General features: G+C 34.3%; 34 protein-coding genes, 1 tRNA gene and 1 pseudogene (2 of these 36 running past the window's edge). 21 read left to right on the forward strand and 15 right to left on the reverse strand.

Annotation, left to right across the window (positions count from 1 at the left end):
- From ispG to RGRSB_RS01805, 6 genes are all read left to right on the forward strand, one after another.
- Nucleotides 1–223, forward strand: the 3' portion of a protein-coding gene (ispG, locus tag RGRSB_RS01780; RefSeq protein WP_119259577.1) for a (E)-4-hydroxy-3-methylbut-2-enyl-diphosphate synthase. 998 nt of this gene lie to the left of the window's left edge; 223 of the gene's 1,221 nt are visible here — the last part of the coding sequence; the start codon falls outside the window, past its left edge; it ends in the stop codon at nucleotides 221–223.
- 356 nt (nucleotides 224–579) lie between these two features.
- The gene (gene rpsT / locus RGRSB_RS01785; RefSeq protein WP_119259578.1) at nucleotides 580–873 is read left to right on the forward strand and encodes a 30S ribosomal protein S20; all 294 of its coding nucleotides are present in this window, start codon (nucleotides 580–582) and stop codon (nucleotides 871–873) included.
- Between the two features lie 167 nt (nucleotides 874–1,040).
- Nucleotides 1,041–1,829, forward strand: coding sequence for a TatD family hydrolase (locus RGRSB_RS01790; RefSeq protein ID WP_119259579.1), 789 nt, complete (start codon nucleotides 1,041–1,043; stop codon nucleotides 1,827–1,829).
- A 38-nt stretch (nucleotides 1,830–1,867) separates the two neighbouring features.
- Complete coding sequence (gene rpoB / locus RGRSB_RS01795) at nucleotides 1,868–5,179, forward strand: DNA-directed RNA polymerase subunit beta (RefSeq protein ID WP_119259580.1); 3,312 nt, start codon at nucleotides 1,868–1,870, stop codon at nucleotides 5,177–5,179.
- An 84-nt stretch (nucleotides 5,180–5,263) separates the two neighbouring features.
- Nucleotides 5,264–9,205 (forward strand): DNA-directed RNA polymerase subunit beta', encoded by a 3,942-nt coding sequence (locus RGRSB_RS01800; RefSeq protein ID WP_119259581.1) that lies wholly within the window; start codon nucleotides 5,264–5,266, stop codon nucleotides 9,203–9,205.
- 351 nt (nucleotides 9,206–9,556) lie between these two features.
- On the forward strand, nucleotides 9,557–10,252 hold the full coding sequence (locus RGRSB_RS01805) for a response regulator transcription factor (protein WP_119260911.1): 696 nt from the start codon (nucleotides 9,557–9,559) through the stop codon (nucleotides 10,250–10,252).
- A gap of 540 nt (nucleotides 10,253–10,792) precedes the next feature.
- Here RGRSB_RS01805 and RGRSB_RS01810 read toward each other — a convergent pair.
- A tRNA-Phe gene (locus RGRSB_RS01810) sits at nucleotides 10,793–10,865 on the reverse strand.
- 1,660 nt (nucleotides 10,866–12,525) lie between these two features.
- Here RGRSB_RS01810 and RGRSB_RS01815 point away from each other — a divergent pair.
- Nucleotides 12,526–13,521: a DNA adenine methylase gene (locus RGRSB_RS01815; protein ID WP_119259582.1), complete on the forward strand. Its 996-nt coding sequence runs from the start codon at nucleotides 12,526–12,528 to the stop codon at nucleotides 13,519–13,521.
- 1,700 nt (nucleotides 13,522–15,221) lie between these two features.
- Nucleotides 15,222–15,845: a nitroreductase family protein gene (locus tag RGRSB_RS01820; RefSeq protein WP_119259583.1), complete on the forward strand. Its 624-nt coding sequence runs from the start codon at nucleotides 15,222–15,224 to the stop codon at nucleotides 15,843–15,845.
- 3,160 nt (nucleotides 15,846–19,005) lie between these two features.
- Here the strand turns inward: RGRSB_RS01820 and mnmG are convergent.
- Nucleotides 19,006–20,919, reverse strand: a complete 1,914-nt coding sequence (gene mnmG / locus RGRSB_RS01825) for a tRNA uridine-5-carboxymethylaminomethyl(34) synthesis enzyme MnmG (protein ID WP_119259584.1) — start codon at nucleotides 20,917–20,919, stop codon at nucleotides 19,006–19,008.
- A 386-nt stretch (nucleotides 20,920–21,305) separates the two neighbouring features.
- Between mnmG and RGRSB_RS01830 the strand changes: the two genes are divergently transcribed.
- Together RGRSB_RS01830 and RGRSB_RS01835 are read left to right on the forward strand one after the other, a co-directional pair.
- Nucleotides 21,306–21,533: a hypothetical protein gene (locus tag RGRSB_RS01830; RefSeq protein WP_119259585.1), complete on the forward strand. Its 228-nt coding sequence runs from the start codon at nucleotides 21,306–21,308 to the stop codon at nucleotides 21,531–21,533.
- Between the two features lie 1,264 nt (nucleotides 21,534–22,797).
- The gene (locus RGRSB_RS01835) at nucleotides 22,798–24,306 is read left to right on the forward strand and encodes a UbiD family decarboxylase (RefSeq protein WP_119259586.1); all 1,509 of its coding nucleotides are present in this window, start codon (nucleotides 22,798–22,800) and stop codon (nucleotides 24,304–24,306) included.
- Between the two features lie 1,093 nt (nucleotides 24,307–25,399).
- On the opposite strand, the gene RGRSB_RS10675 is transcribed toward RGRSB_RS01835, so the two are convergent.
- Nucleotides 25,400–25,531, reverse strand: coding sequence for a hypothetical protein (locus tag RGRSB_RS10675; protein ID WP_269460791.1), 132 nt, complete (start codon nucleotides 25,529–25,531; stop codon nucleotides 25,400–25,402).
- A 377-nt stretch (nucleotides 25,532–25,908) separates the two neighbouring features.
- Between RGRSB_RS10675 and RGRSB_RS10295 the strand changes: the two genes are divergently transcribed.
- Nucleotides 25,909–26,127: a hypothetical protein gene (locus RGRSB_RS10295; RefSeq protein ID WP_197715883.1), complete on the forward strand. Its 219-nt coding sequence runs from the start codon at nucleotides 25,909–25,911 to the stop codon at nucleotides 26,125–26,127.
- A gap of 473 nt (nucleotides 26,128–26,600) precedes the next feature.
- On the opposite strand, the gene RGRSB_RS01845 is transcribed toward RGRSB_RS10295, so the two are convergent.
- From RGRSB_RS01845 to RGRSB_RS10680, 7 genes are all read right to left on the reverse strand, one after another.
- Complete coding sequence (locus tag RGRSB_RS01845) at nucleotides 26,601–27,083, reverse strand: TolB family protein (protein ID WP_172582110.1); 483 nt, start codon at nucleotides 27,081–27,083, stop codon at nucleotides 26,601–26,603.
- A gap of 27 nt (nucleotides 27,084–27,110) precedes the next feature.
- On the reverse strand, nucleotides 27,111–27,602 hold the full coding sequence (locus tag RGRSB_RS01850; protein WP_119260913.1) for a TolB family protein: 492 nt from the start codon (nucleotides 27,600–27,602) through the stop codon (nucleotides 27,111–27,113).
- 123 nt (nucleotides 27,603–27,725) lie between these two features.
- Entirely contained in the window at nucleotides 27,726–28,562 is an 837-nt protein-coding gene (locus RGRSB_RS01855) for a Ycf66 family protein (protein ID WP_119259587.1), read from the reverse strand.
- Nucleotides 28,563–28,719: 157 nt separating this feature from the next.
- Nucleotides 28,720–28,815, reverse strand: coding sequence for a photosystem II reaction center protein PsbX (gene psbX, locus RGRSB_RS01860; RefSeq protein WP_119259588.1), 96 nt, complete (start codon nucleotides 28,813–28,815; stop codon nucleotides 28,720–28,722).
- Nucleotides 28,816–28,971: 156 nt separating this feature from the next.
- The gene (locus RGRSB_RS01865) at nucleotides 28,972–30,081 is read right to left on the reverse strand and encodes a citrate/2-methylcitrate synthase (protein ID WP_119259589.1); all 1,110 of its coding nucleotides are present in this window, start codon (nucleotides 30,079–30,081) and stop codon (nucleotides 28,972–28,974) included.
- A 248-nt stretch (nucleotides 30,082–30,329) separates the two neighbouring features.
- The gene (gene lepA, locus RGRSB_RS01870) at nucleotides 30,330–32,141 is read right to left on the reverse strand and encodes a translation elongation factor 4 (RefSeq protein WP_119259590.1); all 1,812 of its coding nucleotides are present in this window, start codon (nucleotides 32,139–32,141) and stop codon (nucleotides 30,330–30,332) included.
- A 1,730-nt stretch (nucleotides 32,142–33,871) separates the two neighbouring features.
- Entirely contained in the window at nucleotides 33,872–33,994 is a 123-nt protein-coding gene (locus RGRSB_RS10680; protein ID WP_269460792.1) for a hypothetical protein, read from the reverse strand.
- Between the two features lie 108 nt (nucleotides 33,995–34,102).
- On the opposite strand from RGRSB_RS10680, the gene RGRSB_RS01875 reads away from it, so the two are divergent.
- On the forward strand, nucleotides 34,103–34,666 hold the full coding sequence (locus RGRSB_RS01875) for a DciA family protein (RefSeq protein WP_119259591.1): 564 nt from the start codon (nucleotides 34,103–34,105) through the stop codon (nucleotides 34,664–34,666).
- Between the two features lie 663 nt (nucleotides 34,667–35,329).
- Nucleotides 35,330–36,007, forward strand: a complete 678-nt coding sequence (gene surE, locus RGRSB_RS01880) for a 5'/3'-nucleotidase SurE (RefSeq protein ID WP_119259592.1) — start codon at nucleotides 35,330–35,332, stop codon at nucleotides 36,005–36,007.
- Nucleotides 36,008–38,024: 2,017 nt separating this feature from the next.
- Here surE and lpdA read toward each other — a convergent pair.
- A complete protein-coding gene (gene lpdA, locus RGRSB_RS01885) occupies nucleotides 38,025–39,455 on the reverse strand; it encodes a dihydrolipoyl dehydrogenase (protein ID WP_119259593.1) in 1,431 nt (476 codons plus the stop codon).
- A 674-nt stretch (nucleotides 39,456–40,129) separates the two neighbouring features.
- Between lpdA and RGRSB_RS01890 the strand changes: the two genes are divergently transcribed.
- The 5 genes from RGRSB_RS01890 (at nucleotide 40,130) to sds (ending at nucleotide 47,730) form a co-directional block, all read left to right on the forward strand.
- Nucleotides 40,130–40,966 carry a prephenate/arogenate dehydrogenase gene (locus RGRSB_RS01890; protein WP_119259594.1) on the forward strand — a complete coding sequence of 279 codons (837 nt, stop codon included), beginning with the start codon at nucleotides 40,130–40,132 and terminating at the stop codon, nucleotides 40,964–40,966.
- A 423-nt stretch (nucleotides 40,967–41,389) separates the two neighbouring features.
- On the forward strand, nucleotides 41,390–42,781 hold the full coding sequence (locus tag RGRSB_RS01895; protein WP_172582111.1) for a cation:proton antiporter: 1,392 nt from the start codon (nucleotides 41,390–41,392) through the stop codon (nucleotides 42,779–42,781).
- 391 nt (nucleotides 42,782–43,172) lie between these two features.
- Nucleotides 43,173–45,011: an N-acetylmuramoyl-L-alanine amidase gene (locus RGRSB_RS01900; RefSeq protein WP_119259595.1), complete on the forward strand. Its 1,839-nt coding sequence runs from the start codon at nucleotides 43,173–43,175 to the stop codon at nucleotides 45,009–45,011.
- A 91-nt stretch (nucleotides 45,012–45,102) separates the two neighbouring features.
- Complete coding sequence (gene murI, locus RGRSB_RS01905; RefSeq protein WP_119259596.1) at nucleotides 45,103–45,951, forward strand: glutamate racemase; 849 nt, start codon at nucleotides 45,103–45,105, stop codon at nucleotides 45,949–45,951.
- An 807-nt stretch (nucleotides 45,952–46,758) separates the two neighbouring features.
- Nucleotides 46,759–47,730 (forward strand): solanesyl diphosphate synthase, encoded by a 972-nt coding sequence (gene sds / locus RGRSB_RS01910; RefSeq protein ID WP_119259597.1) that lies wholly within the window; start codon nucleotides 46,759–46,761, stop codon nucleotides 47,728–47,730.
- 537 nt (nucleotides 47,731–48,267) lie between these two features.
- Here sds and grpE read toward each other — a convergent pair.
- Nucleotides 48,268–49,035, reverse strand: coding sequence for a nucleotide exchange factor GrpE (grpE, locus tag RGRSB_RS01915; RefSeq protein ID WP_119259598.1), 768 nt, complete (start codon nucleotides 49,033–49,035; stop codon nucleotides 48,268–48,270).
- Nucleotides 49,036–49,227: 192 nt separating this feature from the next.
- Between grpE and RGRSB_RS01920 the strand changes: the two are divergent.
- Nucleotides 49,228–49,650: pseudogene (locus RGRSB_RS01920) on the forward strand (Rid family detoxifying hydrolase).
- 149 nt (nucleotides 49,651–49,799) lie between these two features.
- On the opposite strand, the gene RGRSB_RS01925 reads toward RGRSB_RS01920, so the two are convergent.
- On the reverse strand, nucleotides 49,800–50,024 hold the full coding sequence (locus RGRSB_RS01925) for a DUF2811 domain-containing protein (RefSeq protein WP_119259599.1): 225 nt from the start codon (nucleotides 50,022–50,024) through the stop codon (nucleotides 49,800–49,802).
- A gap of 466 nt (nucleotides 50,025–50,490) precedes the next feature.
- Between RGRSB_RS01925 and ndhO the strand changes: the two genes are divergently transcribed.
- Nucleotides 50,491–50,712 carry an NAD(P)H-quinone oxidoreductase subunit O gene (gene ndhO, locus RGRSB_RS01930; RefSeq protein WP_119259600.1) on the forward strand — a complete coding sequence of 74 codons (222 nt, stop codon included), beginning with the start codon at nucleotides 50,491–50,493 and terminating at the stop codon, nucleotides 50,710–50,712.
- A 1,878-nt stretch (nucleotides 50,713–52,590) separates the two neighbouring features.
- Here ndhO and RGRSB_RS01935 read toward each other — a convergent pair.
- On the reverse strand, nucleotides 52,591–52,956 hold the full coding sequence (locus tag RGRSB_RS01935; RefSeq protein WP_119259601.1) for a NifB/NifX family molybdenum-iron cluster-binding protein: 366 nt from the start codon (nucleotides 52,954–52,956) through the stop codon (nucleotides 52,591–52,593).
- 1,334 nt (nucleotides 52,957–54,290) lie between these two features.
- On the opposite strand from RGRSB_RS01935, the gene sbcD reads away from it, so the two are divergent.
- A complete protein-coding gene (gene sbcD / locus RGRSB_RS01940) occupies nucleotides 54,291–55,565 on the forward strand; it encodes an exonuclease subunit SbcD (RefSeq protein WP_119259602.1) in 1,275 nt (424 codons plus the stop codon).
- A gap of 1,974 nt (nucleotides 55,566–57,539) precedes the next feature.
- Here sbcD and RGRSB_RS01945 read toward each other — a convergent pair.
- On the reverse strand, nucleotides 57,540–57,671 hold the 3' end of the coding sequence (locus RGRSB_RS01945) for a transglycosylase domain-containing protein (RefSeq protein ID WP_119259603.1). The gene runs 1,812 nt beyond the window's last position; only the last 132 of its 1,944 coding nucleotides appear in the window; its start codon lies off the right edge, out of view — the gene reads right to left on this strand; the stop codon is at nucleotides 57,540–57,542.

Consider the following 57,671-nt stretch of genomic DNA (forward strand, 5'->3'; position numbering starts at 1 on the left):
AGAAGCCACTAAACATTTGACAGGGTTAGATATTGCGGTGATGGGTTGTATTGTCAATGGTCCAGGAGAAATGGCCGATGCAGACTATGGTTATGTTGGGAAACAGTCCGGATACATTTCTTTATATAGGGGGCGGGAAGAGATTAGAAAAGTTCCTGAGGACCGAGGCGTTCAAGAATTAATTGAGTTAATAAAAATTGATGGCCGTTGGGTTGACCCTTAAGCTAAACATGAGTACTTGCATAGTTAGTCTGTAGGACGGTCGTTAAGACCCCAAAAGAGATAGTAGGTCTCAGACAGCAGGTGCTTTGAGGCAAACTTGAGTCGTAAGACTTGGAAGTCGCGCTAAGTTCCTTAACCATTTCAGAGGGTGGTGAAGATGTCAATACTTCAAATTGCACTACTGAACAGGGACTTTGGTTAGTCTCTTAGATTAAGAGATTTAGTTTAAGACGATAAGAAAATTAAAATCTATCAGAGTTTTTACCTTGTAATTTACATAGAAGAAATGTTATTATGTTCTTCCGTGTTGAAAATTAGCATTGTTAGACATTAAGCAATCTGTTGTAGGAAACGACCGTGGCCAACTCGAAGTCTGCACTTAAGCGTATTGATACTGCCGAACGCAACCGGCTACGCAACAAAGCGTACCGCTCGGCACTGAGAACTTTGATGAAAAAACATTTTAAAGCTGTAGAAGAATACGCGGCAAACCCAACCTGTGATAACAAAACGGTTGCTGATGAGTCTTTATCGGCAGCCTATAGCAAAATAGACAAAGCCGTCAAACGAAAAGTTTTACATAAAAACAATGGGTCCAGGAAGAAAGCTCGTTTAGCCAAAGCTCTTAAAGAAGTTGTTATAGTTTCTTAAATGGACTGGTTTTTGAGTTGAATAAAGCATATAGAGAATAAGACAAGAGGATTAGGACAAATTAGAACTTGCACTTCCTTGATAAACCGAAAATAAACACAAACAGGTCAGTATTAATTTCTCTAGTCTAGGAGACTTAGCTGAGCAGTCGGCTTACGATTAACCAGATGCAACTTATTGATACTCATGTCCACATTAACTTCGACGTTTTTGAGCAAGACCTCGATTTACTCCAAACCCGTTGGCAGGAAGCCGGAGTGGTTCACCTGGTTCATTCGTGTGTTGAACCTAAAGAATTTAAGGGAATACAAGCTCTAGCGGATCGTTTTCAAAATCAACTGTCTTTTTGCGTAGGGTTACACCCGTTAGATGCTCACAAATGGACATTGACAACTTATGAAGAGATTTTTGCAGCAGCCCAGTCAGATCCGAGAGTGGTAGCCATTGGGGAAATGGGGCTAGACTTTTATAAAGCAGATAATCAAGACTGGCAAAAGCAAGTATTAGAAGCTCAACTAGCTATTGCTTACCAACTCGATAAGCCAGTTATTATTCACTGTCGGAATGCCGCAGCTAAGCTACGAGAAATATTGAAGTCATTTTGTACTCATAGAGGTCCAGTAAAAGGGGTAATCCATTGTTGGAATGGAACACCCGAGGAAACCCAATGGTTTTTAGATCTAGGATTTTACATCAGTTTCAGTGGCATTGTTACCTTTAAGAGAGCTGCTCAACTTAAGGAAAGTACGTTGGTTGTACCAGATGATCGCCTCCTCATCGAGACTGATTGTCCCTTCCTCGCCCCCGTTCCCAAACGGGGTAAACGTAATGAACCATCCTACGTTCGTTATGTTGCTGAATTTCTAGCCCAATGGCGAGGAGTATCCTTAGAAAGTCTGGCTCAAAAAACTACCCGAAATGCCTGTCAACTATTCCAATTATCGATAGCTCACTAAGTGTTGATAATGAACAATTAACTCAGTGATAAAGCGCAATGACTAATCTAATCTATAACTATGATTTACTCCCAGACTTGATTGAAATTCAACGCTCAAGTTTTATGTGGTTTTTGGAAGAGGGGTTAATCGAAGAGCTCAATAGCTTCTCCCCCATCACAGACTATACTGGGAAATTGGAATTACATTTTTTGGGAGAAAACTATAAACTTAAACAGCCAAAATATGATGTTGATGAAGCAAAACGACGTGATAGCACTTATTCAGTACAAATGTATGTACCAACCCGTTTAATCAATAAAGAAACTGGAGAAATTAAAGAACAAGAAGTATTTATTGGGGATTTACCCTTAATGACTGAACGGGGGACCTTCATTATAAATGGAGCAGAACGGGTAATCGTAAACCAGATTGTACGGTCTCCAGGAGTTTATTACAAAGCAGAAACTGATAAGAATGGACGACGCACCTATTCAGCTTCTTTAATCCCTAATCGAGGAGCTTGGTTAAAGTTTGAAACTGATAAAAATGGATTAGTATGGGTTAGGATTGATAAAACACGCAAATTGTCAGCTCAGGTATTACTTAAAGCTATCGGTTTGAGTGACTCGGAAATTTTAGATTCCCTACGCCACCCTGATTTTTATCAACAAACTTTAGATAAAGAAGGTAACCCTAGCGAAGAAGAAGCTCTGTTGGAATTGTATCGCAAACTACGTCCAGGGGAACCTCCAACCGTTAGTGGGGGACAGCAACTACTCGATTCGCGGTTTTTTGACAGTAAGCGATATGATTTAGGACGTGTGGGGCGTTATAAGCTTAATAAAAAACTGCGTCTCAATACGGCTGATACAATTCGTGTCTTGAGATCGGAGGATATTTTGTCCGCGATCGATTACTTAATTAATTTAGAATTCGATATTGGTAGTACTGATGATATCGATCACTTAGGGAACCGTCGAGTACGCTCCGTGGGAGAACTGCTTCAAAATCAGGTAAGAGTTGGGTTAAATCGTCTAGAAAGGATTATTCGAGAGCGGATGACCGTCAGTGAGTCTGATAGTCTCACTCCTGCTTCCTTAGTCAATCCTAAACCCTTAGTAGCCGCTATTAAAGAATTTTTTGGCTCTTCCCAATTGTCCCAATTTATGGATCAAACTAATCCCCTAGCGGAATTGACTCATAAACGCCGAATCTCTGCTTTAGGTCCCGGAGGATTGACCCGGGAACGAGCAGGCTTTGCCGTCAGAGATATTCATCCATCCCACCACGGGCGAATCTGTCCTGTAGAAACGCCTGAAGGACCTAATGCTGGGTTGATTGGCTCCTTAGCTACCTATGCTAGAGTTAACTCTTATGGATTTATTGAAACTCCCTACTATAAGGTGGAGAATAGCCGGGTGCGGCGGGATTTAAACCCAGTATACTTAACTGCTGATGAGGAAGATGACTTACGGGTTTGTCCTGGGGATGCAGCCACTGATGAAGAGGGTAATATCTTAGGCGATACAGTTCCCATTCGTTACCGTCAAGAATTTTCCACCACCAATCCGGCTCAGGTGGATTATGTCGCTGTCTCTCCAGTACAGATTGTCTCAGTAGCGACTTCCATGATTCCCTTCCTCGAACATGACGACGCTAACCGGGCTCTGATGGGGTCAAATATGCAACGCCAAGCGGTTCCTCTTCTACGTCCAGAACGTCCCCTAGTGGGGACTGGATTAGAAGCACAAGCGGCCCGAGATTCAGGAATGGTAATCGTCAGCCGCACTGATGGGATTGTGACGTATGTGGATGCTTCAGAAATTCGAGTTCGAGTTACAGGACCGGAAAACCACGACAAATTAGGCGATGAAATCGTTTATCTTCTACAAAAGTATCAACGGTCTAACCAGGATACGTGTTTAAATCAACGTCCGTTGGTTTATGTTAATGAAGATGTTGTCCCCGGACAAGTGTTGGCTGATGGCTCAGCCACAGAAGGAGGAGAATTAGCCCTCGGGCAAAATATTCTTGTTGCTTATATGCCATGGGAAGGCTATAACTACGAAGATGCCATCTTAATCAGTGAGAGACTGGTATACGACGATGTTTATACCAGTATTCACGTTGAAAAGTACGAGATTGAGGCCCGACAGACCAAATTGGGTCCTGAAGAGATTACCCGAGAAATTCCTAACGTTGGGGAAGATGCGCTAAGAAATCTTGATGAACAAGGAATCATCCGCGTTGGGGCTTGGACAGAAGCTGGAGATATTTTGGTGGGAAAAGTGACCCCCAAAGGAGAATCAGACCAACCACCAGAAGAAAAGCTTCTGCGGGCAATTTTTGGAGAAAAAGCTAGGGATGTGCGGGATAACTCCCTACGGGTTCCTAACGGAGAGAAAGGTCGCGTAGTTGATGTACGGGTATTTACCCGTGAACAGGGAGATGAATTGCCCCCAGGAGCCAACATGGTTGTTAGGGTTTACGTCGCTCAAAAGCGGAAAATTCAAGTAGGGGATAAAATGGCAGGTCGTCACGGAAATAAAGGAATTATTTCCCGAATTATGCCTATTGAAGATATGCCTTATCTTCCCGATGGTCGTCCTGTCGATATTGTGCTTAATCCTCTGGGAGTTCCCTCAAGAATGAATGTTGGTCAAGTTTTTGAATGCCTACTGGGTTGGGCAGGAGAAAATTTAGGAGTTAGGTCTAAGATTACTCCCTTTGACGAAATGTATGGCGCCGAAGCGTCACGAAATACCGTTCATGGTTTGTTGAAAAAGGCCTCACAAAAACATAAGCGAAGTTGGATTTATCAGCCAGAAAATCCCGGCAAAATACAGGTGTTTGATGGGCGTACGGGAGAACCATTCGATCGCCCAGTCACTGTTGGACAGGCCTATATGCTGAAACTGGTTCACTTAGTGGACGATAAGATTCATGCTCGCTCAACTGGTCCTTATTCCTTAGTGACCCAACAACCTCTCGGTGGAAAAGCCCAACAAGGGGGACAACGGTTTGGAGAAATGGAGGTATGGGCTTTAGAAGCTTACGGTGCGGCTTATACCCTTCAGGAATTATTAACCGTTAAGTCTGACGATATGCAAGGACGCAATGAGGCCCTTAATGCAATCGTTAAAGGGAAGCCTATTCCTGAACCGGGAACCCCTGAATCCTTCAAAGTGTTGATGCGAGAATTACAATCCTTGGGTTTAGATATTGCCGTTCATAAAGTGGAGACTTCAGCTGATGGGACTAGCCGAGACGTGGAAGTTGACTTGATGGTGGATACTCAGCGTCGGACACCAAATCGTCCTACCTATGAGTCGTTGACTACCGAAGACCTTGAAGAAGAAGAAGCCTGAACGGTAAATAGTAAGTAAAAATTGGACAACAGGGCAATCTAAAACTTAACTATCAACTATTAACTGTTAACACATCAAAAAAATATGACATTCTATAATCACATCGTTGATAAGGGTTGTTTGAAAAAGTTAATTGCTTGGGCTTACCGGAATTATGGGTCTGCGCGAAGCTCTCAAATGGCTGATAATTTAAAAGATTTAGGATTTTGCTATGCTACGAAAGCTGGGGTGTCGATTAGTATTGATGACTTAACAATTCCCCCCACCAAACGGGGATTACTCGATAGTGCTGAACAATCAATACGTATCACCCAGGATCGCTATGCTAAAGGAGAAATTACTGAGGTTGAACGCTTTACCAAGGTAATTGATACTTGGAATAGTACCTCAGAAGAACTAAAAAATGAAGTAATTCGGAACTTTCAAGAAACCGATCCCCTCAATTCGGTATATATGATGGCATTTTCTGGCGCACGAGGAAATATGAGCCAAGTACGTCAATTAGTGGGTATGCGAGGCTTGATGGCTGATCCTCAAGGGGAAATTATTGACTTACCCATTAAAACTAACTTCCGAGAAGGGTTAACCGTAACAGAATATGTTATCTCTTCCTATGGGGCACGTAAAGGCTTAGTAGATACAGCACTACGAACAGCCGACTCAGGCTATTTAACTCGTCGTTTAGTCGATGTTTCCCAAGATGTGATTGTGAGGGAGATAGATTGTGGAACTAAGCGGGGACTGAAAGTGGTTGCTATGAAAGATGGTGATCGTGTCAAAATTCCTCTAGTAGACCGTTTATTAGGACGGGTGTTAGCCGAAGATGTTGTCGTAGATGGGCAAGTGTTAGTCCAGCGCAATCAAAGCATTGATCCAGAGCTTGCCTCCTTGATCAGCGAACATGTCGAAGAAGTCATGGTGCGATCTCCTTTAACTTGTGAGGCAGCTCGCTCAGTCTGTCAACAGTGCTATGGTTGGAGTCTAGCTGTTGGTCGTCTCGTGGATTTAGGGGAAGCAGTAGGCATTATTGCTGCCCAATCCATCGGAGAACCAGGGACACAACTAACTATGCGGACTTTCCACACTGGAGGAGTCTTTACCGGAGAAGTAGCTAGGGTGATAAAAGCCCCCAATAACGGAACCGTAACTTGGGGAAAAGGATTGAGCACTCGTAAGGTACGGACTCGTCATGGAGATGAAGCCTTCCAAGTAGAAATTGCAGGGGATATCATTTGGACTCCAAACGGCTCAGGAAAAAAAGTATCCAACTCTGTTACCCCAGGCTCCTTTATCTTTGTGGCTGATGGAACAGTAGTTAGCCCAGATCAGCTATTAGCTGAAGTGACTAATGCGCGGGTACAAAAGTCAACTGAACGGGCAACCAAAGATGTAACCACTGATTTAGCAGGGGAAGTGCTTTTTGCCCAGTTAATGCCAGAAGAAAAAACAGATCGCCAGGGGAATAGCACCCGTATTGCTCAACGGGGGGGATTACTGTGGGTGCTGTCAGGACAAGTCTATAACTTGCCGCCAGCGGCGGAACCAGTCGTCGCTAACGGAGATAAGGTTAAACCAGGGACAATTTTAGCGGAAACGAAATTGGTCTCAACGAGTGGAGGTGTAGTGCGCACCGCTACCGGTAGTCGTGAAATTGAGATTATTACGGCCTCAGTTTTATTAGATCAAGCTGAAGTCAAAATGGAAGGTACCGGAGGTCGAGAACAATATATTATTCATACGGCTGATGGACAGCAATTTTTATTGTTAGCAGCTCCTCAAACTAAAGTACAAAATCATGCCATCATTGCTGAATTAATTGATGATCGCTATCAGACTAATACTGGCGGAATTTTACGCTATGGTGGCATTGAGGTATCCAAAGGAAGTCGTAAGACAGGGTATGAAGTAACTAAAGGAGGAAGTTTGTTATGGATTCCTGAAGAAACTCATGAAGTTAATAAAGATATTTCATTACTCTTATCCGAAGATGGACAGTTTGTTGAAGCAGGAACTGAAGTCGTCAAAGATATTTTCTGTGGCAGCAGTGGAGTGGTCGAAGTAGTTCAAAAAAATGATATTCTTCGAGAAATTATTATTAAACCGGGAGACTTTTACTTTGATGTTGACCCAGACAAGGTTGGCATTGAGGACGGCGCGTTAATTCCTCCGGGAACTCAAGTTTTACCTGATGTTACTACTGGAAGTCTGTGTCAAGGAGAATGGATTGAAAGTCCCGATGGATTGGGCTTGCTACTGCGTCCAGTTGAAGAATATCTTGTTTCAGACGAACCATTAGCTCCTTCTCAAGGCTCCATTAATGATGCTCGGGGACGGACCATTGAGTTACTTCCTTGTCAGAAACTATTTTTTAAAGACGGGGAACGGGTTAAGTCAGTCGATGGTACCCAGTTGTTAAGTACCCAGCTAGTCTTAGAAATTGATCAAAAAGAATCGGAGCATGGAACGAATCTCGTAGCTGATATTGAATTAAAAACTGATGAAGACGCTGACTGTCAACGATTACAGTTAGTTATTTTGGAATCTTTGGTGTTGCGTCGAGATCTTGATAGTGATCCTCACGGAGGCAAGATCCAAACTAATGTGCTGGTATCTAATGGGGAGCAGATTCCTCCTGGGGCTGTAGTGGCTAAGACAGAAATTCAGTGTACTTCCGTCGGTGAAGTACGAGGGATCAAGCAGGGAATTGAAGCAATTCGCCGAATTCTAGTAGTACGTGATGACGATTTAGAAACCATTACCGTTGATGAAAAACCCATCGTTGGTCCAGAAGACCTGATGGTAGCTGATGCTGAGTTAGCCGCCGGCATCAAAGTACGGTCGTCGGGGCGGGTGGTAGCCGTTTCCCAAACTCAGGATAATTCAAGGTTCGAAGTTGTTTTACGTAGAGCTCGGCCTTATCGGGTCTCTCCTGGAGCTATTTTGCATATTGACGATGGAGATTTAGTGCAACGGGGGGATAATTTAGTTCTATTGGTGTTTGAACGTTCGAAAACTGGGGATATTATCCAAGGGCTGCCTCGAATTGAGGAATTGTTAGAAGCTCGTAAACCGAAGGAGGGTTGTGTATTAGCCCGGAAACCAGGGATTACTCAAGTTGAGTATTCAGATGATGAAATGGTGGATGTTAAGATTATTGAAGATGACGGAACGGTGAGTGAATATCCCATTCTCCCTTCCCAAAATGTGATGGTGTCTGATGGAACTCGTGTGGAAGTCGGTGATCAGTTGACTGATGGACCTGCGAATCCCCATGAAATCCTAGAAGTATTTTTTAATTATTATGTGGACTTGCTAGGGGTTTATGAAGCAGCTCTTAAAGGATTACGAGCTGCCCAAAAATTCTTGGTAAATCAAGTGCAAATGGTTTATCAGTCCCAAGGAATTGATATTTCTGATAAGCATATTGAAGTCATTGTTCGCCAGATGACCGCTAAGGTTCGGGTAGATGATGGAGGAGATACCACCATGTTACCGGGAGAATTAGTTGAGTTGCGCCAAATTGAACAGGTCAATGAGGCGATGGCTATCACAGGAGGTGCACCCGCCCGATATACCCCAATCCTTTTGGGAATTACCAAAGCTTCGTTAAATACAGACTCGTTTATTAGTGCAGCTTCTTTCCAAGAGACGACTAGGGTTTTGACCGAGGCAGCGATTGAAGGTAAATCCGACTGGTTACGAGGTCTCAAAGAAAATGTGATTATCGGTCGTTTAATCCCAGCTGGAACTGGTTTTCATACCCATGAGGACTTCTCCATGGGGGATGTAGAAATCGACTCAGAACGGCTATTCCGTTCTACTTCACATAATAATAGTGAATTGGAAAAATCTTGCTCATGGGAGTCTTTAGCTTCCTCCTCAGACTCTAACCCATCAGGACATTTATTAAATTCCAATTTAAATGAAGTAGACGAGCATATGGTTCTTGATGATAATATTGCCCGTGCTTACACTAAATCTGATATTCCTTGGGAACTTGATTCTGATATTTCTGATACTCTTTGAGAATTTGATTCTAATACTCACGGAGTAAGATGACATTGGATTAGCGTGAGTTCAACTTAGAGGGTTTATTAAACCCTCAAACCAGGCCTTCAGTAAAACCGAAGGACTAGTTTGAGGGAAATTTTTTTATAAAAACCAGGTCAATAAATAAAGTCTTATTAGACTTTTTTGAAGTGGGAGAATTACCAGCTTTTAGCCAATGACTGGCGTTTAGATAAAGCGATATAAAATTAAATAAATCGTCAATATAACCTCAGTTAGATACTAGAAGTTAGGTTAAAATATAGGAAAATAACAGTTAAGTGTCATTAACATAAATACTTGATTGTTATTAAACAAGCGAGAGAACTTATGTCAAATCCTGGGAAGATATTGTTAGTAGATGATGAACCTGGAATCCGTGAATCTACACAAGCTTACTTAGAATATAGTGGAGATTTTGAAGTTGAAGTTGCCAGTAGTGCTAATCAAGCCTGGGAACTTATTGAGAAAACCATCCCTGATTTAGTTATTTCTGATATTATGATGCCACAGATAGATGGCTACCAATTTTTACAAAAACTTCGAGAAGATGCCAGATATAAAGCCCTTCCCGTTGTTTTTTTAACCGCTAGGGGAATGACTCCAGATCGCATTCGCGGATATCAGTCCGGTTGTGATGCTTACTTATCTAAACCCTTTGATCCCGAAGAATTAGAAGCTATCATTAAAAGTCTACTTGAACGCCGACAAGTCAGTATTCAGTCAAGTGGTGAAACAACAAAATTAGAAGAAATTGCCCAGGAGATTCGAGAACTTAAAGCGCAAATTGTTCAACAGCCTCATTTAATAACTACTCCTCCCCCCCTTAAAATTGAATTAACGCCGCGAGAACAAAGTGTTTTAGATCTGGTAGCAGAAGGGCTGATGAATAAGGAGATTGCCGTGCGTTTGAATACCAGTGTGAGGAATGTAGAAAAATATGTTAGTCGTTTGTTTGGTAAAACAGAAACTAATAGTCGAACAGAACTAGTCCGTTTTGCCCTCAAACACGGACTAACCAATTGAAATATAATCATTAATTAATGGGTAGAAACATCAATACTGAGAGAATTTTAGGGGTTTCTTGTATAAGGGTTTAATTAAACTTTGTTAGTTATTTTACTACCGAAATTTATTTCTTTACACTGAGAACATACTTATGCTAGGACAGTAACTTTAACGAATGTAAAGTAATAATTTAGAATCAATTTTTTAATTCTAGTTTTTTAGAATATTTTATGTTCTCTGTATATTTAGCAAAATTATGTTGATCTATTTGATTTAATTGTGCTGTTTTTATCGATGTGCTTGTTCGTGTATCTAAAAATTGAAATTAGTTTTATAGCTGATTGACTTTATTATTTATCCTAATAGGTCAACATAAGTTCAAGGAAAAGTTAGGAAGAAAAAGGGAAGTGGAACTTATTAAAAAAAGGGGACTCTTCCTGCAATAGTTATGAATGATTTTATCATTATTTCTATTGCAATTGCCTCTTATTACTCGGAACATCGGATTCTAAAAGAACTTTATATACTACAAAGTACAAAGTCTCCCTAACGCAAAAATGCCAGGAGGCGGATTTGAACCGCCGACACGAGGATTTTCAGTCCACTGCTCTACCAACTGAGCTATCCCGGCAACTAACTTTTTTAATCATTTATAAGCCTAGCAAAAATTTAAGTTAATTGCAAGAAGAAAAATAAAATTTTCTGCAATTTCCTTTTGGAGGCTATCTTAGCCTAATTAAGTTTTACGTTCGACGTGCTTGGAGAGATCAATAATATAGGAATTATCCGTCTATAAATTACGTACAATGTATTTTATCTACAAAAGATGAAGCGGCAATCATGACATTAAGATTAAATCAAAATTATTCAATAATTACCAATTATATTAAAAAATAAGAAAACTAAATTTTAGTATAAATACTCTCAAGCAAAATAAAAATTAACTTCAATAGATAATTCACTTTGATATTAATCATCAATTAACTTTTTAAATTTTATTAATTCTAACCTGATAAAACAGTAGCGATATTCAACGATTGAATAAATTATCTTTAATTGAATGGATAAACTTTTATTAACTCCAAAGACTTAATTTTAGTCTTTAAATACAAAGCATAGAGATCTAAAAAAATAGATACTTATTCTTGGTAAGAGTTTAGATAAATAAACTCCTATTTTTAAAAATATCTTTATACTGTCAGTTTTTTTTTCCTTATTTTTATTGATTACATTATTTTTTGAGATAAATTATATTTGGGTTTATACATTAATGCATGATTTCTATAAAACTATCATTTTTACATAGATTAATTAATAACCAATAAATACAACTATTAAAAATGTGTATGATCAGCAATTCATTAGATAGTATTTTACTTAATAAAATTTTGATAAAATAGCTAATTTATAAGTAAAGTCTATCAAAAATTAACTTATAAATTAATAATTATTTACCGTTAAGATAATTGTTAATATCACAATGCCTTGTAAAATTAAATTCGAATAGAGAATATTTATTAGATAACTAAAAAAATAAATGAAGAAGTATATACAGAAAATTGTCTTAGAAAAGTTTTAAGCTAAAAAGGAGAGGTTTTTAAAAAAAGTTCGAATACTATTGTCATCATCTGAGATTAAAATATAGAATAGGGGTAGTTTCTTAAAAAAGAATATTTTTAAAAGTTAAAAAATAGAAAACCTATATATAGGAACTGAAGTAAATATATAGTTTTTTACAAAAAAAGAGTTGAATTATAGTAAAAAAAATAAAAAATTTTTCGAGAGTTACTATCAAATATTTGATGGTTTTCCTTCCAAAAAATATTATAAAAAAGTTAAAATATTCCGTAATAAATACTATTACATGATTTTATCAGTATTATATAGTGTAGGATATAATATTCTTATTTTCGTAATCTATAGCCTATTTAAATCCTAAATATAACAAACTATTAGGTTTTAGTGTACCCTGGATTAGGAAACAATTATTCATTGCAAGCAATGAATGACTTAGCGAATAATTTTCTGTAATATTTTTACTTAAAAAACTTTTATTTTTCTTCAAATTAATTTGATTGATTCTATATTAACATCTTGATTTTAGAAAAATAAAAGTTAAAAAAGGTCAGTTAAAAGTTATTTAATTAACAAATATTAAATATTTGTTAATTAAACTTAAATGAGTTAGAATATTGGACATCATAGTCTAAATTTAGAGTAACAGCAAAAAGAATTTTATGTTTGCAGAAAGAGTGTAAACAAAGGTTAACTAGTTTGACTTAAAAATTAAAATGAAATATAAAAAAAAAATTTGTCAAATCAAACAATTACAATCTTTTTATAATCTAGAAAATTCCAAAAGACTTAAAGCTTATCCTGTGCTAAAATGGGCAGGAGGAAAGATGAAATTACTACCACAAATCCAAAAGCAATATCCCTCAAAACTACAACAAGGTTCTCTAAAAACGTACATAGAACCTTTTGTTGGAGGAGCTTCTGTCTTTTTTGATGTTTACTATCATTTTAATATTGAAAAAGCTTATTTTTTTGATAAAAATACTGAGTTAATTATTCTATACAAAGTTATTAAAAATAACGCCGAGTTACTAATTGATAGATTATCTAAAATAAAAGAAAAGTATCTAAATTTAACTGAAGAGAAAAGAAAAAATTTTTACTATCAATCTAGAAACGATTACAATACTTTTGATAAGAAAGTTGATACTGATATTCATCAGAGAAATTGGGTAGAACGTGCTGCTCTAACAATCTTTCTTAACCGTACTTGTTTTAATGGCTTGTATCGAGTAAATCGAAAGGGTTTGTTCAATGTCCCTATGGGTAAATATAAAAACCCAGCCATACTCAACAGCAGCAATATTAGGGCTGTTAGTCAAGCATTAAAAATTGTAGAAATTAAACAATGTGATTTTTCCGAAGTCCTAAAATATGCAAATAAAAATACTTTTATTTATTATGATCCTCCTTATCGTTCTATTAGTAAAACTGCTACTTTTAATGCTTATAGTTCTTTAGATTTTAAAGATAATGAACAACGACGGTTAAGAGATCTTTTTATCGAAGTATCTAAGAAAGGATCTTATCAAATGTTAAGTAATTCTGATCCAACCAATTATATTGAAGATTTTTTTTTCGATGAATTATATTGTGAGTTTAATATTAAACGCATTCTTGCTTCACGGATGATTAACTCTAAGGGGAATAGTCGTGGTAAAATCAGAGAGATTCTCGTAACAAATTATTCAGACTATATCAATAAAATTTAATCCTCATTAATTTTAAATATAAAAAATATAGACAAGTTATTTTAAATAAATTAAGTATAAAAGTAGCCAATCACTGGATAAATCAGCTAAAAAGTTAGTTCTGGGGAAAATTTGTTAGACAAAATAATTTATAATTTTCCTTGTTTTAGTTCTTACTTTGCAATAAAAGTTGGTAGAATAAAGATTCACAAATAACTTCCTTTAGTTTTTTAAAAAACTCCCATATTACTTGAACAAAAAATATCTAATATGTAACTTATTTCTTTTGTTTTTGACTGAATTAATTACCATTAACAGCCTTTTTTAAGTAAATACTGTGTGAATAGAGGTATTTTTATTTATTAGTATTGTAGTAAATTACTTAGACTTATAAGTAACTAGGCGCCATACCAATGATGCGAAGAATATTAGTTATAGAATAAATCACTAAACTAGAAAAATTAAATAGTAAACCAATATAGGTAACCATATCATGTTGTTTAACTTACAAGTTAAGCAACATGGTCTCCATAATGTCAATTAAATTGTACTATTTCTATAGTAAGTTATAAATTTATCTATTTTTAGATCTAAAATAAAAATGCCAAAAGAAATTGGGGTGTTCATTATAAGTATTCCTGTTGGATAGAAGTATTGCTGGAAAACTTCTAATTCTGCTTCTCCGAAGCTATTGAAAATATAAAGACAGAGTCCGTCAAAGCTCGATCTATTCATATCGGTATAACTTTGCGAATAATACGATAAGATAATGGCACTCCTAAATAATTTTCTAAATCAGTCGCCAGTTTATTGACTGAGTGAATGCACTCATGCTCTCAAATTTAATTTATAATAGTTCAACTATCTGAAATTTAGATACAATGCGTAATTGAAAATTTAAATTATCTTTTTCTGATAAACAATCCATAATAAAAAAATTCTTTTCATAAAAGAGGCAGTACGAACGATGGTTACTATTTGTTAGTCTCAGGCAATCCATAGGGTTAATCTTAGTTAGCTCGACAGCAAACACACTTTTTCTTTTAATAGCTATTATGAACTTAATCATACTAAAGTTTGGTCATTTACAGATGATTAATGAAGATCAGGTTGAACCAACCAAATAATTTGACTCTCATGACTACTCTTTTGAAAGGTGCATTAGAAAATAAAGATAGTATTGAGAGCAGTTCAGTAATTAGTCTATAGAATATAGAATAAGTGTTGAGTCGGACAGAAATTATTTACAGCGAGTTTAATACTTCATATTACAAGGTTAGTTCGTTTTCTGTAAATTGAGCTTACTCCTAATACAAAAGAACTCAAGCTAAGCTTTTGACAAAAACACTTTTCTCGGTCCACAAAACAAAAAACATTAAAATTGACAACCTACCCCAATGATAAAATCTATCAAGATGTTAATTTCTATGTTGCTATCTTATAATGGGGATGACTATGTTAGCCACAACAGTGATAACAATCGCTCATTATGGCTTTGAGTTGCTAACGGTTTTCTAGAGAACCATGACCAAATCTTAAATACTGGCGATGGTGCTCTTTTCTCTCAAGAACCTAATATTGAACCTGCTGCTATTAGCTATGATACCTAGGTCTTACTTTTTAAATCAATCTAACCAGTAAGAATAGACAATAACTTATTTCAACTCTATTGTAAAATTTATTTTTTCAACTGTTTTACTTATTACAGGTATTTTTACTTTATGAAAACTTTAGAAGCAATTTATCAACGTCGCTCTGTCAAAGGTTACGATCCTAACCACAAAATAACTCCTGAAGAAGAACAAAAGCTTCTTGAAGCAACGATTCAGTCTCCCACCAGTTTTAATATTCAACATTGGCGTTTCGTCATTCTCCGAGATACAGAATTACGACAAAAAATTCGCAAGGAATTTGGTAATGATCAAGTTCAAATGACGGATGCTTCTTTACTAATTCTATTTACGGCAGATATGAAAGCTTGGCAGAAAAAACCTCAACGTTATTGGCGTAATGCTCCTCAAAAAATTGCGGATTTATTAGTTAATTGGATGAGTAAATTTTATGAAGGACGGGAATGGTTACAGCGAGATGAAGCTCAACGTTCAATTGGTATGGCAATGCAGACTCTAATGTTGACAGCTAAAGCGATGGGTTACGATTCTTGTCCAATGATTGGTTTTGATATCGATAAAGTAGCAAAGCTGATTGACTTACCAGATGATTATGTCATGGGTCCAATGGTAGCAATTGGCAAAAAAGTCAAAGAGCCTTGGACTAAACCTGGACAATTGCCGCTAGATGAGTTAGTGGTTGAAAATAAATTTTCAACTACGGATTTCATCTAAAAAAATATCAAATCTTATTAGAAGTTTTAAACCATAATTTACGGTTTTTTCAAAAAAAAATAGGATAATAAATCATCGCTTACAGTATAACTAATGCAGTTGTCTCAGTGAGAGGTTCTAATCATGATATTAATCAAGCTCTTTAAAATTTTTAATTAAATATAGATTAGCTAAATTTTCAAACAAGCCGGCATCTACATGATCGTTCTTTTTTGAAAACTTTTCTATTTTAGACTTACTTTAGCTTACTTACTCGTTACTCAATTTTCAAAAGAATTGGTCAACAAGGAAGCAGAGTTATAAGTGTGTATACTGTTTTTATCGTTACTAAGTATATGAGTAGTGCGGCGATTACTAAACAGATTGGGAATGCTTATCAAAGCTTTGCTAAAATGTAGGTAGTATAAGCTAATCTATCTAAAAGTTAAGATCATTGAACATTGCTGATTTTAATGTTCGGCAATGCTTTTTATTAAACATTCTTAATATAAAAATTTTATCATGACGCGAGTTCGATAATATTTTAGGTCTAAAATACTAAACCTCAAGCAATACATACTACTCTCTTCTTTCTTGAGAATTTTTTATTAAACTCATGTTTTTAATAAATTTTTATGTTTAATTCTATTAAGAATAAGTAAATTATTTTCTAATTCAGTATTTTATTTTTTTGTATTTCTTTACATAGTATATAGATGGACTAAAACAAAACTAAGTTTGTAGTCAGTTTTAAAAAGTTTGAAAACCTAATTATATTAATTTTTAATTTGTAACTAAAAACCTGTATATTTTATATTTGATGATAAAGAATCAATATTATTTAATAATCTCTGAAATTGACATTTAAATTCGATTTATTAAAATAATTTACTAATACATAAATTATGTACACAAAAATATAACTATATTTTCAATGTTAGAAATAGCGTCACTTATAGAGTTAAAAAATCTAATTTTTTAGAACTCTCTAAATAAATACTTTTTTCTCTAAAAATGCTTCAATGTTTCTAGTAAAAATCGAAATTAAAATCTCAAGATATAATTTACTTTGATAAATATAATATTTAGTAATTTAAATATAACTTAATATAGACTTGATTCAGAAAAAATCAGATTATTAAAAACGATTATTTCTAGCTAATGATTATTTAACTATAAATGTTTCTAAAATTTTTTGTTAAAAAATTGCCTAGTCAAATCAAGATTATATAAGAATATAATTTTAAAAAAAAGGAGAATATGGTGTCTACTCAGTCGACCTTTTAAAGTTAACTGATAATAAACTTAAGGAAACTGTTCAACTTCATCTCTATCAACCTCAACGTTGGAAACAAAAAAGAACACCAGTTGTTCCTTTGCTAATATTTTAAATTTTTACCTCGATAATTTCAGTATGTTAGAAAAACAATTAGTCTCTTACGGTTTTTTAACCTTCATTCCTCATTATGTTAGTCCTGATACAAAAAAAATGAGAGAAGATAATTAATAGTTATTTTCTTAAATTGTATGACTTGTAATAATTTATTAACTGACTGTTAAATATTAGTTATCTTTTAGATAGGTCAGAAAATAGAAGAAATAAAACAGAACTTATGATAGGTTAAAATTAGATAAAGTTGAAGTCTTAGAGTATTTTTTAGGTTGCACTTGCTGAGTACGGGAAGCCAACATATCTATATCGCTCCAATGTCGGACTTTAAACTTACCTATTCAAGACTATGATTTTCGAACTCCAATAGTAACAGTGATCAGAATTACGAATACTATTAATAGTATCATTGTTGAATAACAAAGATTAAGTAAAGTTAATCTTTTCATTATTTCGGTGTCAGAACAATTTTATTAACTTGATTGATTGGTCATTAAGACAATGATTACTATCTGTCTGCATTTCTTTAACTCTTTTACTGTTTTCACTAAGTCAGAACTTTCTAAATTAATGGCTATCGTGTCTGCAAATTATCTTTAATCGTAGCAAAGTATTCTAATTGTTTATCCAATTTGCAGTGAAAATTTTTAATCTTTTGCTTAATTTCTTCTTGCTACTCTTTATTCATTTTTATACTCTCCTAAAAAATTACAGAAATTTTATTAATTGTCATTTTATTGGTTAAATTTATGTGATTGTTCTCCTATCTTATCAATTTTTTTAGCATATTTATAAACTTAAAGCTCATATATTAATTAATATCTATAATTTTTCTGTTGACTCTGACTCTGGAGAGAAAGCTACTGAATATTTTCCAGTAATTACTGAAATAATTTTTACTTTTTTACTAAAAAAAGATCCGTCATTACCTTCTATGAATAAGATTTTTTTATATATCCCCACATCTTTAGCTAAATGCTCATGAACTAAATTCAATCATTTTGTATTTATTTATGGAATTTAATTCCATAATTTGTATCCTGTTCAGTTGTTTGATAAATCTATAGAAACATGACCACTCATAGTCTTTATTTACAAAAACAATAAGTCCTCTTGAAAGAGAATCTAAACTGTTATTCTGATTAACCTCAATTCTACTCTAAATTTATCAAACAAACATATTTCTTCTTGAATTTATAAAAATTTTTAGTTCTTTAAATTCTGTTTTAAAAGCAGTTTATCCATGAACATTTATTGTCCAATAAGCTCTTTTATTGTATGTTTTGATCTTAGATGTTAATAACAATATCTTAGCTTTTTTTAGTCATTCCATCCTCTTTATTTCCAAACTTTTTTAATACAATTTTTTAGTCTATTTAACGAGTGATTTTTGGTCTCATTGAGATTTATCCATCTGTTGCTCTCAATTTTAATTGAGGGGCTAATTGTTTAAGTTGTTTATTTGGTTAATAAATGCTTTTTTTACTTAAAACTATTATTATTAAATGTTTTAACTCCTTCTCCTTCTAATTAATTATTTTTTAAAAATCTCTTCATGGCAATCATAATCTATTCTTACAGCAAGCACTCTATTTTTGAGAGCTCATCCTCAAGATGCTTACAAAAATAAATTCTATTTTCTTAACTAGATAAAGTCTCAACTTTTTATGGGATTACATCTTAGTCCAAGTTTGTTTTTACAAACGGATTTAGTATAATCACTTTTTTCAAAATTAAATGTAAACTCACACGTACTTAGTACAGTTAATTTTTATTTTTTATAGGTTCTCCTTAATCAGAAATTACTGCAGAATGATGCTCTTTTTTCTGTGAACACAATTCCAAATACACCAACAAAGCGTTAATATCAGCAGGGTTAACTCCCCCAATACGGGACGCTTGACCTAGGGTTAAAGGGTTAACTTTAGTTAATTTTTCCCTAGATTCCATTGACAATGTCTCAATTTTCATGTAGTCCATTCCGTTTGGTAATTGACGATTACTATGACGACTAATTTGGTCAATTTGATTTTGTTGGCGTTTCAAATAACCTGAGTATTTGATATCGATTTCTGCCCTTTGTTTTTCTAGTAAACTAATTTGAGAATTTCCTAACCCATAGCGATCTAAGTCAACATAATGAAACCCAGGACGGCGTAACAAATCCGCTAAAGTAATTGATCCCTTGATCTTTTGTTGAGTTTCTGTTGCAATAGTAATTCCTACTTTATCCGTTTCTTTAATTCTAGTTTCGTTGAGACGTTTTTTTTCTACAGAAATAGAATCTTGTTTTGTTTTAAAAAGCTGCCAACGACGATCATCAATTAACCCAATTTTTCGACCTAACGGTGTTAATCGTTGATCGGCATTGTCTGACCTTAAAATTAAACGATATTCCGATCGAGAGGTTAACATTCGATAAGGTTCTCGTAAATCTTTGGTACACAAATCATCAATTAAAGTCCCCAGATAACTTTCCTCTCGTGAAAAGATAATCATTTCTTTATTTTTAACTAACTGAACCGCATTAATTCCTGCCACAATGCCTTGGGCGGCTGCTTCTTCATATCCTGTCGTTCCATTGACTTGACCAGCGCAAAATAACCCTTCAATTTTCTTAGTCATCAAGGTCGGATAACATTGGGTGGCGGGAAGATAATCATATTCCACCGCGTAAGCGGGCCGTAACATTTCGCATTTTTCTAACCCTGGAAGGGTTCTTAACATTGCCAATTGAATATTTTCAGGAAGTCCAGTAGAAAATCCTTGGATATAAAGTTCAGGAATATCTCGTCCTTCGGGTTCAATGAAAATTTGATGACTCTCTTTATCTGCAAACCGAACAATTTTATCTTCAATAGAAGGACAGTAACGAGGACCTTTAGCTTCGATAAACCCGCCGTAGATTGGAGATAGGTGTAAATTATTACTAATGATCTGATGAGTTTCGACTGTAGTTCTGGTCAAATAACAGTTCATTTGTTCTCGTTCAATCCAAACTTCAGGATCAAAACTAAACCAGCGTACTTCATCGTCAGGGGGCTGAAGTTCTAGATGACGATAATCCACTGATCGTTTATCTACTCTAGCGGGGGTTCCAGTTTTAAGTCTTCCAGTTTCAAACCCTAATTTATTCAAAGTTTCGGTCAATCCTACTGCCGCAAATTCTCCGGCTCTTCCCGCTTCCATCGATTTACTACCAATCCAAATGCGACCTCCTAAAAAGGTTCCAGTAGTTAAAATAACTGCTTGTGCACCGAAGCAGGTCCCAAAGTAGGTTTCGACGCCGATCACTTGGTCATTTTTTCCTAGGATTAAATCCGTCACCATCCCTTCACGAATTGTTAAATTATCTTGATTATCGATAATTTTTTTCATTACTGCTGAATATTCCCGTTTATCAGTTTGAGCGCGTAATGCCCACACTGCAGGTCCTCTTGAGCTGTTAAGAACTCGTTTTTGCAGATAGGTACGGTCTGCCATTTTGCCGATTTCTCCCCCTAATGCATCTACCTCATGGGTAAGTTGAGACTTCGCTAGTCCCCCCACTGCAGGATTACAAGGTTGCCAAGCAATTTTATCTAGATTGATAGTTAACATTAGGATACGACATCCACGACGTGCACCAGCTAAAGCTGCTTCACATCCTGCATGGCCTGCGCCAACGACGATGATATCAAAGGTGTCTTGGAAATCGATAGTCATTTATATCTACGAAAAAATACAGCCGCTCTGATTTATAGGATAACAAATTTTGAAATTGATCTTATCGATGAGTAATTAACTACTCATCGATAAGATCAATTTAAGAAACATAATTAAATCTATTAAAGATAGTTTAGTTATGTTTCTTATGATTTATTTGTCCTCGAGTCAAATAAATCTACAAGTTAAGTCTCAAGATATTTTTCTATTTAATTAACTTTTAAGTATCACTTATTGAATTTGTAATAATTTTTTTATGACCACAGAAACTAGTATTTTTTGTTCTTCATATTGAATGATGAGACTTGGCAAAATTTGTATCTCAGGTTAAGCTCTAAGCGGAATCATAATCTGATCTAATTTTCTCGTGTGGTGTTGAGAAGTTAATGAAAGTACAGACCCCCCAACTTCGAACTCTTCCCTGGGGTTTACTCTGGGAGTTTTTATTGCTAACTAGTGCATTAGGCACTTCCGCTGGACTAGGTTTTGGAGCTGCCATAACGTTAAACCGCCCTGTTGAGCCTGGAGGGACTGTTTTACATTCGGAACAGTCCTTTCCTCCTCGTCAGGACTGGCCAATTGGCCCAACCGTAGAGACTATTTCGCAGCGTTAAGTTAATAGGGGTCGACAGTCGTTTACCCCTACACTGTGTAAATAATTTAGATTTTCGTCATACATGAATTAATCAATGGAGAAAAAATCTAAAAATCCGCTAAATTTTGATAATTGATGAGGTATTCTAATTCTCGAACCTTAAAAGTTTTTTTGACAAGCCTAAGGTAATTGAAAAGCTCTAAGATAAAAAGCAGTAATCACATCCCGACCCACTTGTTCTTCAATGATATCTCCTTGAGCAAAAATAAGTTGTTTATTCCCAGATTGTTTCATTAACATACAGGGCTGAACTATACTACTCTTCAGTCTACTGTGACCCACCCCACCTTTTCATTGCCGTTTCCCGATCAAATATCGAGTTGATAATTTATTCTGGTAATAGTAAATTCTTTGTATAAATTGAGGACAAACTGACCTGGGAGGGTACATCTGTGGTAATAATTAATATGAATTGAGAGATATGAGTTTGACTAAAATAGGATTTAATAGGTGTGTTAACTAATGTTGACAACACAATATAGACGCATTTTTTCACAGAAAAAATAAATTGTTTTATTTTCCTATAAAAGTTAAAATTTTCAATACAATCTTTTTTTTGAAAAAAGTGCAATGTTTATAATTTAGAATTTGATTAAATCAAAAATTATAAATTGCCTTTAACAGAGAAATTTGCGCCTCGCTCTTAATTTCTAATTAAGTCAGAATACTAGTCTTTTCTAGGCTAGCTATCATAGAAGAATGATGAATAAAAGTTATTCTTTTTACCTTACAGATACTTATTAATAATAGTTTTAGAAATCATAATTCGTTGATTTGGCGTACTTAGTCTATGAGAATTAAATATTTTTGAATATTTTTTTTAATCATTAATACTGAGCTGATAAATTTGTTAGTTATTATTTTTTGTGATTTTTGATTTAAGGTTTACTAAAAATTGGAATAGTTAACCTTGCTAAGGGAAAACATAATAATCTTAATAGTTTGTCGTATTTGATTTTAATTACTTTTTAAATAGTAAATTGTTTAGACATTAGTTACAAGTTTATTCAGGTTTATTCTCAATATCTTAATCTGTAAAGCTGGCAAATTAACATGATAAATCTTAAGGGTAAATAATTAGACTTTTATTCACCCTACGTGATAATTTATTTTATGCTTTGTAGTCCCACAATAGACTGGTTTTTATCAAAATTTGTCGCTGGAATATTATTTCACCACAATAAGTCATAATTAAAATATAAAAATTTGTAACCAGTTGCACTATGGCTAGAGATCTACGGGAATTTATCAATCAACTTGAACAACGGGGACAATTACGCAGGATTAAGGCATTAGTTGATCCTGATTTAGAGATTGCAGAAATATCTAACCGAATACTACAAGCAGGAGGACCTGGACTCTTATTCGAGAATGTCAAAGGCTCAGATTTCCCTTTGGCTATCAACTTAATGGGAACCTTGGAACGCATTTGTTGGGCGATGAAGATGAAAGAACCTCAAGATTTAGAAACTCTAGGTAGAAAATTAGCCATGTTGCAACAGCCAAAACCACCAAAAAAAATCTCCCAAACAATTGATTTTGGTAAGATTCTTTTTGATGTGATTAAAGCAAAACCAAGTAAAAGTTTTTTTCCTCCATGTCAACAAATAGTAATTGAAGAGGAAAATTTAGATCTGAACACTTTACCTCTAATTCGTCCTTATCATGGGGATGCGGGGAAAATTATTACGTTGGGACTAGTTGTTACTAAAGACTGTGAGACTGGAACCCCAAATGTGGGAGTTTATCGTTTACAGTTGCAATCCAAAACTACTATGACAGTGCATTGGTTGTCTGTCAGAGGTGGGGCTAGACATCTACGAAAAGCAGCAGAGAATGGTAAAAAGTTAGAAATTGCTATCGTTCTAGGAGTCGCTCCCCTAATTATAATGGCTGCGGCTACTCCTATTCCTATAGACCTCTCAGAATGGCTATTTGCAGGACTATATGGAGGGTCAGGGGTGGCATTGACTAAATGTAAAACCCTAGATTTAGAAGTCCCAGCAGATGCGGAATTTATCCTAGAGGGAACTATTACTCCAGGCGAATTTTTACCTGATGGGCCTTTTGGGGATCATATGGGATATTACGGAGGAGTAGAAGATTCGCCATTGATTCGCTTTCACACCATGACCCATCGCAAAAATCCCATTTATTTAACAACATTTAGTGGTCGTCCCCCCAAAGAAGAGGCGATTATGGCAATCGCATTAAACCGTATTTATACTCCGATTTTGCGACAACAAATCCCAGAAATTACAGACTTTTTCCTACCTATGGAGTCCTTAAGTTATAAAGCAGCAATTATATCTATTGATAAAGCTTATCCAGGACAAGCAAGACGAGCAGCTTTGGCTTTTTGGAGTGCGTTGCCTCAGTTTATATACACTAAGTTTGTGATTATTGTAGACAAAGATATTAATATCCGAGATCCTCGACAAGTAGTTTGGGCAATTAGTTCTAAAGTTGACCCCTCAAGGGATGTTTTTATTCTTTCAGAAACACCTTTTGACACTTTAGATTTCGCGAGTCAAAAATTAGGGTTAGGAGGTAGAATGGGAATTGACGCCACTACAAAGATGTATCCTGAAATCGACCACAAATGGGGAGAACCTTTAGAATCTAATACAGATATATTTACAATGGTTAATCGCCGTTGGGTCGAGTACGGTTTAGAAGATATTATCCTAGATAAAGTTAATGATAATCTATTTGGTTATGACATCAAGTAAATAGGTAGCTCTAAGTAAATATTAAGAATGTAAACTTTTTTTATATTTTTTCTTAATAAGTCAAGGCAATATAAGTCTTACCTTGATTAATATCTCATATGGCAACTGTTCCGTATAAAACTTTGCTAAACTTTTTTAGCTTAAGTCATATTAATTTCTAAATATATTCCAGACAACTTTATCGGTTTTCAGTTAATGCAATCTTCCTTCTGTTATATTTGTTTATATATTAGAAGTTGGTATAAAAAATAAATATGACCATTTTCTTTTTCATTTTCTTAATTTAACTTTAAACTAAATTACTTATGTGCGTTAAGTAATTATTACAAATAATTATATATTTATTCTTTTATATTACAAGGTATTTATTTGTTTTTTTGATATATTTAAGAGATTTTATGTATTATCAATACTCTTTTTTAAAAAATCTAACTGAACCAAAAATTATTTTTTTAATTAAACTTAATAGTTGACTTGTACTATTTAGTATCTCTTTAATTTTTTATTATTCTGTCTTTAAATATAAAATTATTACTTTTATTTTCATTTTGGTGAATATTTTATGGCGAAAGTTAACTTCTATATTAATTATTAATAATTAATATTCAAATCTCTTTTATAAAAAATAGGCAATCTTTTAAACCCAACTAATAAAATTTAAAAAGTTAATAAAAAATATTGTTAGTTGATAAGTAAACTTTAATATTTGCCATAATTAATGCTTAAATTTTAGAAAAGTAATTTCTATTTTTTATTTTTTAGTAAATTTATAAATTTGTTATAATAATGTCTATTAATATAGAGTAATTTTTAAGTTTACAATGACTTTAGACTATGATTTTATTGTAATTTAAAATACCCTAGAAACATTGTATCCTCTGTTGGGAGCAGCTAAACTTAAGATGTGTGTCGCCTAGGTTATGGGAAACAAAGATAATAATTATTATACAGAGATTGAGCGCTATACTCTTAGTTATTTTACTGATCTTGAACAACAATAAAAAATAACAACTTAATAGGAGCTCGCTTCTAACTTTTCTCTATCTAAATTTTAACCCGACTCATATCAAGACTTAGACGCAACAAGTTAAAGCTAATTTAAAAGAACAACATTCCCTGTAATACTAGTGGCAATAGGGGTAGATGTAATTATTGAATCTTGAGAGTTTTTTCGTTTTCCACAACAAGCTTTCATCTTACCTAGTAGAAAATTACGCTCACGCACTTATCTTATTGCTACTGGTTCTATTCCTCTAATTTTTCCTATTATTGTCCTTTCAGAAGTAGGTTTTTTAACCATAGAAACTCTTTCTTTAGATAATCTTTCTCATTAAATAATTATTTTCAGCAACCCTCATTGGAATTTAATTAGCTTAAAATTTAGTCCGTTTAGGTTGTTCAACAACCAAAGTGATTGTTGAACAACCTAATATTTTACCTGAAAAAGATATTTCAGTTATTCAATCACTTCAAGGACAATTAGAAGCTTAAAGTATACAAATATTAACCCAAAGTCCTATAACTAAAGTTAAACGAATTAATCAAAGAAAATGGGAAAAAGCTGGAAATAAAGAAATTGAAGCTGATGAAATTATTATAGCTATGGAAAATCAACCGAATATCAAAGGTTTTAATTTAGAAGGAGTAAAAGTTAAATTAACTTATCAGAAGATTAAAGTTAATCAAAAACTACAAATAACTAACACTAAAATTTATACTTGTGGCATTACTATTGGTGGTGGTTATAAACCTTCTAATTTTGCTAAATATGAAGCTAGCATTGCCATAAAAATATATTATTTTTTCCTTGCTTTAAGGTAAACTACGGTCATCTTTCTTATGTTATTTTCACCAATCCTATTTTAAGCACTGTTAGATTAACAGAGACAGAAACAAGACAACAGCATAAAACGAATATTATTGTAATTGAAGAATTTTTTAAAACCTCATATAAAGCCAAAATTATGGGATAGATAACGGGTATTTGTAAACTTATTACTCGGTAGAATGGAGAGATTTTAAGTTTTTATTGTCTGGGGTTTAAATCAGAATAATTAATCGGAATAACTGTATTAGCTATAAATAAAAAAATTCTTATCTAGAATTTAGCACATCTATTTCCTCCTTCCCCAAGTATTTATGTGATCTTATCCGGAATAGTCTATGAGTGGAAAGATAAAAAATTTCAAAAAAATAAATTTTTAAGCAAGTTGTCAGAACAATTATCATGTTTTTTTAGCCTAATTGTTATTCTTTTAGCAAAGAAAATAGAGTTAACATCTGCTAAAAAAACATTAATCAGTAGGGTTTCCTGCACGGTTATAAACCATAATATCCCATTGACCATCTTGAGCAATCTCAAAAACAACACGATCACCATCTGCATTAATCATGGGGTTACGAACCTCTGCTTGCAGATTTTCAGTGAGGCTACGTTTTTGTTGAGTTTGACGATCATAAAGATAAATATTTGATTTTCCTTGACGACTCGTTGCAAAAACAATGTAGCGGCCATCCTCAGAAATTGAAGGGTGAGAGGCTACTTCATCAAGAGAATTTAATCCCGGTAAATCAATCAACTGTCGTTTTTGTGCATTAAATAAATAAACATCTTGAGATCCATTGCGATCAGACACAAAAACGATATATGAAGAGGTTACTTGAGGGGTTAATTCTGAAGACCGACTATTCAATCCTCGTCCTCCCGGATCAAACGGAAACGTCAGGAGACGGGGATAACCGCCACAACTATTTAAAAGAGTGGTCAAAATCGCCATTAAAATGAGGACAAAATACTTCACTATTTAAGGGTTAACGACTAAAGCACCATCAGGAATATCTAACTCTATTAAAGGACCGCGATCAAAGACTTCAACATCCCACTGACCCCGTTTTGCTGTTTCAAAGACAATATAGCGTCCCTCGGGGCTAATCTGGGGATTTCTCACCCAACTCCGATACCCCTGGGTTAACAATTCGGACTGTCGGGTAGCACGATCATATAAAGCAACATCTGGCCTTCCTCGAATACTAGAAACATACACCAGATAGCGCCCCGTTCGGCTTAAACTAGGACTGTCGAGAACAACATTATTCTGATTTAGTCCAGGTACATTGACTAACTGTTTTCCCCGCAAATCATAAAGTAGTATCTGACTAGTGCCATTACGATTGGAGACTAAAGCCAACCAGCGTCCATCACCACTTAGAGCCGGTTGACCATCATTATAGCGACTATTAAGTCCACCTAAAGCTTGAGAATGGTCAATAAAATCACAAGAATTCAGTAAACTCATTAAAATCAATAGAACCAAGTAATGCAATGGAAAATATAGACCAAATCTTTTACTAAAAAGAAGTTTAGAAAAATTTCTTGGGGTTACTTTTATTGATCTAGTTTGCACTTGAATTAATCGAGATTAATAATCGAAACGGGTAGGATTCGAATCATCATCATAGTGATCAATCTTTGACTCTTGATCAGTACTAGATAGATTTGTTTTCTTTCCTAGCTTACGTTGTGGTTGATCAATGGGTTGATAATCGACATAATCGTCTGGTGTAGCTTCTTCAGATGGAGAATTAGGATAATAGTTTTGCTCAGATGAAGCATGGAGAGGGTGTTTTCTAGAAGATCTAGGAGTGGTTTCTGAAGCTTGACTATCTGGACGGGGACGACGAGGAGTAGGACGTTCTTCCCACATATCAGAGGAATCATTCCAGGCATCATACGATTGAGAGGAAGGCGAACTAGGGCGACGAGGACGACGTTGACGAGTAGATTCACGATCGCTATAAGATTGAGTCGAACGACGAATACTCCTAGAACTACGAGGTTCTTCATACCCTCTCAACCTGCGGCGATTGTTAGTATATTCTGCCTCTTCTTCGTAGGGTTCGAGTCGATCCAATTCAGCTTCTGTATAGACACGAGTTTTACTTACCCGACGCTCATCATCCACGACAGGAAAATTTCGTCTCGCTTGCTCTGTTGTCGCACCTCGTAGTCGAACAGTTTCCACGGCAAAAAATATAGCTGAACCAGTCAGGAGAAACTGCCCAAATTGCAAAATAGGATCAAGTCGCCATCCTTGAAACAATAGAATTAAGCCACACAATAAACCTACTGCCGCAAAAAAGATATCATGGTCTCTCGATAATTCAGGGCGGACAGATCTTAAAAAATATAAGCCAGCTCCCGCCACTGCCAGAAATATACCAAGAATGCTGGCCGAATTCAACCCAAAATTTACCATTACCCCTCTCCATTCTCCATTTCTATAGTAGCGAGTTTTGACAAGGGATTTCCACCTTTTACTTTTAGGATATCTAGGGAATATCTCTGTCTTTAAAAATATTCAGTATTCTGACTGGGACAAACGTTTCTACTATAGAACGTTTGATCGTGCCACTTTAACTAATAAAAATTGAATCAACTGTGATAGGGAGAATAACAATAACATTCCTCAAAACTATACCCCACAAGAAGTTCGCTAAACAAGGTATCATACAATTCTACACTTTTTGCTAGTTTCGATGCGTTTGTCTACTTATCTTAAAGGGTGTTCAAGCAATTACATCAAGGAATTTACTGGCTAGAGATAACTTAAATTAGAGGAATACCCGAAATCACTACAAGTTTTTCAGAGACAATCGTTGATTAGATTATCTCTCTATGATAGGAGACCATTTTTGTTCGCTTGGTCCGGTGTATATAGATTTAGGGCGAATAATGCGATCATGCTCGAGTTGTTCAAAACAATGAGCTAACCAGCCTACCACTCGACTAATTGTAAATGTACTAGTAAATAGAGGTGTAGGAATATCCAGTCCATGCAAAACTAACGCAGTGTGGTATTCAACGTTTGTTTTAATACTTCGGTGAGGTTTGTATTCTTTGAGTAGCCTTAAAGCGATTCTCTCTACATCAATTGCAAGAGTCCAGAACTTAGAGGACCCTTTGTGGTGCCAAATATCCTCAGCTACTTCTGAAAGAAGTGTCGCCCGTGGATCTTTGACCCGATAAATGCGATGACCAAAACCCATTAAACGCTCTCTACTTTCAAACTTATGCCGTAAGTAAGGCTCTATCTCCGAAGACTCTTTAATCTCTAACAACATGTCAATAACTGGACCTGGTGCACCCCCGTGAAGAACCCCCTTCAAAGCACCAATAGCTGCAGTTATAGCAGAGACAAAATCCGAGCGGGTTGACATCACTACTCGTGCAGCAAAAGTGGATGCGTTTAGTCCATGTTCTACAACTGTGTTGAGATAGGTTTCTAGTCCTCGAACATGCTCGGGAGAAGAATCTTTTCCCGTAAGCATATAGAGGTAATTAGCTGCATGACTTAATTCTGGATGGGGAGCAATTATAGTTTTTTCGTTGATTAATCTCCAATAAGTCGCAGTAATTACAGGAATTGATGCGATTATCTTAAGTGCACCATTAATTCCTTCTTTATCCATACGATGTGAACGCATATCCATTGACAGACAACTCACTCCAATCCGCAAAGCTTCTGTTGGCTCAATTTGATTTTCAGCTACACTTTTTAGGACGTCTAATATTTTGGGATCAAGATCTCGATAACCTAATAACTTCTCAGTGAGTTGCTCCAATTCACCTTGGGTAGGGAGATGGCTGTGCAGCAATAAAAAAACAATCTCTTCAAAAGAAGCATTAATGGCAAGTTCTTCAAACGGAAACCCCAATATAGTCAATTTACCTAACTGCCCATTGATCTTACTGAGGTGATTGGGAATATTGTCCATATACTTCAAAAATCTGACTGACTGAGATGGATATCATACCGTAAATTATCACGTATTGTAGCATAGTCAGATTATATATTTACCACTGAAGTCAAAAGCTTTAAAAGCTTACATATCGCGCATTATATCTCCATTCTAGTTAGTTAGAGTGCTCTATTAGAAAGACTTTATACATCCTAAAAAAAATCATCTTCTAAGGTTAAATAACAGTTAACCCTTTTATTAGGAGTTAACTATTATCTAGCTAGTTACTGTGGATCTAATTTTAAGACAGCCATAAACGCTTCTTGGGGAACATCAACAGTTCCAATAGACTTCATTCGTTTTTTTCCTTTAGCTTGTTTTTGTAGTAATTTCTTTTTGCGAGAAATATCTCCTCCATAACATTTGGCTAACACATCTTTCCGCAGTGCAGGAATATGCTCACTGGCAATCACTTTTGTTCCGATCGCCGCTTGAATAGGAACTTTAAACTGATGACGGGGAATCAACTCTTTGAGTTTTTCTGTCAAAGCGCGACCTATGAAATAGGCTTTATCTCGATGGACAATCATAGCCAAAGCATCTATCCCATCTCCATTCACAAAGATATCTAATTTAACTAGGGGATTTTCTCGATAGCCGACTAAATGATATTCCATACTTGCATAACCTCGTGATCGTGACTTCAATTGATCAAAAAAGTCAGTGACTACTTCGGACAAAGGTAACTCATAAATCAAAGCAGTTCTTGATAGGGTGAAGTAACGCATATCCTTAAATACTCCACGGCGACTTTGACATAATTCCATCAATGTCCCCACATACGTTTCAGGGGTAATCATTTCTACTTGGATATAAGGTTCTTCAATTTTCTCTTGTTTTTGAGGTGGAGGAAGTAAACTAGGATTGTCAATTTCAATAACTTCTCCATCGACAGTGGTAACGCGATAAATTACTGATGGTGCAGTAGTAATTAAATCAAGATTATATTCTCTTTCGAGTCTTTCTTGGACAATTTCCATGTGAAGCAATCCTAAGAAACCACAACGGAAACCGAACCCCATTGCGCTGGAGGTTTCAGGTTCATAGGACAAAGCTGCATCATTAAGTTTAAGCTTATCCAAGGCTTCGCGTAGGTCTTCATATTGATCTGCATCGGTAGGAAATAGTCCACAAAAGACCATCGGTTTGGCCTCAGTATAGCCTGGTAGAGGTTTCTTTGCTATTTCTTTGGCTAGAGTAATCGTATCTCCGACCCGGGCATCTTCTACTGTTTTGATTGCTGCGGACAAATAGCCGACCTCCCCTGCGTGTAGACTATTTACTTGGACTTGGGTAGGAGAAAGAACCCCCAACTCATCAATATTGAACTCTTTGCCAGAGGCCATTAACCGAATGCGATCGCCATTATTAACAGTTCCATCCATAACGCGGAAATAAACAACAACCCCCCGATAAGGATCATAATAGCTATCAAAAATCAAAGCCCTCAAAGGTTTATCCACCCTATCTTCTGGTGGGGGAATTAGATGAACAATAGACTCTAAAATTTCATCAACTCCGACGCCACTTTTAGCGGAGGCCTTGATAATATTGTTGCAATCAAGACCGACTACTTCCTCAATTTCATTAGCCACCCGTTCAGGCTCAGATCCTGGCAGGTCAATTTTGTTTAAAATGGGAATAATCTCTAAGTTATTTTCCAAAGCCAAATAAACATTAGCCAATGTTTGAGCTTCTACTCCTTGGGACGAGTCTACTATCAACAAAGCCCCTTCACAAGCTGCTAAAGAACGAGACACCTCATAAGAAAAGTCTACATGTCCAGGAGTATCAATAAGGTTCAGAACATATTTTTCGCCATCTTTAGCAAGATAGTTCATTCGCGCTGTCTGTAGTTTGATTGTAATTCCTCGTTCCCGTTCTAAATCCATATTGTCAAGGAATTGCTCTTTCATCTGTCTTTGTTCTACCGTTCCAGTATCTTGCAACATACGGTCAGCCAGGGTAGACTTACCGTGGTCGATGTGGGCAATGATAGAGAAGTTACGAATATGAGAAACAGGAACGTCGGTCATATAGTTTCTAATGAGAATAGGTTCAGTCTAATTTAGAGCTTCTTTATTATTTATTGTAATGGTGATTTTGCTAAATACTGCTACGCCCTTGGATACAATTTTAAGTTAGTGAACTAAGAGTCCTTCTTTTGCCTTCTAGATAATTGTTGTCCTCTAAATCTAAAATTTTTAATTAATTATAAATGTTAATCGGTTAAGTCTAACACTCTAAGCTATTGAGAATATTCTGATTGCTTAATTTATCGGAGAAGTTAAGCAAAAGCAATTTCACCCTCACTATCCTGTCTTTCTGAATAGGTTTTATGTTTATGTTCTGAAGGAATAAAGAACTTATTAGTCTGTTTTTTTGTTCAATAGCCGCAACATCATTTTACATGCTTGCTTATCTTAAAAAACCCCAGAATTATTAGAAAAGGAATATAAATTTTAGTTTTAGAAAATTGAGTATACCCAGAAGAGGAAATCTCAATAATCGAGACAAGTATAACGAAATCATAACAACAGACACTATCAAAGTTTACTTACAACTTAAAAATTATCTCTAAAAAGAGAATAACAATAGAAAAATTTTAAAGAAAATAAAAAGCTATGTGACCGTAAGATTAGCAAAGTCGTTCTAATTATAATTAGATATCAAATAATAAAAATATCTTCTAAAATTATTCGTATCTTTTTAGATGTTAAAAACAGGCATAATAATTGTCTATTTCCTAAATTAAAGATAATTTAGGAAATACTACATATTAAATGTGTACAATACATAAATTAAAATAGTTAAAAGTATAAATTTTAGTAAAAAGTAGGTACTTAATACATAAATTAAAAAAATAAAAAATTTTAAAAGATAAAATAGAAAAGATACTAAATAATATAGAAATATAAAGAGTTATAGAAATATATGGATAAAGTCAAAACACTTCTATCTTATTAAAGAAATAAATTTGACGTTATTAACAAATAACAATCAAGCGTGCACAAACAATCTATTTAATCAGAGAATACAATGACATAATTAAAATAATTATATTTAATTTCTTAAAAAATTATAGCTTGAAATCAAGTTTTAAAAGAAAGAACAGTATTGAATAAAAAAATATTTAAATATAAATACAACTGAAATGGTTTAACAAAAACTTTATTTAAGACATATTAATTAAGTCAACAGTAATTTTAATTAAGTTATTAAATCTAGAGAGATATGGAAACAATTTATTTCTTTGACTTTTATTTTAAGCCACTTAGTAGTTTAAGTATTGATTAAATGACGATTTATAAAAATATCTGATACAACAAGAGGAATAAATTAATTACGATGGCAAAAAGACAGTAATAAAGCTTTAGTTAAGTTAGAAGATAGTTAGAGAAAAGTAACGGTTTTCAACGTCACGGCAACTGAATTAGAAGTTGAAGAAATAGAAGTAGATTTAGATTTGGTAGATAAGGTTGTTGAAGACTTTAGGAAGAAAAACTATTTAAGAATTTGTGCTAGATTTTACCTTTTGGCAAAGGTTAAGTTTTTTGGGTACAATACAAACACTTAAGTATTCAAGCTAATGTTTCTCAATGTTGAATGAAGACTTTATGAGAATCCTCTGGCACATAGAATGACCCCACAACTATTGAGCGATGATTGTCAGCCGGCTTTATATTGGTATGCTAAATTCACCACTTTTTTCTTAAAATTGTCTGAATAGCTATGGCAAGAACTAGTGAAGCTTTAATAAGTTAGTCTAGCTAGTAACATATGCTTCAAGAAGATCTTGAGACATATTTTTGGGCGGAACTAGAGCATTATCGTAATTACGAGTCATTTTCCCAGATAAGTTAGAAAAAGTTGATGAAGTAATAGTCATTCTAAATAATTTTATAAAAGGGTAGGTAACTTTAGGATGATTATTTTGTCGTTAAGCGTCACAACAAATCATAATTGAAACAAGACCAGTATATAAGGATGAAGTTTAATGGCTTTTAATTCCCTCAATCATTTAATAGCTGCTTTAACCAAACAACCTGGATGGGTGCGATATCAACGATATTACCGTCTATGCCAATATTGGAATGAGGTGATTGATCCTAAAATTGTTTCTCATACTCGACCCCTATATATTCAAAAAAATATACTCTGGGTAGCTACATCAAGTTCAGTTTGGGCTCAACATTTATCGTTACAACGCTACCTTTTCCTCAAAAACATTAATGCTCGATTTCCTGAAGAACCTCTTGTTGATATTCGTTTTTCGTCAGCTAAGTGGCATAATTCTCAACTCGTTGCAGACACCTTTGTCGAATCATCTCATCCGAGTAAGATTGATTTTCCAACTTCTTTACCTCAGACTACTTCTGATAGCTTTACGACTCCAGCAATCGCTTTCCAACGCTGGACTGACTTAATCAAAGCGAGATCACAAGGTATGCCATTATGTCCTCAATGTCATTGTCCAACACCCCCTGGTGAACTCAAACGTTGGTCACTGTGTATGCATTGTGCTACCCAACAATGGCAGACTAATTTTCCTCCTTCTTAGAAACTTTATTTAAGTTAAAGAATTATTTTTGAAGAGTTTATTGAAAAAAACATAAGGATGGTATTGTTAGTTACTCTTTTTTACCTTTTTTATATTTGATATTTACAGGTTTATATAAATAAAAGCATACATTTTAACTCTCAACTATCAATATATTTTTTATATTTTAGTTATTTCTAAAACTATTAGATGTACATTAAGATAATAATTTAGATTCACAGATTAAACTTCCTCATTTATAAGATAACTTTTTATACTAAAAAATGATAGAAGCTGCTAATTTTCTAGTATCTTCTTATCGTTTTTATCGTCATTATTAAACGGAAGGATTTAGGATAAGAATCTGCCAACAGTTAAATGTGACAGTTAGAGCTGAATAGAAAGCTTACACCTTAGCAATTTGACTTTTTGCTACTAATTTAGACAATTTATTCAATTTTAAAAAACTTTAACAACAAAATATTTAGTCAATTCAATAAAAGTTTTTATCTCTGAACCTGAAAATCATTCCGGTGCGAGAATAACGTCTGTTTAAATGAAAAATTCATCTTAACGTTAATAACTTTGATTTCTTAAAGAGCTCGTATTGGCTTTGTCTGAACGCAATTTTGAGTTAAATTAAGAACCAAAGGTTGAACATCGACTTAGGAAATAGGACATAACATGACTTTTATTTTGACCAATGATGATGGAATAGATTCCCCTGGAATTCGTGCCTTACACAATGCCTTGGGAGGACAAGGAGTTATTGTCGCTCCTAAAGAGCAACACTCAGGCTGTGGTCACCGCGTCACGACGAATAAACCTATTCATCTAAAAAAGCGGTCTGATAGTGAATATGTTGTGGATGGAACCCCTGTAGACTGTACTCGTCTAGCTTTAACTCAAGTGGCTAAAGAAACAAAATGGGTGCTGTCGGGAATCAATGCTGGAGGAAATCTAGGAGTGGATATCTACATTTCAGGGACGGTAGCTGCCGTTAGAGAAGCGGCTATGCATGGAGTTCCAGGAATTGCCATTTCTCATTGGATTAAGCGACCTTTAGTCATCGATTGGGACCTAGCAACAACATGGACGGCTAAAGTATTAGAGAAACTGTGGACTTATCCTTTATCTTCTGGAAGTTTTTGGAATGTCAATTTGCCTCATTTAGAGGTTGGTTCCCCAGAGCCAGAAATTGTATTTTGTGAAAGGAGTACTCATCCCTTACCGGTAGACTATTGGGCTCAAGGAGAATTTTATTATTATCAAGGGGAATATGCTAAACGACAGCGATCACAAGGAACAGATGTAGATATTTGTTTTTCTGGCAATATTACAGTAACACTGATTGACATCTAGTAAAAACTACCAGTGTTATCAACAATTAATTTTAAGGTCAATTGTCGCAAAAAACCCTTTATCCTATCAGCATTATTGACACTATCAATTTTTCCTGACTGCTTTGCGGCAAAAAATTTTTGAAATTGTGGCTAATAATCACAGGCTGTTAGTCATTGCTCATTTTATCTTTTCAGATTCTATGTTAGACAAAACAGAAATTTTTGAAATATCACTAGTAACTATAGAAATTCTGTTTTAATGACTATATGTAAGGACTAGCATTAGCAGTAGTAATTGTGAGATCATGATTGGTAGCAACTAGAAGAATTGTAGCTGCAACAGTGGTAGCTGTAAGGTTCATTCCCTTGTCCATTATGTTATTACGTCACGGCTTACAACAAAGAACTAGCGATATGAGTAATTGCTACATCAAAAACCTTAGAGAAATTAATTGTTTTCAGTGTAGTCTTAGTAGTTCTTGCCGATTAAGTAAGAATACCGGCAATAAATAAATTTATTGGTTATATTATTCATGGTCTTATGATGATGAAGGCGTTTTTTAAAAATTATTATTGCAGCTTTTTTTAAAAAAATTTAACGAGTGATGTTACTGCCATTGCTATTATTTCTATTGGTATTATAAACTATCTTTTTTGGTACTTTATTCCCTAAAAGCATAGATATTTAGAGAATTAGAAGCTACTATGTTAGCAGTATTTGACAGTCGATTAAGTTGAGTTTATTTTAAAAAAGTATGTGATGTGCTCCTAGGAGTTGCAATTATAATAATTTTTATTTGAATTATTCTTATTTACTTTCTAAAATTCGCTTTTATTACTATTCATAGTCTTAAACTGATTGCCAGAATATCAGGCTTATATTTAATGTGGCATGAAGTGATCATAGTAACTAATTTACAGACCTATTTTTGGGGTTTTATTTTCTCTTATTTAAGAGTAGGTGTCTTACTAAAAACAAAAACAAAAGAAGTCATCACATCGTGAAGCAATTACTTTTAATTTATTTTAAGTATTGATCCTAATTTTAATTATTATTTTGTTTTAATTAGTTCATTTTTTATAATTTTTAAATTATTTATAGTTTTAATAAGTTAAAATAGATGATTGTTTAGATACACTAGAAAATATTCCATATACAGTAGTTATATTTATTCGATAACGGATCAGCATGTTAGTTTTAATAACTAATGGTTTTATTACTTCAAAGTTGGCAATACTTTTGTTCCTACAATACAAGTAACTAGTATAAAATTTATAATAAAAAAAATTTTCAAAAAAATATATAAATTATTAGAACTATTAGAAGTTTTCAAAACAAGAAAAATTTTTAATTTTAAAAAATTGACTTAAATAACGAATTAATACAATTTATAGATACTCAGAAAATTTAGTATAATTTATATTGATTAAATCAAGCTATTTAGAAAAGTATACAGGAATAACGAATAATACAGAAATAGACTATGTTGTATTATTGTTTAATAGCTACTTTGTAGAAGCAATTATAAAATTTAACAGAGGATTATTTAGCTTTGTATTTGAATAGTGGCTAATCAACTATTATATTTTATAACGCGAAATTAGTTTTTTTATTCTTCTAGGTTGACTTATTTTACTCTTGAAGTACTTACTGATAATTATTTGAGTCTCTATTTATTAATAGAACAAGTAAAAAAAATGTTATTATCGACAATATAATTTTAAATTATCAAGTTTAATTCTTAAAAACCTTAAAAAATATCAACGGAGTTGGATTCAAAAAGTTTTACTATAGCAAAATCATAGATTTTCTTTTTATCCCCTATAAGGTGCTGAATATACACAAAATATTTAGACTTTATTATTGTCTTACTTAAACTTTAAATATATAAAACATAATGTTTTGATGTCTTATATATTTGACACAGTTGAAAATTTTATAAAGTAAATAAAACAGGAAATAATAAACAAAAAATAGTATATTTATTTAATCTTTTTGTGTAGAAAATAAGGTGGGCATAGCCCACCTTATAAAGTTAAATCGCTGAACTAGCTCGTTTAAATGCTTCGTCAATAACTTCCGATAAAGTAGGATGAGTATGAATATTAAACGCCAAGTTTTGTACAGACTGATGTTGAGCAATCGCATTAGCTGCTTCTTGAATTAAGTCTGAGGCATGAATACCAATAATGTGGACTCCCAATATCTCCCCTGTACCCTGATGATAAATCACTTTAGCAATACCATCGGTTTCTCCTTCTGCTAAGGCTTTAGAATTACTCTTAAAATGAGTTTTAATCGAGGCTATTGTAAACCCTTCTTTTTCCCCTAATTCTCTCGCTGCCGGTTCAGTTAACCCAACGTAACTAATTTCGGGATGGGTAAAAGCAGCAGCCGGAATGCTACGATAATTAATCGTTCTATCTTGTCCACAAATATTTTCTACTGCGATCACTCCTTGTCCTGAAGCAGCATGAGCTAACATCATTTTGCCTGTTGCATCTCCTACAGCCCACAAATGAGGGACAGCTTTCCCGTCTGATAAGACTTCTAAGCGATCATTAACGGGAATAAATCCTCGTTGAGTTTCAATACCAATGTTTTCTAATCCCAAGTTTTGCGTTGCAGGAATACGTCCAGTTGCTACTAAACAAGCATCCACTTCTAGAAAATTTACAACTTCTTTTGTCTTTGCATCAGTTAATTCAATGGTAACAGGAGAACCTGGGATAACTTTGGTAGCAAATACACCAGAATATGTCTCGATATCACGGGGTTTAATTAATACTCGTTCAGCAATTTTTGAAATTTCTGGATCAAACCCTGGCATCAGAGTGTCTAATGCTTCAATTATGGTTACTTCACATCCAAGGGCTGTATAGATATCTGAAAATTCTAACCCAATATATCCACTACCAATAATTGCTATCCACTGGGGCAAAATTTTTAATTTAACTGCCTCATCACTAGTGAAAACAGTTTTATGATCAATTTCAATACCATGAGGTATGAAGGGAACTGACCCAGGACACAAGATAATGTCTTTTGTGGTGATAAATTTTTCCTCGTCATCAGTCAATACACTAATTTTTTGGTTGTCAACAATTTTTCCCCATCCTTTGATGGTGTCAACTTTGAGACGTTTTAAGCTCTTGGTAAGATCACCCCGAATTTTATTAACTAAATTAGTAGCATGATTCGCGATTGCCTCTCGTTGAAAAACCACTCCATCGACTTGAATCCCTAAACTATTAAGGTGATGAGTATTTTGTAATTCTCTTACCCTTCCTGATGCAGCGAGGAGAGCTTTAGATGGAATACACCCTCGATTAACACAGGTTCCTCCCATTTCTTTTGCTTCAATAATAACGGTTTTGAGTCCACGGTTAACGGCATGAATAGCTGCACCATGACCTCCGACTCCCGCGCCAATAATAACTAGATCATAATCAAACTGATCACTCATATACGGTTTCCTTGAAATACTATTAATTTTTAGTCTAGAGTAGTTCAGGTAAGAGTAACACGAATATAACTATTCGACTATTGGAACTAAATTTAAAAACCTGTTCATAAATAAAAACTTGAATAAGAAGCCTTAGACAAATTATAGTTTCCTTGAAGCTTACTTTATGACTATATTTTAGAACAGAATAATAACAGTGTCTTTAATCTATTAAAGACACTATTGTATGGAAAATAAGCTTGGAAAAATAGTCAGAAAAAGCAGATTATACCTCCATAAAACCATATTTTAGTTGTCAAAATTAATTTTCTGTTGCTTACTTAATTTAAATGAATCAATAATTTAGATCTAATTTTTTTAGTTTAAAACTCAGCATTTTACCAAATAAATATAATTAATTAGTTAAAGAAAATAAATATATGTTAACCTATACCTAGGTTTATTTATGTTTTATTCTTACTTAGCTTTTTATGTTTAAATTAATTTGTTTAATATGGAGTATAAGCCAAAATACTTCAAAACAGGTAAATATAATATATCAGATTTTGTGTGATACTTGTCAATATTTCATTAGCAATTATTTTCTAAAAAAATCAATAAATTTATTAAAACCTGGCAAAAAACAAGTTATTATATCGTATTGATTATAGTTGTTCAGTATTAAGTATTAATTTATGAAAATAGGAATTATTGGACTGGGTTTAATTGGGGGGTCATTAGGGTTGGATCTACGAGATCACGGCCATACTATCCTAGGAGTTTCGCGTAAAGAAAGTACCTGTAAACGTGCCATAGAAAGAGGAGTTGTTGATGAAGCTAGTATTGATTTACACTCATTAAGTAATGCGGACATCATTTTTATTTGTACTCCCATTGGATTAATTATTCCTACGTTAGAACAGTTAATTTATCATTTAAAAGCAAAAACAATTGTCACTGATGTGGGTTCAGTTAAAACGTCAATTGTAAAACAAGGTTCTAGGTTATGGGATAAATTTATTGGAGGACACCCTATGGCTGGAACTACAGAACAGGGAATAGACGCAGCACAAAAAGAATTATTTAAAGATGCTCCTTATGTTATTACACCAACTCAAAATAATCTCTCTAAAGACGTTGAAATACTTGAAACTATAGCAAATGAATTAGGATCTAAAGTTTACACTTGTACCTCAGAGAATCATGATTATGCAGTTGCTTGGATTTCCCATTTACCAGTTATGATCAGTGCTAGCTTGATTAGTGCTTGTTTAGCAGAAAAAGAAGATTTAATTTTTCAACTAGCTCAAAACTTAGCCAGTTCAGGATTTAGGGATACCAGTAGAGTTGGTGGAGGAAACCCTGAGTTAGGAGTAATGATGGCAGAATATAATCAAAAAGCATTGTTGCAGTCACTCTTAGAATATCGTCAACACTTAGACCAGATTATTGCTTTAATTGAACATAAAGATTGGCAGAGGTTAAAGAATTTTTTAAAAGAAACTAAGCAAGGAAGAACTAACTTTTTGTAGAAAGAAATAGTATAAAGTCACATAAAAATAATACAAAATCCGAATTTGATTATTACCTTATTGATCGATGTTTACTAGTTTCTATTAATTTCAAGGACGTTTCATTAATTAGTGTTGTTGATAATTAGTTATATATTTTATCTTATAGATATGACCTAGCTTAACTCCACTTGAAAAAAGTTAAATAGTCATTTATTGAAATTGCTAAATATTGTTAAATGTAGAAATACACCTAAGCTAATATCCGTTCTTTAGTAAAAATTAATGATAATTATAGCCCTCAAACCGACTAATCGTTATGGTATCCTGCAAAAATTGACATAGTAAAGTAGTTTTAAAAAAAAAATCGGAGATCTTTCAAAGAAACCTGTACAGTAGATCAAAGTGATTTTTGCCGATACCATAGCTGACATAAAGATTTGGATGAGTACACTAACTTCGACATTATCTCTACTTGATTTAGTCTATAAGCTACCTCTGTTGGCTACAGTAACCAAAGGTGAGGCTGATGGCGCATTAGTTTTAGCCAGTGTCCTTTTGAGTTTAGTGGTTATTTATTTTGCCAGTAAACTCGGAGGAGAGATCTGTTTTCGGATTAATCTTCCCCCCGTGTTAGGGGAGCTCGTTGGAGGTGTGGCTGTCGGAGTTTCAGCCCTAGGATTATTAGTCTTTCCCGAAGGAGGGGCAACTGCTTACGATTCAGCCCTCATGCAATTTTTGCAACTAACTGCAGATTTAACCCCTGAAGGCATACAAGCTATATTTTCAGCTCAAGAAGAATTTATTTCTGTTTTGTCGGAATTAGGGGTCATAATTCTATTATTTGAAATTGGCTTAGAATCAGATCTAAAAGAATTAATTCGCGTTGGACCCCAGGCAGTGGTTATCGCCATTGTCGGTGTTGTTACCCCTTTTATTCTGGGGACATTAGGTTTAGTCTATTTATTCAACATTCCCGTTATTCCTTCTGTGTTTGCAGGGGCTGCTTTAACTGCTACCAGTATTGGGATTACCGCTAAGGTGTTAGCTGAAATTGGTCGTCTAAGTTCTTCAGAAGGACAAATCATTATCGGTGCGGCTGTCTTAGACGACATCCTAGGAATTATTATTCTGGCAGTTGTAGGTAGTTTAGTTAAAACTGGTGAGATTCAACTAGTCAATCTTGTTTATCTTGTTATTAGTGCTGCAGCCTTTTTAATTGGGGCGATTCTAATTGGCCGACTGTTAAGTCCTCTCTACGTTAAATTAGTTAATGAGATGAAGACTAGAGGACAACTTCTGTTAGTTTCTTTAAGTTTTGCTTTTGTTTTATCTTACATTGCTCAGGTGATTCAATTAGAGGGGATTCTTGGTTCTTTTACAGCTGGTTTAATTCTTGCAGAAACTGAGAAACGGAAAGAACTTGAAGAGCAAATTGTCGCCGTCTCTGATATTTTTGTCCCGATTTTCTTTGTTTGTGTGGGAGCAAAAACAAATTTAAGCGTCTTGAATCCAACTATTCCCAGTAATCGAGAAGGGCTAATTATCGCAGCTTTCCTAGTTACTGTAGCAATCATCGGTAAGGTGGTTACTGGATTTACCATTTTTGGGCAACCTCACCTCAATAAACTCGCCATTGGCGTTGGCATGATTCCACGAGGCGAGGTGGGATTGGTGTTTGCTGGAGTGGGGGCTGCAAGTGGGGCTTTAACACAGTCTACCGAAGCAGCCATTATTATGATGGTTATTCTGACAACTTTTATTGCTCCCCCTTGGTTGCGAATTGTCTTTGAAGAGCTAGTTCCCACGGCCCAAGAAAAAGAACCCAGTTCCTAACAAGAGCTATCAAGGTTTGTTGACAACAGACTAAAGTTATCCGAAACCTGAACAAAAGATTTTTCGTCTTTCGGGTTTAGTGGAGCAGGCCTTTACAACAATAAATAGCACCTTTGATCATTAATGGGACAGCTTGAACGGTTGACTGGAGGAAGTGGGCAAAATCCCCTTTCTTTGTCACTGGAATCTATGTGGTGTGTGTCGTCGGTATTAACAAATTAAGTAAGGCAAGGTTAAATAGCTAAAGCTAAAACTTTTACTTAATAAGGTTTTCAATTTTATAAAATCCCTTTTGCCGACGTGCAGTACCAACCCCCAAACTCAACGAGAGAATCGCTATAATTTCTTAAACCTGTCCAACAGCCACCTTTGTGTCACAGGAGCGATCATTGTGAGATTTCACTGGCTATTACTGAGTATCTTAAGTACATTACTGTTCACCCTCCCAGCACAAGCAGGAAGGCTTTTATATTGGCGTTTTGAGTCAAACGATAATCGCTTAGTTTTTACCACTGACTCTCGAGTTCAACCTAGAGCCCAATTGATTCCTAATCCAACCCGTGTTGTCCTTGACTTACCTGGAATTATTTTAGAGCGTCCTAGTGTTAATCAAGCAATTGGAGGAACAATTAAAAGTGTCCGAATAGGACAGTTCAATGCTCAAACCACCCGATTGGTGATCGAATTAGCCCCAGGATATACTCTCGATCCTCAGAAAGTTACAGTTAAAGGGATTTCTCCTACTCAATGGAGTGTAGACCTTCCCACTCCCCAGCGAATTGCTCGTCCATCAACCTCTCCTTCTCTACCTCCGCGTTCTACCCCTGCGCCTCTTCGTCCCCTCTCTAAACCTCCGGCTCGGACTTCTAATGACTTTCAAGTAACTCGTAGTGGTCTTTTTATTAAATTAGAACGCAACGGAAGTAACAGTCAAATTCAGGTAAACCGTAGTGACGATAAAAAAACTATTGAGTTTATTTTGCCAGAGGCATCTCTTCCCCAGTCACTACTTAACCAAGCCCAATCGGTAAATAAGTATGGGGTCAGTGAAATTCGATTTGAGCAAACCCGAACTTCACCCCTAGAAGCTCGTATTACGATGCGGGTAGCTAAAGATAGCCCTAACTGGCAAGGCTATTATTCCAGGTTAGGAGGACTAGTTCTCCTGCCAAAAGGAGGTATTTCTCAAGTCAGAGATTTAACTCCCCCTAAACCATTGGCTAACAATAATCCTAGTAATTCGGTTTCCCAGAACCAACTACCGACCATTTCTGCCATTCAACTAATTAACAACAATACTCAACTGTTAATTCAGTCCGATCAACCTATCAGAGGGCATGGCAATTTTGACCGACTGACGGGAGTGTATACCATTAATATTCCCAATGCTCAACTAGCTGAACCGGTAGTAGGCCCGCAATTAAAGAAAAATAGTCCTATTAACGAGTTGAAGGTTCGTCAACTCAACCCTGAATCGGTGGAAATTTTAGTCAAACCCTCTTCAGGGATTCATTTTGGGGAGCTCACTCAGCCCAATCAACAGGTCTTAGCTTTAGATGTTCATTCTTCACAAACTTTGACTCTTAGTCCTGATCATAAGCCGATTAACATTCTTCTACCTCCGGCAAATGCTTCTGTACCTCCAATTACCTCTTGTCCCACTGTCTCCTCTTCTGGAGCTCCTAAAGGACGGGTACTTGTCATTATTGACCCCGGACATGGAGGTAAAGATCCAGGAGCAGTGGGTCTCAGAGGATTACAGGAAAAAGATGTTATTCTTCCTATTTCTTTAGATGTTTCTCGCTTATTACAAGAACAAGGGGTTCAAGTTAAGTTGACACGTAACGCAGATTATTTTGTAAGTTTACAAGGACGGGCTGATTTGGCCAATCGAGTGGGAGCCGATATTTTTGTAAGTATCCATGCTAATGCGGTTGGGGGAAGTCGTTCCAACATCAATGGGATGGAAGTTTTTTATTATGGACATCAAGATTTATCAGAAGCTATCCACCGCAGCATTGTCTGTAGCATTAATGTGGATGATCGTGGGGTAAAAAAAGGACGGTTTTATGTCTTGAGAAAGTCAGGGATGCCGGCTTCTTTGGTGGAAGTTGGTTTTGTCACGGGAACTGAAGACAATCGTAAATTGAGTGATCCTGCTTATCGTCTTCAAATGGCTCAGGCAATTGCTCAAGGAATTTTAGATTATATTCAACAAAAAAGACTTTAAGATATATTTATCTTCCCAAGATATATTTACTTCTCTGAAGATTCTGTGTTTCAATTATGAACAACTTAAAGTGTGGTGTGTTAAATTGTTTATGAACAACGTTCAAAATAGTCCCATTGGCGTTTTCGACAGTGGCGTGGGGGGACTAACAGTTTTACGGGAACTTTACCAACAGTTGCCCCAGGAATCGATTATTTATTTTGCGGACACAGCTCGTCTACCTTATGGAAATCGTTCTGAGGCGGAGATCTTGCGGTTTGTTCGAGAAATTCTTCTCTGGATGGACCAACAAAACGTCAAAATGGTAATCATGGCTTGTAATACCAGTTCAGCCTTGGCATTAGAGACAGTTCGCAGTGAGTTCAACTTTCCCATTTTAGGGGTTATTTTGCCAGGGGCAAGGGCAGCAGTCAAACAAGGAGGTCAACGCATTGGGGTTATTTCCACCCCAGCAACAGCAAAAAGTGGTGCTTATCGCCAAGCAATTCAAGAAATCAACCCCGATGCCCAAGTCTGGCAAGTAGGATGTCCTGAATTTGTACCCCTGATTGAACAAAACCGAATCTATGACCCTTACACAAAACAGGTCGCTCTACGGTATGTGAGTCCGTTACTGGCTCGTAATATTGATACTCTAATCTACGGGTGTACTCACTATCGTCATCTTGCTCCAATCTTTCATGAGATTCTTTCCTCAACTGTCAACCTCATCGATCCTGCAAGTTTTGTGGTGCAAGCCGCTGAAAAAGAATTGAAATTAATGGGATTATACCGAAATAATACTTCTCAACCTACTCGTTTTTATGTCAGTGGTTGTCCCAAGACTTTTTCAAAAGTTTCCCAGCAATGGTTAGGTTATTGTCCAATCGTTGAGTCTGTTCCTCTTCCAAAGATAGTAAGATCTTCCTGGGTTCGAGAAGAAACTGAAATTCTTGAATAGAAAAGGATTGGTTTGTGAGAGCACCCTTGATACAGTTACCAATCCTGAAAGAATTAATCAATTCTTTTTGACTCGACATTTATCATTTTACTGATTGATTGATCATCATAAATGATTATGGATTCTGTTTATCCTAAATCACGGCGAGGTGGAAACATCCACTTTCCCGTCCGCTTAGCAAGGATAAGTAATCCGTAAATCATTAATAAATAGAGGGCAGCGAGAAGCACAGTGATCACAGGCATTTTTCGTTATTAGTCTTTCATTGCTAAGGTGGACATGGAAGTAAAGTTAATGACATAAATAGTCATATATATCGAACTGCCCGAACATTCAGCGCCTCAAGGGTACTAGCGATGGCGGGACAAAAACAAGCATTCTCCCTCTATGCTTTGAGGACACTCACTTTCAAGAGTAAACAAGACTGAAGATCAGTTTAAGGCTAACCTAAGCTAATCCCCTCCGATTGCTTGACAATCTTGAACCGAGCAATTCTGAGTCGACACGCCTGAATAACTAGTTAGATAAGGAATCTAGCCGGATCATATTGACCAAAACTTCCTCAGTTAAGGAGATACCTCTGAAGAGCTTGATAATTGAGAAGATAGGAAATCCTTAAAAACCCCTATTTTTAGGTTAACATAAGAAATTAGGTTAGGTCAGTTTTTTTAAGGGATTTTACCGAATTAGTTGAGGTATTTAGTCAAAAAAGTAGACAATTTCGTTTCCTTGTCTGGAAAGGTTAGCTTATTATGAATATAAGAATATGTAAATTTTCGTAACTGATGCGCCAGGTTTGGCTGACCCATGATAACAAGTACCTCTCTCTTTGCTACTGTTGACGACGATCTACGCCTCTTGACTGATAATCTCAAACGGTTGGTCGGAGCCCGCCATCCAATCTTAGGAGCAGCGGCTGAACATTTGTTTGATGCTGGGGGAAAACGCATTCGTCCGGCTATTGTTCTCTTAGTTTCACGGGCAACCCTGTTGGATAGAGAGCTGACACCCCGTCATCGTCGGCTGGCAGAAATTACTGAGATGATTCACACTGCAAGTCTAGTACACGACGATGTAGTCGACGAAGCAGAATTACGTCGTAACGTCCCTACCGTTAACAATTTATTCGATAATCGCATTGCCGTCTTGGCTGGTGATTTTTTGTTTGCTCAGTCTTCTTGGTATTTAGCTAATTTAGATAACTTAGATGTGGTTAAACTTTTATCTAAAGTTATTCGCGATTTTGCTGAAGGAGAAATTCTCCAGGGAATTAATCGTTTTGACACCAGTCTTACTCTAGAAGCTTATTTAGAAAAAAGTTACTATAAAACAGCTTCATTAATAGCCAATAGCGCCAAAGCAGCTGCGGTGTTAAGCGAGACTTCACCTGAAGTTAGGGGACATCTTTATGCTTACGGACGAGACCTAGGATTAGCTTTTCAAATTGTCGATGATATCCTAGATTTTACAACTCCAACAGAGGTTTTAGGAAAACCAGCTGGTTCTGATTTAATTAGTGGCAATCTTACTGCTCCTGCCTTATTTGCTATGGAGGAAAACCCATATTTAGAAACTTTAATTGAACGGGAATTTAGTGAGGCAGGAGATATTGAAAAAGCCTTGTCTATTGTTAATCAAAGTCAAGGAATTGAACGGTCACGGGAGTTAGCTTCCTATCACGGAAACCTAGCCTTCCAACATCTTAACTGTCTCAAGCCTTCTACCTCTTCCCAGATTTTAAAGGACTTGGTAGATCATGTCTTAAGTAGACTTTACTGAGTACTTTTATTCCTTAAAAATAGGAATTTTACTTTATTCTTTAACTATTCTCTAGGTTGGATATCTTCCGAGTTTATACCAACAAAATCTAATTAAAATGATGATAACTTGAGTAAAATTAATAGACAAGTTCACAGTCATTCTCTACTATGATCAAACATTACTTTTATGCCTTGATCGTTGTGTGCTATGTTTAAACTCTGGGTCTGTAAAAATTTAGTAATTGCGGCAAAAAAAATTAAGTTTTAGCAGATTCGACAAAACAATCTTAGATAGTAACAGACTGATCAGTTAAAAGTTTAAGATCTGAATCAAAGTCGGTGATAATGGACTCTGCCCTCATGCTAAAGACATGAGCTTAGTTCCGATAATCTCCTTGATTTTTTAACGTTTATTTAGAGTTGTCTGCTTAGTTCTATTAATTTATGAAGGAAGTGATTCAGGGATCAGCTAGAAACCTAAACATTACCGGCATGACTTGTCCCCAATGTTATTATGTCGACCACTCCCCTTCAGATTTTCTCTAAGAAAGACTAGTTAACTAGTTGGAGAACTACCGCCATTCGTTGAAGTAGACTCTTCGGGAGTCACGGGGGATTCTCCTGTCGGGGCTGCTACTTTAACCATGGCATGGCGTAATACCTGTTCTCCTAAAAGATATCCTCTCACTAACTGTTCGATAACTGTTCCTTCAGGATAGTCGTTAGTACATTCTCTTAACATAGCTTCATGGTATAGGGGATTAAATGGTTCTCCTTCAGGACGCATAGGGGCTACGCCTAAACGTTTAAGACTCTCGACAAGATTTTTATAAACCCCTTGATAGCTTTTATGAATTCCTAGTTCTCCATCGTTAGCAGGTTGGATTTGTCCTCTTGCCCGTTCGAAGTTATCGACTACTGACAGTAATTCACAAATTGTCCGGCACTTAACTTGAATTTCCAGTTCTTTTTTCTCGTTTTCAGTTCGTTTACGGAAATTATCAAATTCTGCTGCTAGGGTGATGTAACGTTTCTTCAAAATTTCGGACTGTTGATCTTCTTCGGTTAATTTTCTTTGTAAGACTTCCACTTCCTGAGTTAGAGTGGCTATAACCTGCTCAGGAGTCGGTTCCTCTTCAGCAGATTTAGGTTCAGATGCTACCGGCTCTGCTACAAATGATTCTAAATCAGGAGTCTCGGACGTTATTGTTGACTCTAGTTGGTCAATTACTTTGATTTTAGGACTTACCTCTGAAGTATCAACATTTTTTGATACTTCAGAGGTTTTTGAGGGTTTTCCTAGCTTCTGTTGCTCGTTGTTCATAGTAGGTTTTCTAAACTCCTGTAGAGAAGATTGGACTTAATGGTTTCTTGTCTTTCTTTAGAGATTATGTTTTTTTGAGGTGTCTCATTACCAGTATAAAGGACTCATCGTGACATTTTGAGAAGAAACATACTCAAATGTAAACTCAAAATAAAAACTCTTTTGCCCTCATAAGTGTTTATCAAAAAAATAATGACTCATCATCAAGTAATTAAGACAACAAAAGCCTCTACCTCTATTGGACCTTATAATCAAGCGATCGCTGCTAGGGGTAAATTTTTGTTTGTGGACGGACCAATCCCCCTAAGTCATGAAATAGGAGATGTTACAGGAACAGGAAATATTATTCAACAAACTCAACAAGTTATGGCTAATATTAAGGCGATTTTAATTTCAGCTAAAATGAATTGAAATAATGTAGTTAAAACAACGATTTTCATGAGTGATTTAACTAATTTTTATTCTATAAATCAAGTTCGTACCTAATACTTTGATAAATACACAGCTCTAGCTCGTATTTATGTAGAAGTTTCTCGCTTACTAAAAGATGTATTGATAGGAATTGAATGTATTGTGTGTTTTAAACAAAATTCCTTTAAATATATTATTATTTAATAATAGTTAAAATCCTTATTATTACTTTATTTAGTAATCTTAAAAACTAAATTTTAGAGTTACAATAACTTTAATAAAGCAATAGTTTTAGCTTCTTTTTATTGAAATTTTGTTACAGTTAATCCAGAATAACTATTTTCAATTTTAAGTTAATCAGATTGCTCAAAAAAAGTTTCTAGACAAACTTGAGTGCAAGCGTGATAATTTGTAATTGATTGAGAAATATCATCATTCTGATTTTGTAAGAGAAACAAGGATAAAGCAGCAGTAAAAACCCGATCAAGATCCCAGTTAGGATGGGTCTCTAAAAAATTTTTTAGAGATTCATATAACTCTTCTGGAATTTCAGCGAAAATACTGACAGATGTATTCATAAAAATACCTCAATTGACAACAAAAACTTCCCTATTAACTGGGATTTTTTTTTTAACTCAGCTACCTTAGGAGAAGAGATTTGTGTGGATACCATTCTGCTCAAGAAAAGTCTGGCTTGTCAATGCTATAAAATTTTATAAAAATGGTTAATAATCTATTTACACGTAAAAATTAGCTTTTTTTCTTTTTTTTTACGAATATTTATTAAATTTAAATATTTCGAGCTTAGTCAATAAAATTCCCCACAATACACTTAAGGATTGATGTTGTCGTAATCAGTTGTGGAAAACCCTGGGCAAATTTTGGAAAACTTTAAGAAGTACTATGGGAAGTCTGGGAAATAGTGTGAGGAAAATTGACTTGTAAAAATACAAATTACAGATTTTTTAAGGAGTCTAAAGAATTATTCTGTGTCAATTACGTGTAAGATGAGACTTTGAGATAAAACCTCTGTCAGTAATAATTATGTCAGCTAAAATCAAGAAAGGCTCACTTGTTCGTACCGTGCGTGAAAGACTTGAAAATAGTTTGGAAGCGCAGTCCAGCGATTCGCGGCACTTTCCTCGCTATATTTTTGAAAGTAAGGGTGAAATTCTTGAGTTAAATGATGAATATGCCCTTGTTAAATTCTATATTCCGACTCCGAATGTTTGGTTTCGCCTTGATCAACTAGAAATAATCGATTAAAGTTCATTTAATCAAAATTTAAGAGAAATTTTTCCTCGGCAAATCTTCTCGTATTTCCGTTGTTGGTCTAGGCAATGTCGGTAGGACTTTAACCTCACTTTTTCTTGAAAAAATATCGCCTATGTTGTCTTAATTGATGGTTTTAAAGATTAGCCCCAAGAAATTCCCCTTGATTTAGTGACTGTTTAAAGTCTTAAACAGCACAATAATCGAGTTGGAAAGACCAATAACGGTTATTGTGGGGAGCTGTGCTTCTCTGATAGAAGGGTGGTTGAGTAAGGAGAGTTTAAAGCAAATTAAGTTCAAAACTGTTGCTTTAGATTTCTTAAGACTATAAATTTTTGTTGCAATAAAATTAGACACCTGTAACGTCGATATTACGACTTTGGTGTTAGAAGAGAGAATTAAAATTTAATGTTGCTTCCATTGCTCTACTATAATATCGACATTGATTATTTAAACGTATCTTTTATGGAGGTGCGGATATCTTTAAAAAGTTACAAACAAGAAAAGCCTAATTATTTTCGTACTTTCTCTGTCTATTTAACCATAGTAATAAATCTTAAAAGATAAATCAAGATTACTTTCAGCTGCTGCTTATGTATTAAGGAAATATTGCTGAAAAAAACCATAATATAAGATTCCCTATTTATTAAAATGTTATAATAACCAACAAGTTTTGGAAGTCGCTTTAACGAATTAAAAAGAAGAAAATCTGCATGTTATAGCTAATTATATACGTAAAAATATAAAGTTAATTTGAGAATATTTGAGGGTAGTATAAACAGTAAATGAGTAATAGATAAATAGTCTCTTTTTATCTCAAAATTAAAACTTTAATAAACTATGATCATGCTTAAATAGCCAACTCATCGAAAATGATGTATGAGTACGGTTATGTATTTCGATATAACGAATGTATTCTGATAATTTTTTTACACTTAACTGAGATAACTTGATTAAGAAATTAAAAAAAATTAGTTCTACTCATTTATAGGCTATAAATGGATTCTAAAACAGATTATTATCCATTGTCGCAAGTCCGGATAAACTACATAATATTGCACCAGGAAAAATAGCAAGAATAAACTAATAATTGTTAAAAAATAACTAGAAAACTGACTATTTTTATTGCTTAGACAAAAATAATTAAGAAAGACTTCATTAGCAATAAACAAGAAATATTCTGATATATTATACTATTGGACTACTAGATAGATAGTCTTCTGTTTTTGAGGATTTATTAATCATTAAGTTTAATTTTTATTTAATAACTTACGTTAAATTTTAATTAAGTTAGAATAAACATCACTATTTCGATAAAGCATATATCTGTTTATTTTCTATAAATAAACTATAAAGATTGTCTTAAAAAGGCTGTTCCAAGAAGTACTAAAGTATCTGGAGTAATGTTCAAGATTTGAGTTTATTCATCTCATTGTGTTTATTGAACTGTTAACAGTTTTTTCTCTATGACTATATTTTCTTTTGAAAGAAATATTCTAAAATAAATAGTTTTGCGTAAGTAATATTGAAACTATTCATATCCTTGTTATTTCTAAAAAGTGATAGGTTGTAAGGAGCTGTAAATTTGTTGTGGTAACTTAATCCTTGATTTTCTACTAATAGATGACTCTTTGGACGTAATTTATATTCAAGATTATCGTTGTTTTTATATGGGAAAAAATTTTTAAGAAAGTCTGCATATAAACCGATCAACAATCTAACGATAGGTCATTAATTACAACTAATTAATCCGATAAACTAATTACGGTTTCTATAACTAACTAATGCACAATAATTGTTTATAAAACAATTTAAACTAAAGATAGTTAATGAGAGATATTACTATATATTACCTCTTGTTCTTTCCTAAAATCAACAACTCCCATCTTCTTGATGAGGAGTAGGAGCAACTGTTGGAATGGTTCCATCAACTACCTTTTTGATGGCTGTTTCAGGATCAGTTTCGCTAGTAATATAAACGGTAATTCCTCGACGACTTAAACGTTCTGTCAACCCTTCTCCTGCTTCTCTGGTAATTAACACCATTTCATCAATTCGATGGGGAGTGATATCATCAGTATGAAGATCATGAAAAGTTGCCTCCGTGTCAGGAACTTCTAACTTTTCCAGTAAAGTCACTTCACCTTCTGTATTAGTTTCGTACACTAAAAACCTACGAGCACGTCCGGTTTTGCCTGTAATAGTTTGGAAATCTTGACTGACAACAGCAACTTTCATTAGATTTTCTTTACTTTAGAACCTATAGCATTCGGATTCTAACATAAATTTATGCTTAAGGTTTAACAAGAGAGGTAAAATATCTAGGGTTTTCTAACAAAAGTTATCCATAAAATTAGTTCTATAAAGATAGGTAACAAGAATAAAACCAAAGATTTTAATCGTTCTACCTCATTTACTATGCCAATCTAACATTTAGTTAAAAAAACAAGGTCTTATTCTTGGACTATAGAGTCTGTCTTTGTGAGCTAAATTGATGAGTCACGTAGACGAAATTTATTCGCCAAGCTTAACCATTTAAAATTTTAAGTTAATCGTCTATTTTATTAGAATTAATACCACTTTTATTAAGTTATTTGTATATCGGTATACTCGTCGCGATAAATAAATTCTTTTACTTTGTAGAGTAGATTGTACACTTTTTTTAGGCAATTAAACTATGTAAGAAATCCCTAATTGGGAGACTTTATTTGTGAAAATTTATTGTTATATGCCGATGGCAACTAATGAGAAAAAAGTATTTTAGAGGATTTTTTTATATCTAATACAATTAGAAAAGATAGACGGCTTAACAATTTTGAGGCAGATCCTAAAGTTTATCACACTAAACTTTTTAGTCAGTCATAAAAGTATAATTATCTTATTTTCATAGTTACTGCATTTTTATTAGCAAATACTTTATTTCCTATTACTGTTTATATGTCTTTTACTACTAGGATTAGCTAAGAGACTCAACTAAATTTACGGTTATGAGTATAGTATGGATATATTGTTGTTAGTTACAGAACTTACACTAATTTAATCATGAGATTTTTTGTAGCTGAAGCTGTAAAAAAAGTAGGTTATAGGATATTTTTTTATTGAGTAAATAGTTTTATAATATAGTTTTATAATAAAGACAAAATAATTAGAAAGTAATTAAATATAATATTATAAAAATATAAAGAATAAATAAAAGATTTAAGCAAAGATATAGATAAAGTTAAAATAGGACAATGATAATCAAAAGAGAAATATTTTTTTGTATAAAAGAAGTCTATTAAAATATCACAAATATGTTTATATATAGTGTTTATATATAGTTTAACTAAACATATTAAACAAAATTTCGTTTCAAACCGATAACATTTAATAAAAATTAAGAGTTATGTTATATTACTTTAATGGCTAAATACATAGGTGTAAAATAACTTGTTTTTTAACGTTTATTTAAATTCTCGATCAATAGACAGTTAATGATTAATAATTGATGATAGGTTAATTAATTTTTGATACTCTATTTTAAAAGATCAAAAAAGAAACATTCTTTCGATAACAATTAAAAACGAGTAGATATGATAAAAATTGTTCATCTATCTGACATTCATCTTGGTAGTGGCTTTACCCATGGTCAGCTCAATCCTAAAACAGGTTTAAATACCCGTTTTGAAGATTTTACCAACACATTAAGTTTATGTATTGATCGAGCGGTGAGAGAAAAGGTTGATCTTGTTTTATTTGGGGGAGATGCTTTTCCTGATGCTACCCCTCCTCCCTATGTTCAAGAAGCTTTTGCTTCTCAATTTCATCGTCTGGCTGATGCCAAGATTCCTACGGTATTATTAGTTGGAAATCATGACCAACATTCTCAAGGAGATGGAGGTGCAAGTCTTTGTATTTATAGGACATTAGGGGTTCCAGGATTTATTGTGGGGGACAGTCTTAAAACCAATAAAATTTCGACTAAAAATGGAGAAATTCAGGTGATCACTTTACCTTGGTTAACCCATTCTACCCTCTTGACCCGTCGTAAAACTGATGGCTTATCTTTTGAAGAAGTTCAGCATTTATTAATTGAAAGTTTGACCTTAGCTTTAGAAGGAGAAATTCGTCAACTTGATTCCCAACTTCCAACTATTTTGTTAGGTCATCTGATGGCAGATCGTGCTAATTTTGGATCAGAAAAATTCCTTGCTGTTGGCAAGGGATTTACCATTCCTATGTCTTTATTAATTCGTCCCGAATTTGATTATGTTGCCCTTGGTCATGTTCATAAACACCAAAATTTAAATCCTACTAATGATCCTCCTGTAATTTACTCAGGAAGTATTGAGCGGGTAGATTTTAGTGAAGAAAAAGAGGACAAAGGTTATATTACTTTAGAAGTAAATAAAGAACAAGTTAATTGGCAATTTAATCCACTTCCTAGCCGCAATTTTTGTTCTATTAATATTAATGTTTCTGAGGAATCTGACCCTCAATCTGTTATCCTTAAAGCCATTCAAAAAAAGTTTATACAAAATTCAGTAGTACGCTTGATTTACAAAATTCGTTCTGAACAATTAGAATTAATTAATACAGGGGAGATTTATAAAGCATTAGAAGAGTCCCACAGTTATACTATTAGACCGGAATTAGTTAGTCAATTATCCCGTTCTCGTTTACCAGAATTAGGGGTAGGAAATAATTTAGATCCTATATCTGCTTTACAAGCTTATTTAGATAGCAAAGAAGATCTCAAAGATATCGTTAAAGATATGTTAGAAACTGCTGAAATTTTACTGAATAATGACGATCCGAACTTAGATATATCCGTTAAACAGGAAATTTTACCATTAAAAGATTTATAAACTTTAAGTTTCGGGCAATAAGGAATAACGCGGATTTAAGTTCAATTAATTTTGCTAGATTTAGTTTTTACTAAGTTTAATGACATTTGTGTAAGCCGATTGCTAAGCTCTTAAGACTTTCAGGTGCCGATTCTCACGATGACTACTTTGGGGAATACAGGCGTCAATCAAATTAGGAAGTTGGGTACAGAGGCTAATAATTATATTATGCCTTTAATTTATCTGTATTATCTACACAGGTTCTAACTTTTTTGTATCTTAAAAAGACTAGTATGGTTATTTAAATCTATAAAAATTTATGACCATATTCTAGTACCTATCAGGTTACCTATATAGTCTTTAATTACAATTATTAGCTATAAAATAAGATTTTAATATTCTTTATTATATACGAAAAATATCAACCATTCTATCTTATATATTAAAGATTATGGTTGATTAATATACATAAAAAAAGTACGTTTATATATATAGTTAAGATTACTGCTACTATTAAATATAATTTACAGAAAAAATATCTATATTTTTTTGTTTTTTTTAAAAAAATTTCATAAAACATACAAATTTATTGGTGATTTAACTGACTTTAAAATAAAGGTTATGGGCTACTAAAAAAGCAATCCTAAGATAGGAAATACAGATTCTCTCACACTGGCTATCTATGTTATATTATTTAATTGTCAGCTAAACAGTTCGAGCTAAATTCTGAATTTTAATAAAAAAAGTTACCAAAAGTAAAAGTAGACGAATATAAATAAACAATACTATAATAATAATTATTAAAGGAGTAAATAAACTGTCAATTTATACTTAAAAAATTAACACCTTTTCTAGCTTATATATCTCAAGTAAAGCTAGAAAACAACACATATATTAATAATTGTAAAATTAAAACTAATTATTGATTTTGTCACATAAAAATTGAGCTATTATGCTTGGTTTATAGCTAATCAATTTTCTTAAATTTTTGATGCTTAATTAAGAATTATCTACATTTTTAAATGTTTTTATACTAAGCAGAATTATTATTTTGTAAACAATTTCGATAATTGATAATTTATTGTATTATTGTTACCAATTTATATTCATTTTTTAAGACTTAAAAATATAATTAAAACTTTTTTATTCTTTGCCATTTATTCTCAATAATATTTATTTTTGATAGATGAGAATTTAAATTTTAAAGAGTTTTTAAAAATTAATTAAAATTAAAACCTTTTTCCTATTTCTGATAAACTACATATCTTTAACATTTCACTTTTTTTATCGGACTGTTAAATTCTTTTTTGTCCCTCTTTTTTAGACTAGCTATAAGTGGTAGTTGACCAGAAATTATAGTCTGATTGATATATATATTTTACAAACATTTTCCCCACAGCTTCGCTAAGTATTTCACAATCCCATTAATCTAAGTTAATTTCACCAATAAATTTTTGTATAAACTATCAAAAAAAACAATTTTAAACAAATGGCAATTTCCTTTACTTTCCACCCTATTGCCAACGATTCAATCGCACTAGCTCTATCTCTTGTTCTTTAAGAAACTTTTTGAGCTTAACTGTACTAAAGTGAAATTTATTTCTGCTCCAACTTTGGAAATGTCCTTAAACGACAAGATAGCATTAATTGATCAGAGTTTTTATAGTCAACTTTACCAACACATGTTGATGTCTATTCGTGGTATTTACTTTTAAATATGCAATACATATTAACATAGTATCGCTTAATTTTATTGCCGATAATGAAACTTGAAACTAATTCTTCAAAGATAACACTAGACTAGTGCCACAATTATGAAGACTAGGACCCCAATGCTAAACTCTTTATATAACACTTTATATAACAATACACGAGTCACTATAACTACAATGGCAGCTCCTTGTCATTGATATAACAAGTAAAACCACTTCTCATTATCTAGGTGTACTGGTTATCCTAATAAGTCTTTTATACATAATTTAAGGCTTAAAACACTCAAGTCCCTTTTTTTTGTACTTTGGGACGAGGAAACTCAGAAGCAGCAGGAAAATATTTAATCGGCTCATTGACCATTGCTTGTTTCATAAAATCTCGCCAGATAGGGGCCGCATTACCGCCTCCTGTGAC

The sequence above is a fragment of the cyanobacterium endosymbiont of Rhopalodia gibberula genome, assembly GCF_003574135.1.
In the GTDB taxonomy this organism is placed as follows: domain Bacteria; phylum Cyanobacteriota; class Cyanobacteriia; order Cyanobacteriales; family Microcystaceae; genus Rippkaea.

Bases quoted from the DNA above. Each gene is read 5' to 3' on its own strand.
- RGRSB_RS01790 (WP_119259579.1), top strand. From the start codon at position 1,041: ATGCAACTTATTGATACTCATGTCCACATTAACTTCGACGTTTTTGAG.
- rpoB (WP_119259580.1), top strand. From the start codon at position 1,868: ATGACTAATCTAATCTATAACTATGATTTACTCCCAGACTTGATTGAA.
- RGRSB_RS01800 (WP_119259581.1), top strand. From the start codon at position 5,264: ATGACATTCTATAATCACATCGTTGATAAGGGTTGTTTGAAAAAGTTA.
- RGRSB_RS01805 (WP_119260911.1), top strand. From the start codon at position 9,557: ATGTCAAATCCTGGGAAGATATTGTTAGTAGATGATGAACCTGGAATC.
- RGRSB_RS01815 (WP_119259582.1), top strand. From the start codon at position 12,526: ATGAAATATAAAAAAAAAATTTGTCAAATCAAACAATTACAATCTTTT.
- RGRSB_RS01820 (WP_119259583.1), top strand. From the start codon at position 15,222: ATGAAAACTTTAGAAGCAATTTATCAACGTCGCTCTGTCAAAGGTTAC.
- mnmG (WP_119259584.1), bottom strand. From the start codon at position 20,919: ATGACTATCGATTTCCAAGACACCTTTGATATCATCGTCGTTGGCGCA.
- RGRSB_RS01830 (WP_119259585.1), top strand. From the start codon at position 21,306: ATGAAAGTACAGACCCCCCAACTTCGAACTCTTCCCTGGGGTTTACTC.
- RGRSB_RS01835 (WP_119259586.1), top strand. From the start codon at position 22,798: ATGGCTAGAGATCTACGGGAATTTATCAATCAACTTGAACAACGGGGA.
- RGRSB_RS10295 (WP_197715883.1), top strand. From the start codon at position 25,909: ATGGAAAATCAACCGAATATCAAAGGTTTTAATTTAGAAGGAGTAAAA.
- RGRSB_RS01845 (WP_172582110.1), bottom strand. From the start codon at position 27,083: ATGGCGATTTTGACCACTCTTTTAAATAGTTGTGGCGGTTATCCCCGT.
- RGRSB_RS01850 (WP_119260913.1), bottom strand. From the start codon at position 27,602: ATGAGTTTACTGAATTCTTGTGATTTTATTGACCATTCTCAAGCTTTA.
- RGRSB_RS01855 (WP_119259587.1), bottom strand. From the start codon at position 28,562: ATGGTAAATTTTGGGTTGAATTCGGCCAGCATTCTTGGTATATTTCTG.
- psbX (WP_119259588.1), bottom strand. From the start codon at position 28,815: ATGATACCTTGTTTAGCGAACTTCTTGTGGGGTATAGTTTTGAGGAAT.
- RGRSB_RS01865 (WP_119259589.1), bottom strand. From the start codon at position 30,081: ATGGACAATATTCCCAATCACCTCAGTAAGATCAATGGGCAGTTAGGT.
- lepA (WP_119259590.1), bottom strand. From the start codon at position 32,141: ATGACCGACGTTCCTGTTTCTCATATTCGTAACTTCTCTATCATTGCC.
- RGRSB_RS10680 (WP_269460792.1), bottom strand. From the start codon at position 33,994: ATGACTATTACTTCATCAACTTTTTCTAACTTATCTGGGAAAATGACT.
- RGRSB_RS01875 (WP_119259591.1), top strand. From the start codon at position 34,103: ATGGCTTTTAATTCCCTCAATCATTTAATAGCTGCTTTAACCAAACAA.
- surE (WP_119259592.1), top strand. From the start codon at position 35,330: ATGACTTTTATTTTGACCAATGATGATGGAATAGATTCCCCTGGAATT.
- lpdA (WP_119259593.1), bottom strand. From the start codon at position 39,455: ATGAGTGATCAGTTTGATTATGATCTAGTTATTATTGGCGCGGGAGTC.
- RGRSB_RS01890 (WP_119259594.1), top strand. From the start codon at position 40,130: ATGAAAATAGGAATTATTGGACTGGGTTTAATTGGGGGGTCATTAGGG.
- RGRSB_RS01895 (WP_172582111.1), top strand. From the start codon at position 41,390: ATGAGTACACTAACTTCGACATTATCTCTACTTGATTTAGTCTATAAG.
- murI (WP_119259596.1), top strand. From the start codon at position 45,103: ATGAACAACGTTCAAAATAGTCCCATTGGCGTTTTCGACAGTGGCGTG.
- sds (WP_119259597.1), top strand. From the start codon at position 46,759: ATGATAACAAGTACCTCTCTCTTTGCTACTGTTGACGACGATCTACGC.
- grpE (WP_119259598.1), bottom strand. From the start codon at position 49,035: ATGAACAACGAGCAACAGAAGCTAGGAAAACCCTCAAAAACCTCTGAA.
- RGRSB_RS01925 (WP_119259599.1), bottom strand. From the start codon at position 50,024: ATGAATACATCTGTCAGTATTTTCGCTGAAATTCCAGAAGAGTTATAT.
- ndhO (WP_119259600.1), top strand. From the start codon at position 50,491: ATGTCAGCTAAAATCAAGAAAGGCTCACTTGTTCGTACCGTGCGTGAA.
- RGRSB_RS01935 (WP_119259601.1), bottom strand. From the start codon at position 52,956: ATGAAAGTTGCTGTTGTCAGTCAAGATTTCCAAACTATTACAGGCAAA.
- sbcD (WP_119259602.1), top strand. From the start codon at position 54,291: ATGATAAAAATTGTTCATCTATCTGACATTCATCTTGGTAGTGGCTTT.